Annotated in this window: 45 protein-coding genes; 18 read left to right on the top strand and 27 right to left on the bottom strand. The window is 61.8% G+C overall.

Annotated features, from left to right (window positions below):
• A partial coding sequence (locus SGJ19_14150) for a hypothetical protein (GenBank protein ID MDZ4781391.1) occupies positions 1 to 384 on the bottom strand: 384 nt, incomplete at its 3' end.
• Positions 381 to 806: a hypothetical protein gene (locus SGJ19_14145; GenBank protein MDZ4781390.1), complete on the bottom strand. Its 426-nt coding sequence runs from the start codon at positions 804 to 806 to the stop codon at positions 381 to 383. The genes SGJ19_14145 and SGJ19_14150, both read right to left, overlap by 4 nt.
• Before the next feature lie 185 nt (positions 807 to 991).
• Between SGJ19_14145 and SGJ19_14140 the strand changes: the two genes are divergently transcribed.
• Together SGJ19_14140 and SGJ19_14135 are read left to right on the top strand one after the other, a co-directional pair.
• Positions 992 to 1,723, top strand: coding sequence for a sigma-70 family RNA polymerase sigma factor (locus tag SGJ19_14140; GenBank protein ID MDZ4781389.1), 732 nt, complete (start codon positions 992 to 994; stop codon positions 1,721 to 1,723).
• The gene (locus tag SGJ19_14135; GenBank protein MDZ4781388.1) at positions 1,713 to 2,795 is read left to right on the top strand and encodes a hypothetical protein; all 1,083 of its coding nucleotides are present in this window, start codon (positions 1,713 to 1,715) and stop codon (positions 2,793 to 2,795) included. Before SGJ19_14140 ends, SGJ19_14135 begins: the two co-directional genes overlap by 11 nt.
• Positions 2,796 to 3,078: 283 nt before the next feature.
• On the opposite strand, the gene SGJ19_14130 is transcribed toward SGJ19_14135, so the two are convergent.
• The 5 genes from SGJ19_14130 to flhA form a co-directional block, all read right to left on the bottom strand.
• The gene (locus SGJ19_14130; GenBank protein ID MDZ4781387.1) at positions 3,079 to 3,861 is read right to left on the bottom strand and encodes a FliA/WhiG family RNA polymerase sigma factor; all 783 of its coding nucleotides are present in this window, start codon (positions 3,859 to 3,861) and stop codon (positions 3,079 to 3,081) included.
• 77 nt (positions 3,862 to 3,938) lie between these two features.
• On the bottom strand, positions 3,939 to 4,199 hold the full coding sequence (locus tag SGJ19_14125) for a hypothetical protein (protein ID MDZ4781386.1): 261 nt from the start codon (positions 4,197 to 4,199) through the stop codon (positions 3,939 to 3,941).
• Between the two features lie 126 nt (positions 4,200 to 4,325).
• Positions 4,326 to 5,057: a hypothetical protein gene (locus SGJ19_14120; GenBank protein MDZ4781385.1), complete on the bottom strand. Its 732-nt coding sequence runs from the start codon at positions 5,055 to 5,057 to the stop codon at positions 4,326 to 4,328.
• 204 nt (positions 5,058 to 5,261) lie between these two features.
• Positions 5,262 to 6,428 carry a flagellar biosynthesis protein FlhF gene (gene flhF, locus SGJ19_14115; protein ID MDZ4781384.1) on the bottom strand — a complete coding sequence of 389 codons (1,167 nt, stop codon included), beginning with the start codon at positions 6,426 to 6,428 and terminating at the stop codon, positions 5,262 to 5,264.
• A gap of 188 nt (positions 6,429 to 6,616) precedes the next feature.
• Complete coding sequence (flhA, locus tag SGJ19_14110) at positions 6,617 to 8,713, bottom strand: flagellar biosynthesis protein FlhA (GenBank protein MDZ4781383.1); 2,097 nt, start codon at positions 8,711 to 8,713, stop codon at positions 6,617 to 6,619.
• A gap of 398 nt (positions 8,714 to 9,111) precedes the next feature.
• Here flhA and SGJ19_14105 point away from each other — a divergent pair, with 398 nt between their 5' ends.
• A complete protein-coding gene (locus tag SGJ19_14105) occupies positions 9,112 to 9,945 on the top strand; it encodes a protein phosphatase 2C domain-containing protein (GenBank protein MDZ4781382.1) in 834 nt (277 codons plus the stop codon).
• 43 nt (positions 9,946 to 9,988) lie between these two features.
• Here SGJ19_14105 and SGJ19_14100 read toward each other — a convergent pair whose 3' ends face one another.
• Positions 9,989 to 10,336: an ASCH domain-containing protein gene (locus SGJ19_14100; protein MDZ4781381.1), complete on the bottom strand. Its 348-nt coding sequence runs from the start codon at positions 10,334 to 10,336 to the stop codon at positions 9,989 to 9,991.
• A gap of 121 nt (positions 10,337 to 10,457) precedes the next feature.
• Complete coding sequence (locus tag SGJ19_14095) at positions 10,458 to 11,591, bottom strand: EAL domain-containing protein (GenBank protein MDZ4781380.1); 1,134 nt, start codon at positions 11,589 to 11,591, stop codon at positions 10,458 to 10,460.
• A gap of 411 nt (positions 11,592 to 12,002) precedes the next feature.
• On the opposite strand from SGJ19_14095, the gene SGJ19_14090 reads away from it, so the two are divergent.
• Together SGJ19_14090 and SGJ19_14085 are read left to right on the top strand one after the other, a co-directional pair.
• Complete coding sequence (locus SGJ19_14090) at positions 12,003 to 12,449, top strand: response regulator (protein ID MDZ4781379.1); 447 nt, start codon at positions 12,003 to 12,005, stop codon at positions 12,447 to 12,449.
• A 110-nt stretch (positions 12,450 to 12,559) separates the two neighbouring features.
• Positions 12,560 to 13,357, top strand: coding sequence for an aldolase/citrate lyase family protein (locus SGJ19_14085; GenBank protein ID MDZ4781378.1), 798 nt, complete (start codon positions 12,560 to 12,562; stop codon positions 13,355 to 13,357).
• Between the two features lie 11 nt (positions 13,358 to 13,368).
• On the opposite strand, the gene SGJ19_14080 is transcribed toward SGJ19_14085, so the two are convergent.
• The 5 genes from SGJ19_14080 to SGJ19_14060 all read right to left on the bottom strand — a co-directional run bounded on the left by SGJ19_14080 (position 13,369) and on the right by SGJ19_14060 (position 17,750).
• Positions 13,369 to 14,202 carry a PEP-CTERM sorting domain-containing protein gene (locus SGJ19_14080; protein MDZ4781377.1) on the bottom strand — a complete coding sequence of 278 codons (834 nt, stop codon included), beginning with the start codon at positions 14,200 to 14,202 and terminating at the stop codon, positions 13,369 to 13,371.
• Positions 14,203 to 14,354: 152 nt separating this feature from the next.
• Positions 14,355 to 14,963, bottom strand: coding sequence for a prolyl oligopeptidase family serine peptidase (locus SGJ19_14075; protein ID MDZ4781376.1), 609 nt, complete (start codon positions 14,961 to 14,963; stop codon positions 14,355 to 14,357).
• A 501-nt stretch (positions 14,964 to 15,464) separates the two neighbouring features.
• On the bottom strand, positions 15,465 to 16,115 hold the full coding sequence (locus tag SGJ19_14070; protein MDZ4781375.1) for a SpoVG family protein: 651 nt from the start codon (positions 16,113 to 16,115) through the stop codon (positions 15,465 to 15,467).
• Positions 16,116 to 16,142: 27 nt separating this feature from the next.
• Positions 16,143 to 17,048: a 4-(cytidine 5'-diphospho)-2-C-methyl-D-erythritol kinase gene (locus SGJ19_14065; protein ID MDZ4781374.1), complete on the bottom strand. Its 906-nt coding sequence runs from the start codon at positions 17,046 to 17,048 to the stop codon at positions 16,143 to 16,145.
• A gap of 150 nt (positions 17,049 to 17,198) precedes the next feature.
• On the bottom strand, positions 17,199 to 17,750 hold the full coding sequence (locus tag SGJ19_14060) for a hypothetical protein (protein MDZ4781373.1): 552 nt from the start codon (positions 17,748 to 17,750) through the stop codon (positions 17,199 to 17,201).
• A 284-nt stretch (positions 17,751 to 18,034) separates the two neighbouring features.
• On the opposite strand from SGJ19_14060, the gene SGJ19_14055 reads away from it, so the two are divergent.
• Positions 18,035 to 20,017 carry a peptidylprolyl isomerase gene (locus SGJ19_14055; protein MDZ4781372.1) on the top strand — a complete coding sequence of 661 codons (1,983 nt, stop codon included), beginning with the start codon at positions 18,035 to 18,037 and terminating at the stop codon, positions 20,015 to 20,017.
• Positions 20,018 to 20,149: 132 nt separating this feature from the next.
• Here the strand turns inward: SGJ19_14055 and ligA are convergent, their stop codons facing one another.
• Complete coding sequence (ligA, locus tag SGJ19_14050) at positions 20,150 to 22,153, bottom strand: NAD-dependent DNA ligase LigA (protein MDZ4781371.1); 2,004 nt, start codon at positions 22,151 to 22,153, stop codon at positions 20,150 to 20,152.
• A gap of 145 nt (positions 22,154 to 22,298) precedes the next feature.
• Between ligA and SGJ19_14045 the strand changes: the two genes are divergently transcribed.
• Positions 22,299 to 23,192, top strand: coding sequence for a YdcF family protein (locus tag SGJ19_14045; protein ID MDZ4781370.1), 894 nt, complete (start codon positions 22,299 to 22,301; stop codon positions 23,190 to 23,192).
• 105 nt (positions 23,193 to 23,297) lie between these two features.
• On the opposite strand, the gene SGJ19_14040 is transcribed toward SGJ19_14045, so the two are convergent.
• Positions 23,298 to 24,635: a cytochrome c peroxidase gene (locus SGJ19_14040; protein ID MDZ4781369.1), complete on the bottom strand. Its 1,338-nt coding sequence runs from the start codon at positions 24,633 to 24,635 to the stop codon at positions 23,298 to 23,300.
• 243 nt (positions 24,636 to 24,878) lie between these two features.
• On the opposite strand from SGJ19_14040, the gene SGJ19_14035 reads away from it, so the two are divergent.
• On the top strand, positions 24,879 to 25,205 hold the full coding sequence (locus SGJ19_14035) for an EthD family reductase (GenBank protein ID MDZ4781368.1): 327 nt from the start codon (positions 24,879 to 24,881) through the stop codon (positions 25,203 to 25,205).
• A gap of 76 nt (positions 25,206 to 25,281) precedes the next feature.
• Here the strand turns inward: SGJ19_14035 and SGJ19_14030 are convergent, their stop codons facing one another.
• Positions 25,282 to 26,634, bottom strand: coding sequence for a PQQ-binding-like beta-propeller repeat protein (locus SGJ19_14030; protein ID MDZ4781367.1), 1,353 nt, complete (start codon positions 26,632 to 26,634; stop codon positions 25,282 to 25,284).
• 178 nt (positions 26,635 to 26,812) lie between these two features.
• Between SGJ19_14030 and SGJ19_14025 the strand changes: the two genes are divergently transcribed.
• Positions 26,813 to 29,635, top strand: coding sequence for a pentapeptide repeat-containing protein (locus tag SGJ19_14025; GenBank protein ID MDZ4781366.1), 2,823 nt, complete (start codon positions 26,813 to 26,815; stop codon positions 29,633 to 29,635).
• A gap of 114 nt (positions 29,636 to 29,749) precedes the next feature.
• Here SGJ19_14025 and SGJ19_14020 read toward each other — a convergent pair whose 3' ends face one another.
• Positions 29,750 to 29,965, bottom strand: a complete 216-nt coding sequence (locus tag SGJ19_14020; protein ID MDZ4781365.1) for a hypothetical protein — start codon at positions 29,963 to 29,965, stop codon at positions 29,750 to 29,752.
• 243 nt (positions 29,966 to 30,208) lie between these two features.
• Between SGJ19_14020 and SGJ19_14015 the strand changes: the two genes are divergently transcribed.
• Together SGJ19_14015 and SGJ19_14010 are read left to right on the top strand one after the other, a co-directional pair.
• Entirely contained in the window at positions 30,209 to 31,165 is a 957-nt protein-coding gene (locus tag SGJ19_14015; GenBank protein MDZ4781364.1) for an ABC transporter ATP-binding protein, read from the top strand.
• A 346-nt stretch (positions 31,166 to 31,511) separates the two neighbouring features.
• On the top strand, positions 31,512 to 31,844 hold the full coding sequence (locus SGJ19_14010) for a hypothetical protein (GenBank protein MDZ4781363.1): 333 nt from the start codon (positions 31,512 to 31,514) through the stop codon (positions 31,842 to 31,844).
• A gap of 52 nt (positions 31,845 to 31,896) precedes the next feature.
• Here the strand turns inward: SGJ19_14010 and SGJ19_14005 are convergent, their stop codons facing one another.
• The 4 genes from SGJ19_14005 to SGJ19_13990 all read right to left on the bottom strand — a co-directional run bounded on the left by SGJ19_14005 (position 31,897) and on the right by SGJ19_13990 (position 35,701).
• The gene (locus SGJ19_14005; GenBank protein MDZ4781362.1) at positions 31,897 to 32,718 is read right to left on the bottom strand and encodes a hypothetical protein; all 822 of its coding nucleotides are present in this window, start codon (positions 32,716 to 32,718) and stop codon (positions 31,897 to 31,899) included.
• Between the two features lie 52 nt (positions 32,719 to 32,770).
• Positions 32,771 to 33,508, bottom strand: coding sequence for a site-2 protease family protein (locus SGJ19_14000; protein ID MDZ4781361.1), 738 nt, complete (start codon positions 33,506 to 33,508; stop codon positions 32,771 to 32,773).
• A gap of 161 nt (positions 33,509 to 33,669) precedes the next feature.
• Positions 33,670 to 34,557, bottom strand: a complete 888-nt coding sequence (locus SGJ19_13995) for a glycosyltransferase family 2 protein (protein MDZ4781360.1) — start codon at positions 34,555 to 34,557, stop codon at positions 33,670 to 33,672.
• On the bottom strand, positions 34,514 to 35,701 hold the full coding sequence (locus tag SGJ19_13990) for a glycosyltransferase (protein ID MDZ4781359.1): 1,188 nt from the start codon (positions 35,699 to 35,701) through the stop codon (positions 34,514 to 34,516). Before SGJ19_13990 ends, SGJ19_13995 begins: the two co-directional genes overlap by 44 nt.
• Positions 35,702 to 36,017: 316 nt before the next feature.
• Between SGJ19_13990 and SGJ19_13985 the strand changes: the two genes are divergently transcribed.
• A complete protein-coding gene (locus SGJ19_13985; protein ID MDZ4781358.1) occupies positions 36,018 to 37,850 on the top strand; it encodes a glycosyltransferase family 39 protein in 1,833 nt (610 codons plus the stop codon).
• Positions 37,850 to 39,322, top strand: coding sequence for an MraY family glycosyltransferase (locus SGJ19_13980; protein MDZ4781357.1), 1,473 nt, complete (start codon positions 37,850 to 37,852; stop codon positions 39,320 to 39,322). The genes SGJ19_13985 and SGJ19_13980 overlap by 1 nt, the downstream gene beginning before the upstream one ends.
• Before the next feature lie 74 nt (positions 39,323 to 39,396).
• On the opposite strand, the gene SGJ19_13975 is transcribed toward SGJ19_13980, so the two are convergent.
• A complete protein-coding gene (locus SGJ19_13975) occupies positions 39,397 to 40,128 on the bottom strand; it encodes an ImmA/IrrE family metallo-endopeptidase (protein ID MDZ4781356.1) in 732 nt (243 codons plus the stop codon).
• A 164-nt stretch (positions 40,129 to 40,292) separates the two neighbouring features.
• Here SGJ19_13975 and SGJ19_13970 point away from each other — a divergent pair, with 164 nt between their 5' ends.
• Both SGJ19_13970 and SGJ19_13965 read left to right on the top strand, forming a co-directional pair.
• Positions 40,293 to 41,888: an isochorismatase family protein gene (locus SGJ19_13970; protein MDZ4781355.1), complete on the top strand. Its 1,596-nt coding sequence runs from the start codon at positions 40,293 to 40,295 to the stop codon at positions 41,886 to 41,888.
• 193 nt (positions 41,889 to 42,081) lie between these two features.
• Positions 42,082 to 42,519 carry a hypothetical protein gene (locus SGJ19_13965; protein MDZ4781354.1) on the top strand — a complete coding sequence of 146 codons (438 nt, stop codon included), beginning with the start codon at positions 42,082 to 42,084 and terminating at the stop codon, positions 42,517 to 42,519.
• Between the two features lie 210 nt (positions 42,520 to 42,729).
• Here the strand turns inward: SGJ19_13965 and SGJ19_13960 are convergent, their stop codons facing one another.
• Positions 42,730 to 43,137, bottom strand: a complete 408-nt coding sequence (locus SGJ19_13960) for a hypothetical protein (GenBank protein MDZ4781353.1) — start codon at positions 43,135 to 43,137, stop codon at positions 42,730 to 42,732.
• Between the two features lie 290 nt (positions 43,138 to 43,427).
• Here SGJ19_13960 and SGJ19_13955 point away from each other — a divergent pair, with 290 nt between their 5' ends.
• The 3 genes from SGJ19_13955 to SGJ19_13945 all read left to right on the top strand — a co-directional run bounded on the left by SGJ19_13955 (position 43,428) and on the right by SGJ19_13945 (position 47,631).
• Positions 43,428 to 44,903, top strand: a complete 1,476-nt coding sequence (locus SGJ19_13955) for an AAA family ATPase (GenBank protein MDZ4781352.1) — start codon at positions 43,428 to 43,430, stop codon at positions 44,901 to 44,903.
• A gap of 59 nt (positions 44,904 to 44,962) precedes the next feature.
• Complete coding sequence (locus SGJ19_13950) at positions 44,963 to 46,570, top strand: hypothetical protein (GenBank protein MDZ4781351.1); 1,608 nt, start codon at positions 44,963 to 44,965, stop codon at positions 46,568 to 46,570.
• A 116-nt stretch (positions 46,571 to 46,686) separates the two neighbouring features.
• Positions 46,687 to 47,631 (top strand): SDR family oxidoreductase, encoded by a 945-nt coding sequence (locus SGJ19_13945; GenBank protein ID MDZ4781350.1) that lies wholly within the window; start codon positions 46,687 to 46,689, stop codon positions 47,629 to 47,631.
• Between the two features lie 31 nt (positions 47,632 to 47,662).
• Here the strand turns inward: SGJ19_13945 and SGJ19_13940 are convergent, their stop codons facing one another.
• The 3 genes from SGJ19_13940 to SGJ19_13930 form a co-directional block, all read right to left on the bottom strand.
• Positions 47,663 to 48,991: a DUF1501 domain-containing protein gene (locus SGJ19_13940; GenBank protein MDZ4781349.1), complete on the bottom strand. Its 1,329-nt coding sequence runs from the start codon at positions 48,989 to 48,991 to the stop codon at positions 47,663 to 47,665.
• Between the two features lie 133 nt (positions 48,992 to 49,124).
• Positions 49,125 to 50,555, bottom strand: coding sequence for a DUF1501 domain-containing protein (locus SGJ19_13935; GenBank protein ID MDZ4781348.1), 1,431 nt, complete (start codon positions 50,553 to 50,555; stop codon positions 49,125 to 49,127).
• A 3-nt stretch (positions 50,556 to 50,558) separates the two neighbouring features.
• The coding region (locus SGJ19_13930) for a DUF1549 and DUF1553 domain-containing protein (GenBank protein ID MDZ4781347.1) at positions 50,559 to 53,216 on the bottom strand (2,658 nt) is incomplete at its 5' end.

Here is a 53,216-nt window from a genome sequence, read left to right as displayed (position 1 = left end):
GCTGGTGGTCGGCGGCGGCATGCACGATTTGCTGGTGCGCTCCGGCTGGATCGAGCCGGGTTGGACGCGGTGCGACCCCAGCGTCGGGATCTGGCCGGCGCTGGGGTCGAACGGCGTCGAACTCGGTTCGATCCAGCCGGAAGCCAACAGCACATAGTGAATGCCGCCGCCGACCAGCAGCGCCGCCAAGGCGCCCGGCAGTTTGAACGGGAACTTCTTCCGCGCGACCAACGTACAAAGAATCACCGCCAGGGACGGCAGCCCGACGAGCGGTTCGTGCCAGATTTCCAGCAGCGGGATGAAGGCGATCAGCACGAGCGCGATCGCCGCCAGGGAGCCGAGCAGGCCGGCACGCGGGATCAACCGGTGAACCCAGCCGCTCAAGGCGCGCAGGCCAGCTTGAAAAGTCCGCTCCAGAGAATCGACCAGATGCCGATGTGCCAGGCGTAACGGGCCGCAGCGTCGACGTCGAGTTGCGACGCCCGAGCGGCTAGGAACGCCGGCCCGATCACGAAGAACACCATCCCGAAGGTACTGGGGGTGTCGATGCCGAGCGGCATGGCCGTGACGTCGGTCTTCCCGGTTCGCCGGGCGACCCAGAACGCCAAGGCGGTAAAGGCGAGGTCTCCTACCAAGACCCCCAACGCCGAGCCCGGCACCATGTAACGGAGTGCAAAAGTTGCCGGGAAACCGAACTTGGCGGCGAGCAGCGTGACCGACAAAACCAGCACGCCAATGTTATCCAACATCAAGCCAAAGAAGGCGTTTACGTCGCCAGGCGCGATCCATGCGTAGCGTTTGTACACGAGATTTTCACCCCTAGGCACGGGACTTGCGATTTGGAGCGGTTATCAGGGTTTTGAGCGAGTTTGAAGTTTTCAGTGTTCAGTTTTCAGCGATCGGGGCCGCGCTGTCCTCACTGAAAACTGAACACTGAAAACTTCAAACTCCTCCAGCAATTGCTCCTCACCCCACTCGGATACGGTGAAACATGGTAGCCTTACGCGGACAGACAACGGATTTTCTTGGCCGCTCGGTGAACTCCTCACCCCGCCATGCGTATCAGAGAGAGTGCAGTTCGATTAGCCCTCCCAGCTCCCCCAACGCCGCCCCTCCCCTGGCCGAACTCTCGGACGAAGAGTTGCTGCTGAAATACCGCGCCCAGGCGGATCGGCGGGCGTTTAACGAACTGGTGAAACGGTACGAGCGCGAGCTGTACAGCTACCTGCAACGCTACCTTGGAGACGCGACCCTGGCCGAAGATGTCTTTCAGGCGACCTTCCTGCAAGTCCATCTGAAATGCCAGCAGTTCGAGTCCGAACGCAAGGTGCGCCCGTGGTTGTACACCATCGCCACGCACCAGGCCATCGACTGCCAACGACGAAACAAGCGACACAAGCTGGTCAGCCTCGACCGGCGTCACGGCGAAGACGGCGAAAGCGAACCGGGGGCTTTGCTGGACCTGCTGGAAGCCCGGGACCCGTCGCCGGACGACAACCTGGAAGCGGTGGAGCGGCGCGATTGGGCCCGCGATGCCGTGGCCAAGCTGCCGGAGACGCTGCAAGTGGCCGTGAATTTGATCTACCACCAAGGACTGAAATACCGCGAAGCCGCGGAAATCTTGAAAGTGCCGGTTGGAACCGTGAAGAGCCGCCTGCATACGGCGATGTTGCGTCTCAATGAAGCGTGGAACAACTCCGAACACAGCCGCCATGAACGCTAAACAACCTGACACCGAAATCGAGTTGCTGGGCTACCTGTTGGACGCCCTGGAGAGCGACGAGCGCGAGGCGCTGGAGTCGCGACTGGCGTCCGACCCGCAGTTGCAGCGTTCGGTGCAAGTCTTACGGCGCGCGTTGACGCCGCTCCGCTCGGATGCAGAACATTCCGCTCCGCCGCTGGGTTTGGCGGAACGTTGCTGCCAGTTCATCGAGCGGCAAGCGAATGCGCCGGCCGTACAGGTCGAATACGGGGAGCAGCGGACAACCTGGCGATGGCTCGACCTTGCCGTGGCAGCCTCGGTGTTGTTTGTGGCTTCAATGTTGTTTTTCCCCTCGGTAATGAAAAGTCGCTTCGATCAGCAGGTGGCTTACTGTAGCGAAAACCTCCGTCAGGTCAGCAACGGCCTCTGGCAATACAGCCAACAGCATGGCGGGTACTTCCCGTACGTGCCGACCGAAGGGAACTACGCCGCGGCCGGCATCTTCGGTCCGACGCTGACCGACGGTCGCTACCTCGAGAATTCGCGATCCTTGCTTTGCCCCTCGTCGCCGCAAGCGGCGGCCGATCAGGCGCCTGTCACTATGGCGAGCATCGGTAAGGCCGAAGGCGCGCCGCTCTTGGAACTGCAACGCAGCATGGGAGGCAGCTACGGCTATGCCCTGGGCTATGAGAAGGACGGCCGTTACTTGGGCAACAAGAATCAGGGGCGCGCCCGCTTTGCCTTGGTGGCCGATTCGTCCAGCCCTCAGGATAGCGGCGATGTGAGCGCGAATCACGAAGGCCGCGGGCAGAACGTCCTGTACGAGGACGGCCATGTGCAGTTTCAGCGCACCTGCACCGCCGCTGGCTGCAAAGACGACATCTATCACAACGACTTGGGCATCATTGGCGCCGGACAGCATGTGAACGATGCCGTCGTGGCCCCCAGTTGGGCCCGTCCCGTGCAGAAGATTCATCTCTTCCGCATCTACTTACGGGTCCCGGTGAACACCAAGGTTCGCGTCCCGCATCGCAACGCCGATTCATCCAACTCGTTGCCACAACTGATGGAGATGAATGAGTTGGCGAAGTAAGGAGTTTGAAGTTTTCAGTGTTCAGTTTTCAGTAGGCCGGGCCGGCGCACTACTCGATGACTTCGCGGATGAGTTGACGACGCACTCCGGTAACGCAACCACACCAAACAGCGAGGCCCGCCGTGATGCACGGCGGGCCTCGCTTTGTTTCTGGTAGCGGTGATCAGCGTTGTGATGGGTGTCGCAAGAATCGACGGCCCAAATCTCGCACGGCCCGCCCTACAGTTCGATTGCGCTCAATGAACTGAAAACTGAACACTGAAAACTTCAAACTCTCAAGGTCCTACGTCCCAAACTCCGGACGTCGGCGGCCCAGCTGGCTTTGCAGGCGTTGGACGATGGAGCTGTGCATCTGGCTGACGCGGCTTTCGGAGAGATCCAGCGTGGCGCCGATCTCCTTCATCGTCAGCTCTTCGTAGTAGTAAAGGATGATGATCAGCCGCTCATTGCGATTGAGTCCCTTGGTGACAAGCCGCATCAGGTCGTTCTTCTGGATCCGCTTCGTGGGATCCTCGCCCTTTTTGTCTTCGAGAATATCAATCTCGCGGACGTCTTTGTAGCTGTCGGTCTCGTACCACTTCTTGTTCAGGCTGATCAGGTTCACCGCGTTGGCGTCGAGCACCATCTTTTCCAACTCGGGCACCGTGATGGTCATCTGTTCGGCCACCTCCGCGTGCGACGGCTGCCGGCCGAGCCGAGTCTCGAGGGTTTTCACCGCCTCGTTGAGCTTGCTGGCCTTGGAGCGCACGAGGCGTGGCACCCAGTCCATGGTGCGAAGTTCGTCGAGCATGGCCCCGCGAATGCGCGGTACGCAGTAGGTCTCGAACTTGACGCCGCGCGTCAGGTCGAACGCGTCGATCGCGTCCATCAGACCGAAGATGCCGGCCGAGATCAGGTCGTCCAACTCGACGCCCTCGGGCAACCGCGCCCAGATGCGCTCGCCGTTGTATTTCACCAGGGGAAGGTATTGCTCGACGAGCCGATTGCGCAGCTCCTGATTGTTCATATCGAGCTTATAGGCATCCCAGAGTTGCGAGACGTCTTCAGGCGCTAGTGTGGTTGCCATGCATTCCTCCGTGACTGCTGGATACGATCGCGCTCAAGCCATCCTTGGTACGCCCGCGGCCAGGGGCCGTCGGCGCGTCAGCGCGTCGTGGGATTGTCGGACCTGGTGTTCTTCTGCGCCTCGTGCGCCGTGACTTCCTGCTGAACTTGTGCGTAAACCGCGTCTTCCACGATCCAACCTGCGATGCCGCCGATCGCGAGACCGAGCAGGCCGAAACCAATCATCGCCGCCAAGGCATGCACGACGGTTTCTTCCGCTCCACCGCCCGACATGATGCCGCGGACCAACGCGACCGCCATGGCCAGCGAACCGAGGATTCCGGCGTACGTTCTTGCCACCGCACGCGCCTCACGGCTTCGCTAACCGGAAAATCTTGACAGTACATGGCGTAGTCAACGGCCCTCATACAATCGGTCTTTCAGGTTGGGATCTTGAATCGTTCGCGAAACCGTGTGAGTTTTTTGTTAGGCGGCCCGCTCGGAGCGCGCCGACGACCAAACATCGACGAGCCGTTGCACGCCGCGCGAAAACGGGCAAGCCGGGCGAGCTAACGCCACGGGCCGACCCAATCGCGCCGCATCCAATACAGCGATGTCTTCTGGAAGCTCATAGACGTTCGGACAACAGCCCAGCAGTCGCCGCGAAGCCTCGGTAAGCCGCACTCGGATCCGCTCCGTCTCCGCCAGCGTGCCGGCGCGATTGACTAGTAGCTCCGCTGCGATCCCGCTGGCGTGAGCCGAACGCAAGGCTTCGAACGCCGCCAGGATCGACGCAGGTTCCGGCGTGCTCACCAGCAGCATCGACTCGGCGTCGTTCGCGGAGGGCGCCGTGCCTCGATCGACGATCAACCAGTCCGCCAGTTCGCTCGCCGCCGGTATGAATTGTTTTGAATGGCTCAAACTCGGCTGCCACAGCAATGACCTTCGCCAACCTTCTTCGCCCAGCAAGACAACGCCCGCGGGACCGCGCGTCAACGCCGTCGCCTCGCCCACTAGGTCACTCGCGGTCGCCAACTCGACACGGCAACCAGAGATGCTCAGCGCGACGGCCAAGTTCAACGCCACGGTGCTCGTGCCCACGCCCCCCTTAGCGCCCACGACCGACAAAGTACGTGATGCGCGCGGCTGAGCGACGACCTCATCCGAGGCCTCGTCACTCACCAACAATCGCAGTCGTGTCGCTTGATCGGGTTGCATTGGAGTTCAGACGTTTGGTTCCGAGGATTCACCACGGAGACACGGAGAGGAGGAGTGGGAGATTGAAGTTTTCAGTGTTCAGTTTTCAGCATTGGGCAGCCATCGTCACTCTAAAACTCATCACACTCTCCCCCTCCGCGTTTCAAAATGCTTCACCCCTCTTCCCCCTCTCCGTGCCTCCGTGTCTCCGTGGTGAATCCTCCGCTACACCATCGCCTCATCCATCTGCCCGAGCACTAACCGCGCTAGGCGGCGGCGGTCGGCGGGTTGGATGTCGTCTGGGACGTTTTGGCCGTCGGTCAGGTAGCTGAGCGGAAGCGGGCAGGAGCGCAGCAACGGCCACAGGCTGCCGAAGCTGCTGGCTTCGTCCAATTTTGTGATCAGCAGCGACGTCGCGCCGACTTCGCCGAAACGCTCGGCCGTTTTCAACAGCGTGGAAGAACTGCACACGCTGCTCATCACGAGGTGCACTTCGTCCGCCTGCGCTTCGGTGAGGAACGCCCGCAACTCCTGAATTTGCACTTCGTCTTTGGGACTTCTGCCCGCGGTGTCGAGCAGGATCAAATCGAGTTGACTCATCTTGGCGACGGCCTCGCGCATCTCGCGCGGCGTGCTGACCACTTCCATCGGCAGGTCGATGATGTCGGCGTAGGTGCGCAACTGTTCGACGGCCGCGATGCGGTACGTGTCGACGGTAATCAACCCCACACGGCGTTTCTCCCGGAGACGGAAGTTCGCGGCCAGTTTGGCGATCGTCGTTGTTTTCCCGACACCGGTCGGACCTACGAGCGCCACCAGTCGGCGGCGGCCCGAGTGCGTCATGATCGGCCCGGCGATGCGAATCTGGCTCTCGACCGATTGTTGCGCCCGGAGGCGTACGCTCTCGTAGGCCGCCTCATTTGCGCCGGGCAACTCTTGTTGAATGCGTTCGACGAGGTCCCGGGCTTCGTCATCGCTCAGATCGGCGTCGAGCAATTCGGCGTAGAGTCGAAAGAACGCCTCGGGCAACTCACGCCGTTCGCCCACGCGCGACCGTTTGCACAGCGTTTCCACCATCTGCTGCAACCCGTCGAGCTGCCCCTTCATCTCCTGGCGGAACTGCACCGCGTGCTCCGGCCCGTAATCGAACGGCGACGTTACGCTCGGCGCGGCGAGCTTCGGCGCTGCGGTTTCTTTGGGCGCCAACCGGCTCGGCACATTCACTTCGCGCGACGCCGTGACCTCAATCCGCCGCGACCCGCGCACGAAGCGCCGCCAGCCCTCGGCGCCCAGCTCGCGCGTGTGTACCACCGCGGCCTCCGGCCCCAAGTCCTGCCGCACCAGCGCCAGCGCCTCTTGCATGGACGAGGCGCGATAGGTTCGTAGTTCCATGGCGATAGCTTCCGTTGTGCGAGCGACTGCGTGCGTTTGTGAATGTCGAATTTCTAAATCCGAATAACGAATCAAATTTGAATGACTGAATGTCGAAGGGACGTATTGTTGAGAACGCTTCTCTTTCTATAGGACCTTCAAGCATTTAATCATTCGGATTTGATTCGTCATTCAGATTTAGAAATTCGTCATTTCCCCACTCCCTCCGTCACCATCCCCAACGACTCAATCACCGTGTCGCGCGTCACTTCCGCGTAGCTCAACACAGCGAGTTGCGGGATGTTTGGCGACGTCAATTGCTTCAGGCCGGCCCGAATCTGCGGGCTCACCAGCACCACCGGCGGTTTGCCAATCCGCGTAAGCTTGTCTACTTCCGCCGAGATCCGCTGGCAGGTGTGTTCGACGGCTTGAGGCGACATGCGGATGAACATGCCGCGCTCGCTGTGTTCGATACCCGCGCGAATCCGGTCCTCGAGCGTTGGGTCGAGCGACACGACGAACAGGCGATTCTCTTTGTCGCGGAGCCGCGTGCAGATCGCTCGGGCGAGCCGGTTGCGGACGTACTCTGTAAGCAGCACTGGGTCTTTCGACCGCGAGCAATGATCGCCGAGCGTTTCCAGGATCGAGCTCAACTGCCGGATCGAAACCTGCTCGCGCAACAGCATTTGCAGGATCGTTTGCACCTCGGCCAGCTTCATTTGGCTGGGGATCAATTCTTCGACCACGGCCGGCGAGGTTTCTTTGAGCTGCGCGATGAGATGCTTCGCCGCATCGCGCGTGAGCAATTCGTCGGCATTGCGGCGCACGACTTCGGTGAGATGCGTCGCCAGCACGGTGACCGGTTCCACGACGGTGTATCCCAGCAACTCCGCTTGCTCACGCGCTCCGGCGTCGATCCAGACCGCGGGAGTGCCGAATGCCGGGTCGGTCGTCGGGATGCCGTTCAACTTGCCGGCCGTCATGCCGGAATCGATCGCCATCAACATGCCGGGATAAACCACGCCCTGCGCGACCGGCAAATCGGCGATCTTCACGCGATACTGATTCTGTTCCAGCCGGAAGTTATCGCGAATCCTTACCTTCGGAATGATGATGCCAATCTCGCCCGCCATCTGCTGGCGGACGCCCTGAATGCGTTCCAGTAGATCGCCGCCGCGCTTGGGGTCGGCCAGGCGGATCAAGCCGACGCCGATTTCCATTTCCATCGGGTCAATGAGCAGGTAGTCTTCGATCCGCTCCTGCGGCGGCTTCACGTCCGCGGCCTTGGCTTGCTTGGCCTGCGTTTCGACCTCGCGCTTCTTGCGGGTCATCGTGTAGGCCATCGCGAGGCAGCCGCCAGCCATCGTGAACAGTGGAATCGCCGGCAAGTTGGTGAAGATCAACATGATCAGAAAGCCGCCGGTCACCGCCAACGCTTGCGGTCGCGAGAACAACTGCTGCATGAACTCGGCGGGCAAGTTCACTTCGGTATTACTGCGGGTGACGAGCAAGCCGGCCGCTAGCGAGATCAGAAACGCCGGCACCTGGGAGACCAGACCATCGCCGATCGTCAGTTTGGTGTACACCGAGCCGGCCTCGGCCAGTTCCATGCCGCCTTGCAGGACGCCGATAATCAAACCGCCGACAATGTTCACCAGCGTAATGATGATGCCGGCGATGGCGTCGCCGCGGACGAACTTGCTGGCACCGTCCATGGCCCCGAAGAAATCCGCCTGGGCGGTGATTTCGGCCCGGCGACGTTGGGCTTCTTTTTCGTCGATGATGCCGGCGTTCAGATCGGCGTCGATCGCCATCTGCCGGCCAGGCATGCCGTCCAAGGAGAACCGGGCCGCCACTTCGCTGATCCGCGTGGCGCCTTTGGTGATCACCACGAACTGGATCACCACGATAATGATGAACAGAATAATGCCGACCACGATCCGGTCGCCGGCCACGAACTCGCCGAAGGCATGGACCACTTCGCCCGCGGCATTCAGGCCAAGGGAGTCGGCGTGGGTCAGAATCAAGCGCGTCGTGGCCACGTTCAGCACCAGCCGGGCAAGCGTGGTGGCCAGCAATAACGACGGGAAGATATTGAATTCCAGCGGCGTGCGGACGTAGATCGTCGTCAGCAGCATCATCACGGCGACGCTGATATTGGCCGCCAGCAGGATGTCCAGCAGCGCAGGTGGCAGCGGCAGCATGATCACCAGCACGCTGGCAATCATCCCGACCGGCAACACCAGTTCCCGCCAACGAGCGTAAGGGCTTATCGCCCCGACGTTTGGCGCTGCGACCGTCGCCATCCTTGGCTCCGCATGCACTTGAGCTGCGCACCTTCACCGCCACCCCCTCGGGCGGTGAAGTGAAGAGGGCGGGAAGGTATCCAAATCCGCCACCAAGGTCCAGTGCGTTAAACAGCGCCGAAGCAGCTAACTTCTAAACGTTGCTACATCAAATAGCGCCAAAAACGCCAGCGTCTGGAGCGAGTCCAAACATGCCGTCGTTACCAATTCACTCCGGGCGGTGACGCTTCCGGCTCCACTCCAAGCTGGGCCACTTCGCTCAAGTGATGGCTGCGTAAGGACATATGCCAATTCCCGGAACGCCCCCGCCATGCTACAATAGAGAGTGGCCCCGTTGAGGCCGTGCGCGGCGGACGCCTGGGGCGGCGTTCGGTCGTTTCACCTACACGCATTTTGCTATGGCTGTAGCGACTCCCCACACCCCGAGCCTGTTTCTCGACTGCAATATGGAGTCGGGGGAACTGTGCGCATTGTGGGAAGGTTCGGCGGCCGTATTTTCGCGCCGCTCGCCGGACAAGCAGACGGCCAATGAAGACGCCGCGGCGCTGATTCCCTTCGACGGCCAATCGGGCATCCTGGTGGTAGCGGACGGTTTGGGCGGCTCCCGGGCGGGCGAACAGGCCTCGAGCCTGGCCCTCTCCTCACTTCAGGACGCCATGGCCGAAGCCGCCGCCAACGGCGCCGATCTGCGAAGCGCCATTTTGAATGGCATCGAGACGGCCAACCGAAAAATCGTGGAGTTGGGCATCGGCGCCGGCACGACGTTGGCCCTGGTCGAAATTCAGGGTCGCACGGCCCGGCCGTACCACGTGGGCGACTCCATGATCCTGGTCGTTGGCCAGCGCGGCCGGATCAAATGGCAGACGGTGTCGCACTCCCCGGTCGGCTATGCGGTGGAGTCGGGTTTCCTCGACGCCGCCGAAGCCATGCATCACGACGAGCGGCACATCGTCTCGAACATGCTCGGCATGGCCGACATGCGGATCGAGATCGGCTCCACGATTGAACTGGCCGACCGCGACACGCTGCTGCTTTCCAGCGACGGCTTGTTCGACAACTTGCACGTTGATGAAATCGTCGAACGGGTCAGGAAAGGCCCGCTGGATCACGTCGCCCGCGACCTGGCCACGACCTGCCGCGAACGCATGCAAACGCCCCGCGACGGCCAGCCGTCGAAGCCCGACGACTTGACGTTCATCGCGTATCGCCTCGGCGGTGCCGGTCGCAGCTAGTAAAACCTTCGCCACGAACGCTATCGAAGGCGAGGAAACGTGGTTACCTGCGGCGTGTTTTCCGCTCACTCCGCGCCACAAGTTGCTCGGGTTCAGTGAGCAATCGGAACCGTACACGGTAGGCTTGTTGATCTTCTCCGGATGCGTTGCTGTAAAGGTGCGCCAACTCCGCGCGGAGCGACTCGGCGCTATCGAACCCGTCAGGGGCGGCATCGTCGTCCGTGAGCTCGGCGATGTCGACAGGCTCGACGCTGAGCACCTCGATGTAACCTGCGCCCGGGATATAGCTCCGCTGCCCGGCGCGCATGCGGCGATACGGCCAAAGGCGAATGGTCTGTGTCTTTCCGCCCGCGCGAATCGCGTCGAGGAATCGCTTTTTGAAGAGCAGCACAGTGCGCGCCTCGTCGCCGCGGGCGAATGGCGGCGGTGTACTAACTCAACGACGGGTGCAGCGCTACTGGATACACGGACGAGGTCAGCGTTGCCCGGCGACCCCGGGACGTTGCACTTGTTCACGTCCCCAGGGGAACCAACGGCGGTGCGTATCGAGCAGCGTAATCCCGCGCCGCGGCGGGCCGTCCGAAATGATAGCCTTGCCCCAGCTTGAAGCCAAGCTGCTGGCAGGTTACCGCTTCGCCTTCGGTTTCGACGCCCTCGGCCAAGGGGATCGAATTCAGATCCGTGGCCGCCCGGACCAGCGTCGCCAATAACTTCTGGCGCTCTGCCGGAGCGAGTTTGATGCCGCGGATGAACTTCATGTCGAATTTGAGGTAGTCGGGCGCCGCCTCGGCCAGTTCCAACAACCGCGATTGTCCGGCGCCGAAGTCGTCGTAGGCCAGACCGATATCAAGGTCGCGCAGCGTGTTGCGGAGCGCGCGAATCACGCCGATCTCGGTCACCGCCGCTTCGTGAATCTCCAACGTCATCCGCAACTCAGGAAGCTCCTCGCGCAACTCGCGCAGCGCTTCGACCAAGCCAGGCGATTGCAGTTCGCTGGGATGCGTGTTCAAGAACAAGTTGGGCGCTCCAGGAAGCGTCGCGCCGGACTGCGCACCGACGACGCGCAGCAAACGGCTGAGCTGCGCCTCTTGATGCAACCGCGCCGCGGCCTGGAACATGGCGTTGGGCGTTTTGACGCCGAACAGCCGGCTGCGGCCGAGCACTTCGCAGGCCATCGGCTCCATCGTGTCGAAGGCGATGATCGGCTGGAAAAACGGCACCACGGCTCGGGAACTCATCAGCTTGTCGAACTGCACCATCGCCAGCGCGGACTCGGACGAGTCGGTCTGGATCGTGTGCGTGTCCGGCGCGATGTTGCTCTCGGCGCCAATCACCTGAAAGATCACGTTGCCGAATTGCAGCAAGTCGCCGGCCTGTACGTTCGAATCGTCCGTGATGCGAATCCCGTTGACGAAGGTGCCATTGGTGCTGGCCAAATCGCGCACGCGCAGGCTGTCGCCGATCAATCGCAGATCGGCGTGAACTTTCGACACGCTTTGGCACGGCAACGAAAGCGCCAGGCCTGTGCGACGTCCTACCAGGAACGGCGAACAGGAAATCGGGATCTGGCGCACCGTCCCGGACTCTTCGATTTGACCGGAGAGATACCAGCACACGGCGTTGGAATTTGCCCCAAGGTCACTCATGATTAATCGGGCTGATGCGAGTGGCAGGCACGTTACGGAACGACTCACCTCGCACGCAGCGCACACCGCGAACCGCCCGCGGCAGATCCTGGGCGAAGGCGGCCAGGACCGTTGCCGTCTGACCAAGCCGAATCATGAGCCGGTCAAGTGCAAACCAACGGCGGATGTGTCACCAAAGAAAGCCTAGTTCGCGTTACCGCCAGAGGTGGGGCCGTGGTTGCGCGGGAGCGAATTTTTGTTGTAACTGCATCCCCGGCGTCGCGCGCACAGTGCGTCGTAACGATTGGAGTGATTGCGTGAACTGGTCAAATGCGACTGATGGCGCAAAGCCTGATGGCCGAAAAACGGAGAGCGGGGCCGCAGCGCGCCCCAATGAACATGCCCGCCACCCGCCGACATCAGGTGAATTCGATGCACCACTTCGGAATGAGCAACGCCAGCATCCTGCTGATTGACGACGAGCCGGAGACGTTGACCGACTTGGCCGAAATCCTGAGCCGCAACGGATTCGCCTGCCGCTGCGCGAAAGACGCGGGAACGGCCCGCGAGATGGCGCTGCAATCGGCCCCGGACCTGATCATCTCGGACATCAACCTCGGCGGCCAGAACGGACTGGAACTCTGCGCGAGCCTCAAAGACGCGCACATGTCGCTGATCGACGTGCCGGTGATCTTCCTCTCCGCGGCGCAGATTCCGCACATCATTCGCCGCGCCCGCGAAGCTGGCGGCACGTTCTACCTCCGCAAGCCGGTCGATCCGGACGTGCTTATCGAGCTGGTCGACAAAGCCCTCTGGATGCCCCACCTCCTCGGCCACCAGGTCGTACGCCCGAGGGCATTGGGGGCCTTGAACGACTAAGAGTTCGTGCTGCGGCGGTCCATGGCCGCCACTTGCGAACGGCGTATCGATCTGAAACACTGCCGGCCGGTATCCTCGCTTCGATTTCCCGGCGTCAGGCGTCTCAGATCATGCGCAGTAATCCGGTCAAGCGCATCTTGCGCGACGGCAAGCCCTCGTTCGGCACCTGGCTCTCCCTGGGCGATCTCTATGCCACGCGCGTGCTCGCGCGACAGGGCTGGGATTGGCTCACGCTGGATATCGAGCACTCCGCCATCGATTGGTCGCAGGCGGCGATGATCTTCGCCGCCGTGGCGGACGCCGGTTGCGTGCCGCTCGCCCGCGTGCCGCGCGGCTCGCACGATTACATCAAGCGCGTGCTCGACGCCGGCGCCTGGGGCATCGTGGTGCCAATGGTCAATACCGTCGAGGAAGCGCAAGTCGCCATCGCGGCGGCCAAGTATCCGCCCACCGGCAATCGCAGCCTGGGGGGCGGCATGCACGCGATGAACTTCGGCACGAACTCCGCCGAGTATTTTCGTAAGGCCAATGACGAAATCCTGGTCGTGCTGCAAACGGAAAGCCCGACCGGCGTGCGTAATGCTGAGGCCATTTATTCGCTGCCGGGCGTCGACGCAATTTTCGTCGGCCCCGTCGATCTCCGCGCCAACATGCGCGCCGCCGACGGCACCGAAGCCACGGACGCTGAGTTCGAAGCCCTGCTGCAACAGATCGTCGATACCGGCCACAAAACCGGCACGCCAACCGGCATGCACACGATGGAAGCCGACGTGGCCCTCCGCCGCGCGCAACAAGGCATGCAATTCATCGCTATCGGCAGCGACCTGCGCCTGATGACGCAGAAGTCGCTGGAAACGCTTCGCGCAGTGCGCCCGGAAAGCACTGCGAGCGGCGCGGCGGCGTATTAAATTCTCGCCGCTTACTTCCGACGGCGCCAGATGGCCGCCGCGAAGGCCGCGAAACCGACCGTCAACAATCCAAAGCTGCCAGGCTCCGGAACCGGCGTGACGTCCGCGAAGGTCTGTCCGATGCGCAATTCGTCGAATTGCATCGCGCCAGACGAATACAAAGTCATGCCTTGCACGACGCCGAAAGCAGCGTCTTGCTTGACGATGCCGGAAGCTGGCTCCGCTTCCCCCGGTGTGGGATTCACATACAGCGTGAACTTATCATTGATGTTCGGGCTGGCGAACAGCTCCGCCTTGACGACCAAGAGTGCCGTGGACCCCGATTGCGTCAAGACGCTCGATGCATGTTGCCGGCTGCCGCCGCGATCTTCCAACGCCCAGCGATCGATCGCACCGCCGCCTGGCTTGCCGACGTACAACTCCGGCTCGCCCGCGCTTTCCAAGGTCAGCCCCATGAAGCCGTTGAATGCGCCGCCGTGCAAGGCGCCCTGCGGCTGGATCAGAAAGCTCAGGTAAACCGTAGAGTCCGCTTGGCCCAGCGGGCTGGCGAGGTCGCGCGTGATCCCGGAAATCGCGCCCACGGCAGGCGTGCTGACGGAATTGCCCTCGCGCAAAAGATTGCCGAACGTCGGCGACCCGTTGGCGATATCGAAATTATTGCTGATCGACGCGTTAAAGCCACCGGCGCGCCATCCGCCGCTAAAGCCCAGGCCGCCGGCCTTGCCCTGCACGTCACTCCCCACCGGCGCATCGTCAAATGGCTCGTAGGCGATCAAGGCCGCCGATGCCGGCGGCGTGATCAGGAGTGCGAACACGAACGAAGCGATCAATGTGGTGCGAATCATAGTGTTCATGGCGCGAATGCGCATCCGGAAAAGTGAGACGGCGCGACGTCCCCATGGAACGCCGCGCCGCCATTATCCTGCGCACCAAGTCGCGGTGCAACAATTTGCCGGGAAAAAGGCCGGCGATTTCCGGCCTTCTCCCTCCGCGCGGGCTACTTCTTGCGATTCGCCAGCGACTGCTCCAGCAGCCACTTATACAAATCTTCGTTGTTGTACGTCTCCGTCCACGAGTCGTGCCCGGCGTCCGGGTAGATCGTGAACTTCGGCTCGCTGCCCGCGGCTTTGAGTGCGGCGACCATTTCCTCGGAGCGGGACAACGGCACGGCGTCGTCCTTCGCGCCATGGAAGACCCAGATCGGAATGTCCTTCAACTTGGACGCCGTGGCGGGATTGCCGCCGCCGCAAATCGGCACGATCGCCGCGAACCGCTCAGGGTGCTCCGCCGCCAGGGCCCAGGTGCCGTAGCCACCCATGCTGAGCCCGGTGAGATACACGCGATCGGTGTCGACGCGATACTTGGCGATGATGTCGTCGAGTAGCGCATTCAACTGGTCAACCCGCCAGGGTCGCACCGCGCACTGGGGCGAAACGACGATGAACGGAAAGTCAGGCTTGCCGTCGACGAGCTTCGGCGGTCCATGCTTCTTCACGATTTCCAAATCATTGCCCGATTCGCCTGCACCATGCAGGAACAACATCAGCGGGAATTTCTTGTCCGAGTCCGCGTAGTCCTTCGGCAGGAATAACTGGTATTTCACCATAATCTCCTGAGTGAACTCCGCGGGCGTCTGCTTTCCCGCCGCGGGCTCGTCGGCGCGAACCGCCGGCGCCAGCAGCACCACAGAGCCCATCCAGACCGCCATCCACAGAATCCGCCGCATGTTGCATCTCCAAGGTAAGGCCGCGAGCAGAGCGCGCAAAAGGTTTTCGACAAGCCAGGCCGCCGATTATAGCCCTGCTTCCCCTGCCAAGGAAAGCGTCGGCAAGAAATGTAGGAAGCGGTTCAGGCGCCGATGGCCATTCGAGGCCGTAGGGCGGGCCGCGCAGAACGTCCAGCGAGTGATTCCAATGACCGCGGGAAACGATTGCGGCCGGTTCATGCGACGAGTAAGGCCCGCCGTTGCATGTGCGGCGGGCCTTACGATTTGAACTTTAAGACAATTGTCATTGCGCTGCGCGTATCACGTCGCATCACTTAACGCACGCGCGGCCCGCCCTACGCTTCACGGTGAAGCTAAGCCGTTCGCGGCAGGGCGAACTTACTAAAACACCCCCGCCCCGAAGCCGTTGTTGCTCTCGCCACGCGGCGGTGGTGAAGCCGGCGCTGGCGGTGGCGCCACAGGTTGCGGCTGGGGATGATGCTGCGCCGCCGCTGGCCGATGCGGGCCGCGCCCGCCGCCGTGCCCCGAGGTGTGCGTGGGCTTGCGATCGAAATGCGGGGCGCTGGTCGGCGGTCGATGCGCCGGCTCGCGGGTTTGCGTCCGCGGCGCATAGTCGTAGTCGTCGAAGTCGTCGTAGCTCGAGACGTACCCCGGCTGCTTGGAGCGTTCGACCTCTTCCTGGAAGGCCTTGATCACGTAGTCCTGAATCATCTCGCGGCACTGCGAGTTGATCGGATGGGCGATGTCGGCATAGAGCTTCGCCCGGCCTTCCTCGTCCTTGATGGCGCGATCTTCTTTGAGCTTCACGCCGCACTGGTTGCAATAGCCGGCGCGCAAGTGATTCTTGCAGCCGCACGTCGGGCAGTGCGATGTCAGCTTGCGGCTGGGCATCGCCACGAAAGGACCGTTGGTCCCTTCGATGATCTTGAGATCCCGGATCACGAAGCAATTGTCGAAAGTGATCGAACAAAACGCTTGGAGCCGCTCCCCGGGTTCTTCCATGAGCTTGATGCGCACTTCTGTCACATCCACGGCTGTTCTCCCTTCAATCGTGGCGACTCAGCAGGCGGTACGCACAGCGTACACCTGACCGACTCCTCGACCTCGTAACCTGCTCGCGGCCCTTTGAGCATGTCCGAGGTTGCGGCAGAGCCCGAAGTAACTCGAGCCGCTGCCGCTCATCCGATGTCCGACGAATTCGCCGTCGGCGAACTCCCGACGCAATCGTTCAATCCAAGGTGTTAATTCAGCGGCGGCCGGTTCCAGCCGATTAAACAGGCGTTCTCCGGCAGTCGCAGCATCCCCCGTGCGCAGAGCTTCCAAGAGGGGAGCCAGAGGTTGGGGATGTTCCGCCGGGCGGCAAGCACGAAAAACCGCGGCGGTACTGAGTCCCACCGGCGGAGCAACGACCACGAAGTGCAGGATGCCCAGGCCGCTCGCAGGTTCAATCCGCTCGCCGCGTCCGCGGCAAACGGCTGGACCCCGACCTAGAAAAAACGGGACGTCGCTGCCCAACTCGGCCGCCAGCGGCAGCAATTGCTCCCGCGGCCAATCGAGTCGCCAGCCCGCGTTGGCGGCCACCAAAGCCGCCGCCGCGTCGCTCGAACCACCCGCCAGACCGGCCGCCACCGGGATGCGCTTCCAAAGCTTCATCCGGGCGCTGGCCCGTATGCCGGCCCGTTCGGCTAGCAAACGCACCGCCCGCACTACGAGATTGTCGGATCCCTCCGGCAACCTGCTGGCCTCCTCGCCGGATCGCTCCACGCTCGGAAACCGTTCACACGTCAGTTCAATGTCGCCTGAATCCGCCGGGGCGAACCACAGGAGGTCGTATAGATTTACCGGCGTCATGAGCGTTTCCAGCTCATGAAAACCGTCTGTTCGCTGGCCCAACACCTCGAGAAACAAGTTCAACTTCGCCGGTGTGCGCACCACAACGGCCGACGGCGTGCGTTGAACGTCCATGCCCTGCCCGCCCCCTAATCAACTCCCGGCGGACCGGGCTTGACAAGTTAAAACTCGCCACGCAACCGACGAATTCTATGAATCCAAAACGGATCGGTCAACCTGGATCGGTTAGGGGCGCTAGCGAATCAGCGAAATTGACGCCATCGACTACTCGCCCGCTGGCAGTTCGTCGAATTGGAGGACGACAAATTGATCTTCGTAATGCCCTTCAAATACGTGCCTCGCAACCTCCGGTGGCTCTGGTACATCATGCCGATTGCGCGGATCGCCGGCCCATTGCTTCTCTATTGGCGAATCTCCGACGTAAGCCAGCTTCGCATAGCCAATCAATTCAAGGCGCGTACCAGGTTTCGGCTTTTTTCCCTGGTGCCAATTGTGCCTCAGCTCAATTACAACCGGCTCCTCAAGCTGACGCGCATTGACATGTCGGACGCGCACGTAAAGCCCTGGATCGGGAACGACTTTGCTCTTTCGAAGATGTGCAAAGTTGTCTGCGGCAACCATTTCGCCGCGCAATGTTAGCAACTTCTCCAACGGCTCGCCCAAATCACCGACGACTTCGATTTGCCGCCCCAACGATTGGACATTCACACTCGCTACTGGCACAGGCGCTTTCGTTTTCTCACCGCCATAGAATCCGGCGCCAACTGCGAGGAAGGCGAAACCCAATAGCGGCAAGGCCATTCGTGATCGTTTCATCTGCATGCGCTCCATGTTCGTGATCCTGCCATTCAGAACACCGTAACGCCCCGGAAGTCGCCGGGCAAACGATTTTCAAACTCCCAGCCTCCTCCTTTTCGTGTGTTTCGCGTGTTTCGCGGGCAATTCTCAAATCGCAACGCCGTCGGCAGCCGCGCGGCCGATCTTGACCCTAAATCGTGGCCTTCTTATATTGCCGCCCGAATTTCTCCCGCGGCGACCGATGTCGCGGCTACGCGGACCCACCAGATTGCCTGGATTCCGGATTTAAGGAGCTACCCGCCATGACGCGAACGGATTCGCCGTCGAACGCCTCGCGCACTGCCTTTTGGGCACGGTGCTTCAGCATCTTCTGCGGCGTGGCCGCGATCGCCGCCTTGGCGCTCTATACCCGCTTCGGCTGGGGACCGGATTCCGCGCAAGCGCAGCAAACCGCGCCGCCAGTGCCGCGTGCGAAAGTCACCGCCGCGCCGCGCACGCCGGCGGCGACCACGCCCGCTCCGGCGAAGACTCCGGTGGCCGTCCCGGCAAAGGACGTCATGGCGACCGTGAATGGCGAACAAATCAAGCAAGCGGACCTCGCGGCCGAATGCCTCCGCCATTACGGCAGCGACGTGCTGGAAACCATGGTCAACAAATTCCTGATCACGTCGGAGTGCAAAAAGCGCAACGTCGTGGTCACGGAGCAGGAAGTGAAGACTGAGATCGATCGTATGGCCGAGCGATTCGGCGTGCCGACTGATAAGTGGTTGGAACTGCTCGAAACCGAACGGCATATCAGCCCGGACCAGTACGCCAAAGACATCATCTGGCCGACGATCGCGCTGCGTAAGCTGGCGACGTCACAACTCAACGTCACGCCGCAGGAAGTTCGCGATGCCTACGAAACGCAGTACGGTCCGGCGGTGCAATGCCGGCTGATTGCTTGCGACTCGCTGGAGAACGCCCAGAAGATTCGCGAGCAAGCCTTGGCCAAGCCGGACGATTTTCCGAATCTCGCCAAGCAACACTCCGTCGATCCGAACAGCGCGAGCGCCAAGGGATTGATTCAGCCGATTCGCAAGCACTTGGGCGACAAGAAGATCGAAGCCGCCGCGTTCAGCCTCCAGCCGGGCGCGATTTCCGACATTCTCCAGGTCGCCGATCAGTACGTGTTTCTGAAGTGCGAAAAACACCTGCCAGCCCGCGATGTAAAGCTGGAAGGCAAGATTCAACAGGTGTTGGTGGAAGCCATTCGCGACAAGAAGCTGCGTCTGGTGGCCGACGATGTGTTCGCCAAGCTGCAGGAACAATCGCAGGTCGAGTTGATCTTCAACGATCCCGACAAGCGCGCCGCGCAGCCGGAGGTGGCCGCCATCGTCAATGGGCAGCAGCTCCTGACGCGAGACATGGCCGCCGAATGCGTTAAGCGGCATGGTCCGGAAATGCTCGACGCCATGATCAGCCGCCGGTTGCTCGATCAGGCCTGCCGTCAGAAGAAGATTGCGATTACGCCGGCGGACGTCGATCAGGAAATCGCGCACGCCGCCACGCTGATGGGCAAGCTCGACGCGCAAGGCCGGCCGGACATCAGCGCCTGGTTGGTCGAAGTGACCGAGAACAACAGTGTGCCCGTCGAGGTTTACAAGAACGATTCGGTCGTGCCGAGCGTGATGCTCAAAAAGCTCGTCGGCCAAGGGGTCGAAGTCACGGAAGCGGACCTGCAAAAAGGCTTCGACGCGAACTACGGCCCGCGCGTCCGCTGCCTGGCGATCGTGATGGACAACCAACGCCGCGCCCAGGAAGTGTGGGACAAGGCGCGCAAGAACCTCAACGAGAAATTCTTCGGCGACCTGGCCGAGCAGTATTCGACGGACGCCTCGACGCGGGTGCTGCGCGGCGAAATCCCGCCGATCCAGAAGCATGGCGGCGAACCGTTGTTGGAGAAGGAAGCCTTCGCGCTCAACGACGCCGATCCCATGTCCGGGATCATCCAGGTCGGCGACCAGTTCGTGATTCTCTACTACCAAGGCCTCACGCAACCGAGCGTGCCGGACTTTGCCACGGTGCGGAACGACATCTACGCCGATCTCTACGAGAAGAAACTCCGCCTCGCCATGGCCACGGAGTTCGATCGGCTCCAAGAAAACGCCCGCATTGTCAACGAACTAACGGGCGAAACGCACCTGCCGAAGCAAACGGCCAAGAGCTCAGCGAAAAACCCAGCGGCGATCCAACAGACCGAATACGCCCCGGCGGCGAAGAAACCGGCGCCGCCGAGAAGGTAATTCAATTGATCCGCGGAGACGCGGGCGAGTTTGAAGTTTTCAGTGTTCAGTTTTCAGTGAAGGCGCTCCTCGACCCACTGAAAACTGAACACTGAAAACTTCAAACTCCCAGCCGCCTCCGCGGTTCAAAACTCATTCGCCTTGGATCAGTTCCCGGAACTCGTCTTCCGTGATGACCTTCACGCCGAGTTGTTCGGCTTTGGCGAGTTTGCTGCCGGCTTCGGCGCCGGCGACGAGATAGCCGGTTTTCTTGGAGACGCTCGACGCTGCCCGGCCGCCGTGCTGGGCGATCAGGCGCTCGATCTCGTCGCGCGTGTAGTGGACCAACGTGCCGGTGACGACGAGCGTTTTGCCAGCTAGCTTCTCTGACGTGCCGGCGGTTTGTTCCGTGGCTTCTAAGCTGACGCCGAGCGCCGCTAGGTCGTCGATCGTGTGCTCCCCGTAAGGGCTATGCAGGTATTCGTAGACGCTGGCCGCGATGACCGGGCCAATTTCGTCCACGTTGCTGAGCGTTTCTACCGTCGCCGCGCGCAAGCGGTCGATTGTGCCGAAGCGCATCGCCAACACCGTCGCGCCGCGCGTGCCGACGTGCCGGATTGAAAGCGCGTTCAACAGCCGTGCGAGGCCTCGCGCTTTGCTGGCGGCGATCTGCTCGATCAGATTTTGCGACGACTTCTCGCCCATCCGCTCCAAGTTCAAGAGCGTTTCCAAGTCCAGCCGGAACAAGTCGCCATACGATTTGACGCGACGTTCGCGCACTAGTTGGTCGATCAGTTTTTCGCCCAGACCTTCGATATCCATCGCGTTGCGGCCTGCGAAGTAGCGCAAGCGTTCGCGCAATTGCGCGGGGCATTCCGGATTCGGGCAGCGGATGTAAACGCCTCCGTCATCTTTGATGACGGGCGTCGCGCACTCGGGGCAAGCCGTAGGGAACTGAAATTCGCGCACGCGGTCGTCGCGGCGATGCAGTTCGACGCGGACGATATGCGGGATGATCTTGCCGGCCTTTTCCACGACCACGTAGTCGCCGATCCTTACGTCTTTGCGCGCGATTTCGTCCGCGTTGTGCAAACTCGCGCGGCTGACCGTCGTCCCGGCCAACTCTACGGGTTCCAGGTAAGCCACCGGCGTGATCGTCCCGGTCTTGCCGACCTGCACCTGGATGTTCTCCAACCGCGTCACCGCCTCGTACTTCTCGAACTTATAGGCGACGACCCAGCGTGGCGCCTTGCTCGTCGCGCCGAGTTTGGCGCGCTGGTCGAAACGATTAACCTTCAGCACCAGCCCGTCGACTTCGAAATCCAATTCGTGCAGCCGCTCGATCAGTTGCTCGCAATGCGCGACCGCCGTCTCGAAATCAGGAAAGCACTCCGCATGTGGCGTGGCTGGCACGCCGTATTGCTCGATTTCGCGCAGGAAGTCGATATGCGTCTGCGACGTCATGCCTTCCGAGTATCCCACGCCATGCGCGGCGAAACGTAGGTGTCGTGTGGCGGCGATCCGCGGGTCCAACAGGCGAATCGCGCCAGCGGAGACGTTGCGCGTGTTCGCGTACAGTTCTTCGCCAGCTTCCTGACGCAATTGGTTGATCCGCGCCAATTCCTGGTTCGTCATATAAACTTCGCCGCGGATCTCCAAGAGCGGCGGCACGTCCTCGCCATGCAGCCGGAGCGGCAGATCGCGCATCGTTCGCACGTTGTGCGTGACGTCGTCGCCGACTTGCCCGTTGCCGCGCGTCGCGCCGCGCGTAAGGAGGCCGTGTTCGTAGACGAGCGAGAGCGCCGCCCCGTCAACCTTGAACTCGACCACCCATTCGATCGTCTCGTCCGGCAGCAGTTTGGCGATCCGTTTGCCGTAGGCCCGTAACTCGTCGAGGTCGTAGGTATTGTCGATCGACAGCATCGGCACGCGATGCGTTGCCGAGTTCAGCCCGCTCACAGGCTGTTCGCTCACGCGCTGCGTGGGGCTGTCCGGCGTAACGAGATCCGGATGTTCCTGTTCGAGCCGCACCAGCTGCTGATAGAGCCGGTCGTATTCCAGGTCGGAAAGTTCCGGACGGTTGGCGACGTAATACAACTGATCGTGCCGGCGAATCTCCGCCCGCAGCCGTTCCGCCTCGTTTTTTGCCTTCGTCATAGAACCCTGCTCCAGCCATGAACGTAGACCGTTACATTACCCCGAAGTTTCGGCCGGTGGGAGAGGTTGCCCGCGGCGCGATCGACGGTTGGGCGCAGACAGGTTATTCTTTGGCGACCATTCAGGATCTTGCGGACGACTTTTTATGTGGTTTCCCTCTTCGCTGCTGTTTGTTTGCCTGCTGACGTTGTGCTGGTGGGGGCGGCATGAGCGCGCCTCGGCTTGGTGGCGAGTTGCGTTCGTCGTCTGCCTGGCGGCCCTGGTTGGCGTGGTCTGGTGGTTTCCTGCGCCGATCATTCTGCAAAAGCTCGCCAACCGGATCGTCATGCCGTGCGGCGTGATCTGGTTCGGCATTCTGTTTGTGATCGCCTACGCCGTGCGGCAGAATCAATTCCGCACGGCCACGGCCCTCGGCGCGGTGCAACTATTGTTCACCCTGCTGGGAAACGATTACCTGGCTCATCGTCTGGCGGGACGCATTGAAGCGCCGTTCGCCGCCATTCTCCCGCTAGAAACCGGGCACTACGACGCCGTCTTCGTCCTCGGCGGCAGCACCGGCACCACGCCGGCGGGCGCCGCGCAACTCGACTGGTCAGGAGATCGCGTGATGTTGGCCGCACGAATGTTCCATCAGGGCCAGGTCGACTACCTGATCACCACTGGCGAACGCATCGATGGCCTGCACACCATCGGGCGCGATCCGTCGCAAGAAACGTCCGAGATCTGGAAGACGCTCGGCATTCCTGAAGAAAAAATCCTGCTGCTCGACGGTCGCAATACGCGCGAGGAGATGCAGGGAATTCAGAAGATGATGCAAGAGCATCAATGGAAACGACTCGGCGTGATCACTTCCGCACAGCATATGCCGCGCGCCGTGCGCTTGGCGGAAACGAACGGCGTGAAACTGGAACCGCTCCCGGCGAACTTCGAAGGGGGCGAAACGCCGTGGACGGAGTTGAGCCTGATCCCGGATTCGGCCTCGATGTATACGAATCACAAGTCGCTGAAAGAGCTGCTGGCGAATCTCATCGGGGCCTGATGGACAATCGCGACACCAGCCCGTAGCGCCAGCGAGGGGGAGTGGACGCTGCCAACGGCGCCGAGATCACACTCTCAACGACGTCGCTTCGCTAACAAACTCACCCTATTCCGGCAAATGGTCCATCGCCACCACCGGCACGTCGCCCGAGAGCGCTTCCAAGAACGCGACGAGGTCTTGGATCTCCGTTGGACCGAGGTCCAGCTTTTGAATCAAGGGACTTAAGTTCTTGTTGGGTCGCCCGCCCGCGACGAGGAACTCGACGACGTCTGGGAGCGTCCCAAGCGACCCGTCATGCATGAAAGGCGTTGTCTCTTTCACATTGCGCAGCGACGGAGTCTTGAAGGCTGCGTAGTCCGCCTCGACGTTCGTGACGCGGTACCGACCGTCGTCGGGAATGTAAAAGCCGCCGAATTCGTGCAGATATTGCCGGCCTGCGCCAAGGCCCAGGTTGTGAAACTGTTCGTCCGTGAAGTTGGGCCCGGAATGGCAATTCGAGCAGCCGGTACGGTCGCTGAAAAAGAGTTCCCTGCCGCGCTCCGCGGCCGGTGAAAACGGCGTCCGCTTCGCGCCGGCCGCGGCCTCATCGTACTGAGCTTGCTCCTCGGGCGTGAACGTTGAGCGATCACGATTCGCGAATTGCTCCAAGACGACATGATAGTCATACGCTGCGGGCCCGGTGACCAATGCGCGCTCAAAGGCGGCAATTGCCTTGGTCATGTTCAAATAGCTCACCTCGCCGTAAATCCCTTCGAACTGCATCCGATAGCCTTCGGTCGCAGAAAGCCTTTGCTCACAGTCCTCCGGGGTCGTGTTCATTTCCTGCGGATGACGAACCGGAAACTCGATTTGGTGTTCGAGCGACGCCGCGCGGCCGTCCCAGAATTGATGCGTCGACAAGATGCGATTGAGCATGGTCGGCGCGTTCTTGTGTTCCGTGAAGACCGCGGCGCGTGTGAAATGCTGCGTGGGGGCATGGCACGTCACGCAATCCAAACCTCCATCCGTGAAGCGGCTTTCGACGAACAATTGTCGCCCCAATTCGATTTTCGCCCGAGTGAGCGGATCGTTCGCCGGAATCTTCAATTCGTCACGCGATGCGCGCAACCACAGTGGCAATTCGAAATCCAGCGGTTCGTGATTCTTCGGATCGTCGAGCCAGTCGCGAATCTCTTGGATCGACAACTTCGCGCCGCCAGGAATTCCCGCGAACAACGAATTCGAACCCAACACCACGCGCCCGCCGATGCGAGTGTCCGGTGGACGCTCCGAAGCCGTCGCAACCGGCGCCGTTGGCTCTGCGGATGGCCGACTATTCGCGTACCAAGCCGCGCTCACGACCCCCAGCAACCCCAGCAGGACGCCCAATCGAGGCAACCACAGCCCCGATCGCTCGGCTGCAGCTCCAACAACGGAATCCGCCACCGCGGCGCGGGAACTCATACGCAATAGCCAGCTCGAACGTCTGGAACAGATCAGATCCTCGCCCGACCGCCTCGGGCAGTGCTCTTACCATCATACCGCGCGCGGCGGTTTCGTCACGGTTTCTCAAGCGACCGAACGGAACCTCCAAATGCCTTGGGGAGGCGTCTCCGGCGCCGATCGCGCCGCTTAACACGTTCCACTGCCCTCACTCCTTCCCTATATTGGTCCAGCGACGCCCCTCAGCCCACCAGGAACCCGGCCATGTGCCGCCTCACCGTCTTATATGGCCACCCGGCCGACCCGGCGGAGTTCGATCGCTACTACCGGGACGTCCACATCCCCATCGCCCGATCCATGCGAGGGCTCAAGGGCTGGACGATCGGCAAATGCCAATCCGCCGTACCGGGCGAGCCGCCCCCCTACTACATGATTGTCGGCCTTTACGCCGAAACGCGCGCCGCCATGGACGCCATTCTGGCCTCGCCTGAGGGGCTGGCCACGATCGCTGACGTCCCCAGGTTCGCTACCGGCGGCGTCAAGTTCCTATTTGAAGACGAGGAAGTGCTGATTCCCTTCGAGGTGAGGTAGTAGGTGAAGTAGTTAGTAGGTGGAGTAGCGGGCAGATGCTATTTCACCTACTTACTACTCCACCTACTTCCCCCCCCTACTCTCCTACACAATACAAGTGCTCCGCGGCGCGGATCAGGATCTGATCGCCTACGAGCGCCGGCGACGCGTCGACCGGTTCGCCGAGTTTATTGACGGCCAGCTCTTCCAGCGTGGCGCCGTGGCGAATGACTGTCGTCACACCATCGCGGCTGGTGAAATAGATTTTGTCGGCGGCCGCCACGGGCGAGGCGTAGATGTCGCGAATCTCCGTCAAACGCGTCGGCGGGATCAGCACCTGCCCCGTGCGCGCGTCGATCGACGACACGGCGCCGGAGCGCTCCTTGGTGAAGTAAAGTTGCCCCTTGTAGACCGTGGGCGAAGCGACGTACGGCGCGGCGTCGCGGTTGGACCAGCGAATCTGCGGCGAATCGCTGATGTCGCCTTTTGCGTCGAGCGGCATCGCGTAAATCGCGTTGCCCCGATAGCCTGTCATGCAGATGACAAAGTCGTCGATCCGCACGGGACTGGGAATCGGATTCGTGACTTGCCCGCCGCAAGACCAAAGCAATTCGCCGGACTCCAGATCGTAGCTACGCACTTGCGTGCCATTGGTGACGATCTGCGTCCGCCCCTCGAACTCCACCGGTAGCGGCGTGGCCCAGGTGGTAACTTCCTCGCGTGGTTGCTGCCAACGGATTTCACCGTCCGACGTATTGAGCGCGAAAAGCACCGAATTCTCTTCCTGATCCCAGGGCACGATCAGCGTCTCGCCCACCAAGGCTGGCGACGCCCCTTCGCCAAAGCTATTCCGCGTGCGCATGTCGCCAAGGTCTTTCCCCCAGATGACCTTCCCTTGCATATCAAGGCAGTAGGTGCCATGCGAGCCGAAGTTGGCGTAGATCCGCTTGCCATCCGTCACGGCCGACGCGGAAGCAAAGGTATTCGTCTGATGCCCGCCCTCGTTCGGCACGGCGCGATTCACCGTGGTGCGCCACAACTCGCTGCCATCCGCCAGGCTGTACGAAAGGACGATGAACTCGAACTCGTTGGTCGGCGCTGGCGAATTGCCGCGACCGCCACCTCCGCCAGGCGCGCCGGCTGGTTCCGTTGAAGGAACTTCCACCGGTGCATCCGCCGGCGTCGTACCGGTATCCACGGCGGTCAGTAAGATGATCTGCCCATCCCAAACGATCGGGCTGCCGCTCCCGCGCCCGGGTACGGGAACTTTCCAGCGAATGTTCTGCGTGTCGGTCCACTCCAACGGCGGATTCGCGCCTTCGAGCGACCCGTCGTAATTCGGCCCGCGCCAATTCGCCCAATTGTTCTCCGCCGCTTGAGCGGCTGCGAGCGGAGCAAATCCAGCGAACACGAACAACGCTAAGCGAATCGCCACAGAATCGAAACGCATGCTGGGTTCCTTGGGAGGAGAGCTACGGAATATCGAGCGGCGCCGGCTATTCTATCCCACCGATCGGGTGATCACACAACCCACCCAAAAGTTGCGGGTTCCCGGCGGGGCGGACATAATGGCTGGGATTCGCCGCCGTTTCATTTGCTCACCCATTTTGCCCGAGAAACCTATTGCCATGACACGACTGTGGACGCTACTCGTCGTATTTCTTGCCTGTTCGACAGCGGCTGTCCGAGCGGACATTTACCGCTGGGACAATGGCGAGGCGATTCCGGGAACGGAGGGGATTGTTCTTGCCAACGGAATCGACTTGTCCGATCGTCTATTGCAATACGCCGACCTCGCCGGCATTGGGGTCGGCAGTGGAAAGTTCGATCGAAGCGATTTGTCGTCAGCGAGACTCACTGGCTCGAATTTTGGCAAGTCCAGTTTTCAAGACGCCATACTGCATCAGGCTGACGTTCGACGTGCCAATTTCTACAACGCAAGTTTGTCGAATGCTGACTTGAGCGACGCTTTAATCGAGTTCGCTTCGTTTCGCGCTGTGACGCCAATGGGGTTTACGGCCCACCAACTGTATTCGACGGCCAGTTACAAGGCCAACAATTTGATTGGAGTTGAATTGGGAGAGAACGATCTGAGTGGATGGATTCTTTCTAACCAGAACCTTACCGGCGCGGACTTCAACGTTGCGACGCTCGTCAATACTAATTTTTCTAACTCTATCGTAAAGAGCGCCAACTTCAGCCGAACTACTGATCGCGGATTCACACCAGAACAGTTGTACGCGACTGCGAGCTATCAAGCACACGACCTCGGCAAGATTCGATTCGACCAAACCGATCTGTCTGGATGGAATTTCGATGATCAGGATATGTCAGGGGCGTTGCTGTATGAAGCGAACTTTACTGGCGCGAATTTGAATCGGACCAATTTTACTAAAGCCGAATTGAATTCCACGCGGTTTTGGCAAGCCTCGTTGCAGGATGCTGATTTCTCGAATGCATATGCTCCGTCGGCCCAATTTCAAGACGCCGATATGCGGCGTGCGAACCTAAGCAACGTTGATCTTGCGTCAGGCGGATTCTTTCAGGGCGCGAACCTTCATCAGGCGACTCTGCAGCGCGCACACGGACGGTTTGTTCAATTCAACAACGCCAACTTTTCCGACGCAAATCTGAAAGACGTTAAGTTTGAACTGTCGACATTCACCGGCGCAAACTTTTCTGGAGCGTCCATTCAAGGAGCTCAACTCTCCGGGGAAGGCTTAACCGCCGAAATGCTGTACTCCACCGCCAGTTATCACTCCGGTGATTTGAAGGGCCTTCGCCTTCAAGGGAATCAACAAGGCTGGAACTTCGACAACCAGGACCTCTCCGGAGGTACTATTTGGGGTAACATCCAAGGAGCTAGCTTTCGGAATGCGAAACTTCTGGGAACTGATCTCAACACCTATGAAGTCGAAGGCGCTGACTTTACGGGTGCTCGCATTGAGGGAGCAGTCATCGGCCAAGGTTGGACGGCGGCTATGGTGACCTCTACGGCAAGCTATGAACTAAGAGACCTGTCGGGCGTGCGATTCAACTACATTGATGCGCAAGGAGTAGATTTCTCAAACTTCAATCTGACTGGCACGTTGCTCGGGACTGGTAGTCTTCGCAATGCCGATTTCCGAGGCGCCAATCTTCAGTCGGCTGAGTTTGGCCAGGTCGCCTTCCTTGACGGAGCACAGTTCACCGGTGCTAAGATTCGTGGTGTAACATTCAATCGATCCACAAACGTTGGGCTGACGTTTGCCCAGGTCCAGAGTACATCCAGCTACACTCACGGTGATCTAAGCGGAGTCAAGTTCGTTGACTGTGACCTTTCGAACTGGCAGTTCGAGGGCTTCGAACTGGAGGGCGCTGAGTTTCGGCAATCGCAACTCGCAGGAGCCAACCTCAGGAATGCCAATCTGGCCGGTGCATCGTTCTACGACGCGAGGCTTTCCGGGACCATTCTCGACGGAGCGAATATTCTCGGCGCGTCCTTTGCACACACGACGGACAGACCTTTCGTTCCGGATTATGAGGACTTGACGCCCCTTGCACTCTATTCGACGGCAAGTTATCAGAAACACCAATTGATGGGCGTAAACTTTGATGACAATGACTTGCGAGGATGGAACTTCGAACAACAGAACCTCACTGGGGCGTTTTTCCGAAGTGGAGACGCACGAGGAACGGTGTTCCGCGGGGCTGTGTTGCAGAATGCTCAATTCCGGGCCACGAAGCTTAATGACGCTGATTTTCGAGGCGCCGACCTTCGTGGTGCCTTTGCCTATAGTGCGGATGGATTCAATTCTGCGACACTGACGAACGCGATTCAACCCGATGGCAAATTGTCGGACTTGATGTTGGGACCTGGCGACGAACTAGTTGTGCGCGCCTTCGCTCCAAATCCCTCGCAAGCGGATCAACCAACGCGAATCAATGCTCAGCACTCATGGACCATTGGCGACGGCGGCGAACTTCGCATCGTTCTCGATTCCGGTATCTGGAATTCCGTCATCGCTTTCGAAGCTAACATCCCCGTCCAACTCGGCGGCACGCTCGAACTCACCTTTACGCCGGACGTCGACCTCCTCTCCCAAGTCGGCCGCACGATTCGAGTCTTCGATTGGACCGGCGTCGAGCCGACTGGCGCGTTCACGGTCGCCAGCGCGTATCCCTGGGACTTGAGCGAGCTCTACACGACCGGCGAGATCACCTTCCTTTTGCCCGGCGACACCAACGGCGACCAGGCCGTGACCATCGCGGACTTGAATAACGTCCGCAACAACTTCGGCGCCGCCGGCGGGCTCGGCGACACGAACGGCGATCAGCAGATTGACATTCAAGACCTCAACAACGTCCGCAATTTCTTCGGAGCCTCGACGCCGCAAACGGTGCCGGAGCCGAGCTCGCTGTTGCTCGCCGCGCTCGTCGCCGGCGGCCTGGTCGTCCTGCGCCGCACGTAGAGGCGATCGACAATCACGCGCCGCGAGCGCCAAACCCAGGGAAGGCCTCCGGCGACTTTTCTATCGGCATTGGTCGCTGCGGGCCTTCCCTGGGCTTAACGTGCAGCGTAGCGGCTAGCTTGGCGGCCGCCGCCGTGATGGGTTTTGCCCGTAGCGCAGCAGCGGATTGAGCAGCTCGCCCCGCAGCCGCTGGCGACGTTCAATTGCGTTCAACTGCATTTGCACGCCGAACGGCAAGTGCTGCGCCGCGCGGGTTTGCACAAGCGCGCGGCGATCGAAAATCGCCGGGCGCGCTAGCAAGACGTATCCATGGTCCGTGTCGTGAGTCATGGCAAGGTCCCTCCGCGATCTTCGTCCGGTTGCATCGCACGCCGAGGTCTCCGGTATACCCGAGGATCGCGACGCCTCAACCAAAAACGACCGACTTCCTGGCAGAAGTGCGTCGCGTTCGCCGCGAAATCCGCTACGACAGTCAGACTTTCCCGGCGCGAGGCGGCGGCCCGCCCTATTCAGGCGCGCGGGGGGCCAGTAGATTACCGGCCAAGTCCTAACCCCCCCGATCGATGACGTGCCGTGCCGATTCTCTTCACCAACGAGCTGACCAAGCGCTTCGGTAATTTCACCGCCGTCGATCGCGTGTCGTTCGCCGTCGAGCGCGGCCGCATCTTCGGGCTGTTGGGTCCGAACGGTTCCGGCAAGAGCACGGTGATTCGGATGCTGTGCGGTCTCTTGCAACCAACGTCGGGCCAGGCGGAGGTCGACGGCGTCGACGTGGTCGCGCGGCCCGACGACGTCAAGCCGCGCATCGGGTACATGTCCCAGAAGTTCAGCCTGTACCGCGATCTGACCGTCGATGAGAACATGCGCTTCTACGGACAGATCTACGGCCTCAGCACGACGCGGTTGCGGCAACGTCGGTTAGATGTCACCGAGTTGACGGGCATCGGCGACTACACGGATCGACTCGCCGGCAATCTGAGCGGCGGATGGCAACAGCGATTGGCGCTAGCATGCTGCTTGTTGCACGAACCGGCCGTCGTGTTCCTCGATGAACCCACGGCGGGCATTGATCCCGTGGCGCGGCGCGAGTTGTGGGATTTGTTGTTTGAGCTCTCGGGACAAGGCACGTCGTTCCTCGTCACCACGCACTACATGGACGAAGCCGAGCGCTGCAGCGACGTCGGCTATCTGTATCTCTCCAAATTGATCGTCTGCGGCGATCCCGGCGAATTGCGCAATCTTCCCGCCGCGCGTCCGCCGGGCACGCGTTGGTTGCAAGTGGAGACCGAACACAGCACGCGGGCCTACGTGCTGTTGCGCCACGAGCCACAAGTCGTCCGCGCGACGATCTTCGGAGCGGCGCTGCATCTGCTGGTGCAAGAATCGGCCGACAACGAGGAGATCATCCGGCCGCTCCGCGCGGAAGGCATTGCGGTCAGCCGCGTTTTGAGCGTCGAACCGTCCCTGGAAGACGTGTTCGTGGCTCTCACGGAAGAAGAAGCCGAAAAGCGGCGTGCGGCCAAGGGTTAGGGGGCCAGGCCCCGGCAGAATTGCCGGCGGCGGACATTGTGCGGCATCGGTTCCGACGTGCCAAGCACCCGCCAACAAATAGAACCGCCCGGTCCACAAGGGCCGGGCGGTTCTTTCTCGTCGTTACGAAAGGAAGATGTTTGTTACATCTTCTTGGCGGACTTCTTCTTCTTCTTGGCGCCCTTCTTCTTGGTGCCCTTCTTGGCCGCCTTCTTGGCGCCCTTCTTTGCAGACTTCTTCTTGGCCACGCTTCGTCCTCCGAACAAAGTTGGCGGCGGACCTAAAAATCGCTGGCTCCTGCGGAGCCGTTCAAACTGACGATTAGGTCCAACCCGCAACAAAAAAAGTGACTTCCATTTCGTTCGTCATTCGCTTGTTGAAATCGTTCATCCGGTTGATTTCTTCAAGCAAAACGCGCTCCACTTCTGGAACGCATGTTGAGTATTTGTACGCATTCTTCGAAATTTTGCAACACGTTTTTGATCCATTTCCAAAAAATCGGAACAAAAAACGCCGATCGAAAATATCACGCACACGCCGTGAAAACGCGCGCTGCAACGCGCTGTACGTTGCGCGCGAAATGATTTCGCAGTACCGTGCTGCGCTGATGCGCGCGCTCGATGCGTTGTTCGCATGGCACGTCGATGCGCCGTCCGTTCGCGCTGTGAAGCCACTGTGACGACACTGCGCATGAGTACTTCGACGTGCGGAAAAGGCCTGTTTTTCAGGCTTCAAATCGCATTTGCTGTGATGCGATGCGGAACTAGTACATCGAGATGCGACTGCCGTCCGGAAGTACGCCGGCAGGTTGCGATGTAGTTCGCGCGAGGCCGCACATGCGCCATTGCGCGGGGCGCATGCGCTTCAATCGCCACCATGGCGCGATGCCCTTCGGCAAGACTCGCTGATGGGGCGCAGCAGCATCGAACCAATTCCCAAAAAATGTTCCCCCAAGCTGCTTCCCAGACTTCCATTCGGATGTGAATCGGATCGAAGCCATACCATGCGCCGCACGGTTCGATCCACTCAGCGTCATGGCGCGCGGCGAGTTGTTGCAGTCGATCATTCAATTCCAACGCGTCGCGGCGCATGCCCTCGAAGCTAATTGCATGCAGGGGAAAGAACACACGACTCAACAGCGCGAAGCGCCACGGCTGCAATGTCGCCAGCGCGGCCAACGGCAGACCAGTCATCGCGACGCGCGTGTCGTCGCGCGGCAATTGCGCCAGGCATGCGCCGACCCAATCGGCGATCTGCTCGGGCGGCGCGCCGTACAACAAATCATTGCCGACATCGGTGACCAGCAAACGCGTCGGGCCGGGGGGCAACGCCCGCAGCGCATCCCAAAGCCCGCACGGAGCAATGCCCGGCAACGTGCGGCCGAGCACCGTGCTGTCCTGGCCATAGGAGCGCCCATGTCCGCAGGCGATCAGGAATTCGGCGGGCTGGGAAACCGCGGCCTGGGCGAGGCGAACGACCGTCGAAATCCCGCGCGTGAGATTGCTGGCCCCGAGCAGAATCACCCTCGGACGGCCAGCGGGCGGCGTTGTCATAAGGCCTGCAAGTGCTTAATTCGCAACGACTAATGTCGATCGTGCGGGACAACTACCAGGGATTTCGCGAGCCCCACGGCGAGCGCAGCTCTTGATAGTTTTGAAAGGCCAAAAAGCCCAGCATGAGCACGGTCAACATCATGCTGCCTTGTGTGGCGTACCAGACATAAACCGCTAATCCCACGGCGGCGAGAACGGACAGCCACTGCGATTTTCGCAGCCCGTCACGATGGTCGTACCGCACTAGGAGATTGCGCGCTACCTGCCCGCCGTCGAGCGGATAAATCGGCATCAGGTTGAAGAGCCCCCAAAAGATGTTGACGTCCATCAAGAATCGCACGGCCAATTCGGCATTGAATTCTTGAATGGGCTTCCACTCGAATGGAATCCAATCCAGCACGAATTCAATCCGATGTCCGGTTGCGCCCACGACGATCATGGTTACGATCGCGAGCAAGAAACCGGCCGCTGGGCCCGCCAAGGAGATCGCGACGCGCTGCCAGGTATAGTGCGGCGCCGGGTAGTGCATCGCCAGACCGCCGAATTGGTAGAGCACGATCGACGCCTGGCCGCCGAAGTAACGCGCGGCCAACGCATGTCCCATCTCGTGAACCAAGATCGACACGAACACCACGCCCACCCAGATCACCAGAATCTGCGGCGGTAACTCACCCCCCGACCATGCCATCAGCGCGGTCATCAGCCAAAACATGGGATGCACGCGCACGGGGAAACCCAACAGGCTGAAATTCAAATCGCCCCGCGTCGGTTCCGGCTCTTGGAGAAACACGATGGATGATGCTCAAATATGAAATGGGAAACTGTCGTGGAAACACTAGGCCGTGGCGCCAGCGAGGGAGAGTTGACGCGGCTTGCAGCATCCGGTTCGCGCTCTCATCGACGTCTGTCCGCTCACGCTGGCGAGTCGGGCCAGTATAAAGCGTACTTCGCTCATTGCTTCCGGGAATTGCCGCGCATTGGCGAACCACGCCATTTCCACAGCCACTGGAAATAGGCCCAAGCGTGTCGCGCCGCATCGCGCGAGACGAGCCGCCGGCTCGCGCGTTGTTCGAAATGCACGCAGCGCGTGGCGCCATGGCACATCACGGCCCAACCGCTCTGTTGCATCCGCTGGCAGATATCTACGTCCTCGAAATACTTGCCGAATCGCGTGTCGAACGGGCCGACTTGCTCGATCGCGGCACGCCGCACAAGCATAAAGCAGCCGGAGACCCAATCGCACGCGAAGGAGGCGTCGTGCGGCCGATCGCGATACAAATATCGGTCGACCACCGCGCGCCCCAGCCCCAGGCGCCGGCCAAGCACCACGCGAGGGGTTTGCCAGCGCCGCGCGGGATGAGCGAAGCCCCCGTCGGTATGGTAGACGCCGCAGGAACTCAGCCCACATTCCGGATGGGCATCCATGAAGCGCACCATCTTCGCCAGGCACTGCTCAGCGGGATCGAACTCCATGTCAGAGTTCAGCAGCAGTACATAGGGAGACGTCGCGGCGGAGAGGATGCGGTTCAAATTCGCGGCGTAACCCAATCGCTGTGCGTTGCGCAATACGACACCTTGTTCGAACAAGGGTCGCCAGGCGTCGACGCCATCCGCCGAAGCGTTTTCCACAAGTATTAACCGCATTCGCAGGCCCGAACCGGAATCCCGCAGTTGCGGTAGCAGTTTATCCAGATACGCGCGCTCGTACGTGTAAATCAGACCGATATCGAGATCGGCGCACGCCTCGCCGGTCCGTGGAGTGGACCAACTCGCCGATGGCTCGTGCGGGAGGGCGTTAGGCCGCCGGGCGTTGGGTGGATTGGTTGGGGCGTGGAGCATGCCTGCCTAGTGTAGCGTCCGAGGCGCTGAGCGCCGTGAGGATCGTTTCGACGGTAAGGTTCCAGGATCGCGCCGCCGCCAGACGCCGGCGCGCGGCAATCAGCTTCGGGTGGAGCGTATGTGGTTGCGTCGCGGCGTCCAAGTGCCGCAGCCATTCTTGCTTCGTCTCCGCGAGCGCCACGTGGCCCAGGATCGGGCTCAACGACGCCAAGCGCGAAGCCACGACCGGTAGGCCGGCCGCGAGGTACTCGCCCAACTTCACCGGCAATGCTGCGTCGGTGAGCCGATTCTGCGCGAACGGAATCACGCCGACGTCGAAGCCCGAGAGGCGATGCGGTAGCTCCTCATACGGGACGCTGGGGCGATGTTGCACGTTGCTCAGCGAGAACAGTCGCTGCGCACCGGGAGCATGCACCGGTCCAATGAATTCCCAACGCCACTGCGGACGTTCCTGAGCTAAGGCTTCCAGCAATTCGTAATCCAGCCAATTGCCGAGCGTGCCGTGAAAGCCAATCACCTTGGCCGCGTGCTTGCGTCGCCGCTGCCAAACGCCGCGCGGCATCGCGACGGCGAAATGAGCGAAATCGACGCCGTTCGGCGCGAAGACCACGTTCTCATGCTCGGCCGCCAACTCCTGGGCCAGCGGCACGGAAGCGGCAAAAACCAGGTCGGCGCTGCGCAGCACCAGCTTCGTGGCTGCGAGAATGCGGCTCTTGTCGGGATCGGCATGAAACTCCGCGTAACGGTCCATGCAGTCGAAGATCACTCGCCGCGGCCGCGTCGCCGTCAGCAGCGTGACCGCAGCGAGGTTGGGCGCGCCGATCCAAAGTTGAAAGTCGTCGCCGCGGAGCGCCGGAATCGCGCGCAGCAATTGCGATTGCAACCAGCGCCGGTTCAGACGATCACAAAGCGGCGATCGCCACGGCAAGAAGTGGTTGTGAACGACCGTCAGGCGCGGCGGCAGGATGGTCTTACCCCGCGATCCGGGCCACAGTCGGCGCAAGTCGCCGCAGCGAAAGGAACGCATGCCGACCGGATCGACGTACGTGACGTGGTAGTGCCCGGCCAACGCCTGGGCCAATCGCTGGGGACGCTGCCAAAGAGATCGCCAGGCCACCGGCGCAAGGTAAATCAAGGATGTCATCGGTGCCGCTCCTCGGGGTGCTTTCAGGCGCTGCGCAAGTAAGGAATGGCCGTGCTCCCTTCTCAAGCGACGGCAATTCAAGTTTGACGGTCAGTTGCTCTGCCCAAAGCGGGCGGAGTGTACTGGCATTGGCTCCCGGCTTCCAAGGTCACTTGCCATTGCCGGGCGGGTGCCAAGAGCACGTTAGGCTTTACCCTGCTTGCCTTTATGACGCCGCTTGACCTTGCCGGCGCGATCCCGTCAACCTAAGCTACCGCTCCATTTGCCAGATGCCGATGACTGGATAGACCGTGAAACTGCCAGCCGGATTGCAGGGATGCCACAAACGGAACCCGCCATCGCCCCGCCGCGGGAAGCAATGGTCAACGCGATGCTCGAACCGCGCCCCGATCGGCGCGCATGGCCGCGCATGGCCTGGCGGTCCGTGGCACTCGTGTTGGTGTGCCTGCTGCCCCGAGCCGGCGTCGCGTTAAAACAGAACGTCATCTGCCGCGACGGAGTCTACTACCTGCAATTGGCCGAGGCCTTGGAACAAAGCGACTGGACGCGCGGGTTTCAGACGCTCGGTTTGAACGTCTATCCCACGCTGCTGGCGACATTCGACGCCTGGGGCCTCGACGCGCCGACTGCCGGCAAATGGTGGGGCGTGGCGATCGCCAGCTTCACGGTACTACCGCTATTTGGTTGGGTGCGTCGATTATTCAACGACCGCGTCGCCTGGACGGTCGCCATACTGTATGCCGCGCATCCCAAGCTGATCGAGTGGAGCCCCGAGCTGGTGCGCGATCCGACGTTCTGGTTCCTATGGACCGCGTCGATCTATGGCCTCGTCCGCGCCGTGATCGAAGTTCGACTCGGCTGGTTCCTACTGGCCGGCGCCGCGACCGCGTTAACGGTTCACACCCGCTTCGAAGGTTGGCTGCTCTATTTGCCGTGGGTCGGCTGGACCTGGTATCGCGCGCGGCATTTGCTGGCGGAGCGTTGGGCGCTCTCGCGTGGTGCGATGGCTGGCGTCTTGGTCTATCCCGCGCTCTTGTTGCTCGTGAACGTCACCTGGCTGCACGATTGCCCCAATTGGCAACTCGGCAGTTTTCAGCGATTGCAATACGTCCGTTGGTGGTGGCAAGGGAGCGCGCCGGGAACCGCACAGCTCGCGCCGCGCGACCGAATTGACACTGGGTGGCTGGGGACAAATGTACTCATTCGCCCCCAGATCTCTCGCGCTGGAGGCGAGCGAGTACGCTCGACCTCAGCCACCCACGTTTTTCAAGTCGCGTCGACCGCTCGCCCTGCGTTGCGGCGCGTCGCGCATCAAAGTTTGGTTCCCGCCACGGCCGAACGCGCGACGTCCCGGCAGTTCACGTTCGAGTATCTCGACGCGCTGCGGCGGGGTTTCCATCTCAGCCACGGTTTACTGGCAGCCTGGGGGATCTGGCGTTATCGACGTCTCTGGGCGCGGCCGGATTACCATGCACTGCTCGTTCCGGCCATCGCCATCTTTGCCGCGATTTGGATTCATTTCTGGTATGCCGGCGCCACGAGCAGCCGCTACGTGCTGACCGTGCTGCTGGTGGCGCTGCCATGGACGGCGCTCGGACTACTAGCCCTTTTGACGATTGCCACCGCGCAACTCAAAGCGCTCCGCCCCAACTGGAATGTTGCGCCCCGCGGCGCCTTGGCCGCTGCAATGTCCATTTGCTTCGTAACCGGCGCGGCGCGGGCGATCTCCAGCCGCGATTTGGGGACGGTGCGGGAAGCGGCGCTCGGCCAGTGGCTTGGCGATACGCTGGGTGCGGAGACGCCGGTCGCATTGGCCAAGACCATGCCCCTCTGCGCGTACTACGCCGGTCCGGCGCAACACGTCACCTGGCTAGATACGCACGACACGGCCTGGCCCGCGATGCTCCAGAATCAGGCGCTCGCCGTGGCGATTGTCGAAGCGCACGTCTGGCACGACGAATGTGCCCGTGCGTTAAACGCCGATTGGGCGCGCTTGGAAGCGAGTGATCTGCCGGCAGAGTGCCGGCCAGGAAAGTTTATTGTGTTGGTGCGTCGCACTGCCCTGAGCGCCAACTCGGCGACGGGCGCGGCGCGGACCTCGCGAGACGACGCAGCGATGCGCTTCAGAAAGGCCCCGGTAGGAAGATGATGCTGCTCGCGGGGGTCTTTGGCGTCGCCCTCCTAACCGCCGTGCTACTGACGCCCGTCGTCCGTTGGGGAGCGATTCGCACCGGCGTCGTCGACCATTCCGACGGCAAACGCAAGCTCCACGTCGCCCCGGCCCCGCTGTTGGGCGGCGTGGCCGTATATCTCGCCATTCTCGCCGGAGTGTTCGCCGCGGATCAACTGCATGGCGCTATCGCCGGCCTTGGCTGGTGGTTGGTCAGCGCGGGTTTGATCTGCGTGGTCGGCTGGTGCGACGATTTGTGGAAGTTATCGCCGCGCTGGAAGATCGTGGGACAAACCCTCGCGGCGCTGCCGGTCGTCGCCACGCAATGGCAGGCCGCCGCGGTGCAACTTGCCGGGGAACGTATCGAGCTCGGTTGGTGGGGCGCGCCGCTGCTGCTGGTTTGGTTGTTGGCCTGCATCAACGCCTTGAATTTTGTCGACGGCATCGACGGGCTGGCCACGTCCTGCGGCCTGGTCGCAGCCGCGTTCTTGGCGACGATCGCCGAAAGCCACGGTGATCAACCAACAATGCTGGCGGCGATCGCGCTATGCGGCGCGCTCGCCGGCTTCCTGGCATTTAACCTGGCCCCCGCGAGAATCTTCTTGGGCGATGCCGGCAGCATGTTGATCGGGCTCTCGCTCGCGGTGCTGTCGCTGGAAGCCTTCCGCAACGAAACGGGCGCGGCCGAGCCGGCGTCGATGTGCTTGCTGCTGGCCATTCCGCTCTTGGACCTGACGCTCGCCGTGGTTCGCCGCGTGTTGTCCGGACGACCGTTCTGGCAGGCCGATCGCTTTCACATGCATCACCGACTCCTGGAGCGCGGCTGCAGCGTGCATGAAACCACGTCGCTGCTGGCGGGCCTGGGCGTGTTGACGGGCGTGGGTGCGGCGACCATTGCCGCCACCGGTTCCGCCTGGCCGACGTGGTTGCTCGCCGGCGTCGCGTTGACACTGCTGGTCCGCGGGCGCTATCTCGCGCATCACGAGTGGCGCCTCGTCCAGCGCTTAATCGCGCGTGGGCTCGTCACCGCCGCCGCGCGCATTGGCGAGCAGAGCCTGGGCCGCGAACTGCCGAGCTACGAGGAACTCGCGGCCGCGCACGACGACGAGGTCTGGGAGCGCCTCTGCGGCGTGGTAGACGCGTGCGCCCTCGCGAACCTGGAAGTCACCGCTGGCAGGAACCAAACGCGCTGCTGGAGCGACCGCTGCGGCATTGCTTCCCAAGTCGTGCCGCTGGACTCGCACTGGGGCCTGCAACTGGACTTTCAAGGCGCCGACGCCGGCTGGTGTCACATGGAACTGCAGTTCGGGGCCCAAGCGGCTGCGCGCCCCTGGCAGTGGTTGGAAACCATGGCCGCGCTCCATCACTTCGGCCGCTACTGGGCGCACTATCCCGACCGAACTGGCGCCGGCGTAGTATCATTCAGCCCCGCGCCGCGCAAGGCCGCGTAGGGTGGTGGAATGTCGCATGTCGAAGCTCGAATGTCGCATCAAATCCGAATGACGAAGGTCGAATGAGACGTTCGTCATTCCCAGCCTTTTAGTTCCACGCGCACGATCTCTCGTTTCCATTCGGGTTCGTGGATGGCCCAGGCTTGGACGTCTTCTTGAGCGTCTGAATCGCAGGCGGACTCGCCAGTCACGTGCGCCGCTTGGCGGCCATCTCGCTGCAGCGGACTCGGCGGCGGGAGCCTGCCCGGCAGATTGCTCTTGCGCCACGTAAGTCGATCGTGGTCGTAGACGGCGATGATAATCGGTATTGCGCCTTCCAACATCCGCCGCGCGATCAACTCATGGCTCGCCGTGGCATACAAGCACTTGAGCGATATCAAATCCCAACCGGCGCGCCGTGCGTCGGCGAAGAACCAGGTAGCCGGCAAGAGCATTCGGCCGGCGAGCAAATTGGCGAGCTGTTCACGACCATGCGGCGGCAATTCATCGGCGCGGATGCCGAGCCGACGGCAAGCTTCTGACGCCAGATGTTCGCCGATCTCATGCGCCACCGACCACTGCTGCCGCTCGGCGCGCGGCTCGGGCGCCAAGAGAATCGACGTCTTGGAATGACCGCGTTGGTAGTTCAATCGCACCAGCCGTGCGCGATGAGCCACCGACGCGTCCCGCGCCACGATCAGCCCCAGCGATGACGCGAGTGCGAAAGCGTCGACGGGAGGCGCATGAATCACCGCCAGAGCAAGGTGCTCTACAACGAGCTCTTCGAGAAGCGTATTCAGTTGCTCCGGCGGAATCTCAGGCAACATCTTGTGCCTCATTGATTTGCATTGTGTACGCCTGTATACTAATCGCCGCGCGGCCAATTGCAAGATGTCGCTTCGCGATTTCTTCCGAGACGTGCAAAACCGCGCCTCGCGGTTTATAAATAGCCCGTCTCGGTTTTCGGCGGCTCGTTTCAGGAAATGGCGTCATGCGTTCGTTGGTCCACTCTCGTTTCAGGTCGCTCACGTTGTACTCCGCCATCCTCTTCGCGTGCTGCAGCCCGCCGGGTCTTGTCCATGCCGCCGACGAGACGTTCATGTTGCATGCCCGGTCGCAGGTCGAAACGTCCGCTGGCTCAGGACGCTATCACGCGCTCACTAAGGAAGTCCGCTGGGAGCCAACCAAAACGGCCGTCATCGTCTGCGATATGTGGAACCAGCACTGGTGCCGCGGCGCGACGGAACGCGTCGGCCAAATGGCGCCGCGGATGAATCAGGTGCTCCGCGCGGCGCGTGATCTCGGCGCGCTCATCATTCATTGTCCCAGCGACACGATGAAGTTCTACGAAAATCATCCGCAGCGCCGCGTGGCAACCCAGGCGAAACCGGTCGAAGGGCGCGTCAAGCTCGAACCGTGGCGATCGCTCAATTTGGATCACGAGCCGGCGCTGCCGATCGACGACGCCGACGGCGGCTGCGATTGCGATCCGCATTGTCCGCAGGGCAGCCCTTGGCGGCATCAAATCGACACGCTGGAAATCATGCCCAAGGACGCGATCACCGATAGCGCCGAAGCCTACTACCTGCTCGAAGAACGTGGCATCGACAACGTGATTCTCGTTGGCGTGCATACCAACATGTGCGTGTTGGGCCGCCCCTTCTCGATCCGGCAGATGGTCAGCCTCGGCAAGAACGTCGTCCTGATGCGCGACATGACCGACACGATGTATTGCTCCGGCAGCGCACCGTTCGTGAATCACTTCACCGGCACCGACCTGGTCGTCGGTCACATCGAACGCTACTGGTGCCCGACGGTGACGAGCGCCGACTTGCTCGGGGGCAAGGAATTCCGTTTCCCGGCGGATCATCGCCCAACCGTGGCAATGTTGATCGGCGAAGACGAATACCAAACCGAGCGCACCTTGCCCGAGTTCGCGCTCGCCAAGCTAGGGCGCGATTACCGCACGCGATTTATCTTCGCCTCCGACACGGACAAGAACGACTTTCCCGGCATCGAAGCGATTGACGATGCGGACGTGTTGCTCGTCAGCGTGCGGCGTCGTCTACTTACTGAATCACAACTCGCCCATGTGCGCAACTTCGTCGCCGCCGGCAAGCCAATCGTCGGCATTCGCACGGCGAGCCACGCCTTCTCTATGCGCGAAGGCGATGTGCCCGCCGGCCACGAAGCCTGGCCGGAGTTTGACGCCGAAGTCCTCGGCGGCCACTACACGAATCATCACGGCAACCATCCGCCCGACGGCCCCAAATCGTTTGTGCAAATCGTCCCCGAAGCGGCCAACAGCCCGATCCTGCAAGGTTTCACGCCCGGTGAGCAGATCGTGCCGTCCTGGCTCTACATGACCTCGCCGCTCGCCACCGGCGCACAAGTCCTGTTGACCGGCCGCGTGGAAGGCGTCGAACAACCAGAACCCGTCGCCTGGACCTATGTTCCCGCCACCGGCAACCGCGTCTTCTACACCTCGCTGGGCCATCCGGAGGAGTTCAAGTCGCCGGAATTCCGCAGGCTGCTGGCGAATGGGATTTACTGGGCGGCGGGGAAGGAGAATGAGGGGGAGGAGTAAAGGAGTATAGGAGGCCGCTTCGCTCAGTTTCGCGAATATTCGCGATCTTCGCGGTTAGCCCCTTCGTTATTCAGTCATTCGGATTTTATTTGTCATTCGAGCTTCGAAATTCGTCATTCCCCGCCCTCCCACAGCGTTTCGGCTCGCCCTAAAATACGGTGACACGTTTTCCCTCACCCGTTACCGGCTTCCGATGCCTAAGCGATTTGACGATCTTGGGATTCACTTCCAATTCCCGGACAACTGGGAGCTCGACGTCGAAGAGACGCCCGAGGGACATGCGTCGGTGAGCGTGATGAGCCCGGCCGGCGCGTTTTGGACCATCATGATCCATCCGCGCTTTCTGGCGCCGGCTGGCCTGGCGGATTCCGCGCTCAAGGCCCTGCGGGTCGAGTACCCCGACTCCGACGTGATTCCGGCTGAGGAAACTATCTGTGGGTACGAAATGGAAGGCTTCGACCTGAACTTCTTCTATCTCGACCTGACGAGCACGGCCGTGATCCGCGCGTTCCGCGCGCCCGACGCCACGTATCTCATCCACTGCCAGGCGGAAGACCGGGAGTACGAACAACTCCAACGCGTCTTCCAGGCAATCACCGCGAGCCTGTTCCTGGTGAATCACCCCGCGTGATGTCGACGCGGCTTTCTTACATTAGCCCGTAGCGCCAGCGAGGGAGACAGGACGCCGCGGAATGATACTGGACGGAACTCTCAACGGCTTCGCCTCATTCCCGCTTGAAACGCGATACGGTTGAGAGTTCGTACCCGTGCTATTTAGCAACGTCAACTCTCCCTCGCTGGCGCTACGGGCTAGTGTTGGGGCCAGTCGTACGCCCGTGCGCTACTTCGTTTCCGTCGCGGCGCGTTGCGTCAGTTCTTCGACTTTGCCGAGCGTGGCGGCGGGGTCTTTCTCCGCGGTGGCGACGCAGCCTTCGCAGCAGAGATAAACGTCCTTGCCGTCGAGCGTCACCTTGTGTGGCATGCCCATCGAGCCGAGCAGGTTGTCGTGACCATCCATGGCGGCCACCGGGCACCACTTTTGCGCTAGCGCAGCGGCCTGTTCCGCCTCCGGCAACTCTTTGATCGCTTTCGTGACTTCATCGACGGGTTCCGCAGACGCCGATTCGGCCGTGGTCGCGGTTCCGCTCGTCGCGGTGTCAGCGGCCGTCGGCGCCGCCGGCTTGGCGCATCCGGCGAACAGCAAACCGGAAACCAATGCCGACGACCAGAGGCAGGAACGTGAGGTCATTATGTAGGCTCCCAAAATTGGTTGTTGAAATAGTGCGCCGGGGAAATCTGCGCAAAGTCCAAATGGCTTCCGACGCACCGACCGCCTGAGTTTCGCGGCGATCCCCCTGCCGGACTATCACAGCCGATCCGCCCCGCAGCGTCAAGTATGTCGCGATCGTTCCGGTCCGCGGCGCTGCCGGCCTTGCGTCCGTTATTTTTAGCAAAGTCCGCCACGTCAGCACCCGAATTGCTAGGAAACGTGTCGCGTGCGCGCGTGGCTGCGCGCTGTTAGTCCAGGGGAGTTGCACAATGTACGAATCGTTTTTTGGCCTTCGCGAGCGTCCTTTCGCCGCCGCGCCCAAGACCGAACGCTATTTCCCGGCCGGATCGATCGAGAACGCCCGTCGCACCATCGAACGCTGCGTCGATCGCGCCGAGGGGATCGCCATGTTGATCGGCCCCCCCGGCTCGGGGAAGTCGCTCGTGGCGCACCTGCTGGCCAAGCGTTTCCAGGCGTCGCTGTCGATCGTCCACCTGCAAAACGGCCGCTTTCGCAACTGCAAGGCGCTGCTGCAAACCATCCTGTTCGAACTGCGGCTGCCGTACCGCGACATGGAATCCGGCGAGTTGCGGCTCGCGCTGTTGGACTACTTGCGCACGCCCGATCGTTGCCCGCAGGGTCTGCTGCTCGTGGTCGACGAGGCGCATTCGTTGTCGCTCGCGCAGCTCGAAGAGCTGCACACCCTGTCGTTGCCAGTCGGCAACGGGCAACCGCGATTGCGTTTGGTGCTGATCGGTTCCGGCGGCCTCGAAGAAAAGCTCACGCACCCGCGGCTTGATTCGTTCAGCCAGCGGATCGTCGCGCGTTGTTACCTGGACGCGTTGACGCTCGAGGAAACGCAAGCCTTCGTCCGCGCCCAAGTCGCTTCCGTCGGCGGGTCGCTGAACTTGTTCCCCGTCGAGGCGATCAACAGCCTGCATCACGCGACGGACGGCATCCCGCGGTTGATCAATCAGGTTTGCGATCACGCACTGGTGCTGGCCTTTGCGGGCGGCAAGCGGAAGCTCGACGCCCGCACCATCGAGGAAGCCTGGGCCGATTTGCAGCAATTGCCCAGCCCGTGGACTGACGGCCGTCGCGCAGCGGAGGGCGATCCGTCGCTGCCCGCGCCGACGATCATCGAGGTCGGCCGCTTGGACGAAGGGGAAGTCGCCGCCTACGACGAGCCGGAAGACGAAGTCGAACGGCCGGCGATTCATGCCTGGTACGGCGACCTGGAACAAGACGAGCCGGCCGAAACGCTCTCCACGTTGGAGCATCATCTGCAAACGCTGGAGCAGGACTACCAGCCAGCCGCCGCTACGGCCCAGTTCGTGGGCGGCGGGACGACGTTGGAAAATCCGTTCGCCGAGATGTTCGCTGAAGAGGAGGTGGTGATCGATCGCTTCGCGTCGCTCGACGAGCTCGGCTTCCGTCCCGAGCAGATGGTCACAACGGCCATGAGCGGCGAGTTGTCGCGGTTGTTGCAACCGTATGATCGTGGCACGCCGGCGCGCGAGTTCCACGTCATCCGCCCGGCGAGCGAATCGGCTGTCGCGACAACGGCGCCCGCTACGACAGCGACAGCCGTTGCCGAAGCTCCGTCGTCAAGCGATCCCGTACAGCCGGAGGAGCCGGACATGATTGTGCTGGAAGACAACCCCGAGGAACTCGTCCAGACGATTCACCCCATCGTGAAACGACAGGAGTATCGCCAACTCTTCGCCAAACTCCGCCGCGGTTAAAGAATCGTCCTTCCCACGTGCGTATCGCATCCAACATCTGACTTCTGGCTCCACGGCACATGAGCCGCATCCTCAAGGCACTCGCGACCATCGAATCCAAGGGGGCGACGCTCACGCTCCCACGGGAAGCGTTGCCGCAGCGCCCAAAGCGCCGAGAGGACGGGCCGCGCGCGGAACTGACGCTCGCGTCGTTGGAAGCGTATCTGCAAGCGGCGCTGGCGGCCGACGCGCCGGCGACCTTCGGCGGCGAAGTGACCGACACCGTGGCGCTCTGCTGCGCGCCTGGACTGGCCGGTCCCTGGATTGAGCCGGTTGCGTCGATTGATCTGTACTTCGAGCCCATCGATGCTTCGAGCATCAGTTGGGCGGCGCGCGATTCCGGTCCGCGCCCGTCGGCAGCGCTCGTCGATCGTGAGCTCGAATGCGAGCCGCTCGCAGAATCGGTGGTCGAGGAATCACTCGACTCCGACTTGCTCCGCTCGCAAGACTTTCTGCTGATGCCTGCGGAGGACGTCGTCTCGCATTCGGCGATCGAGTTGCTGGATTGGGACGTGGCCTACGAGAACCTCGCACCGCCAGTTCCAGAACCGATCGAAGTGGAAGCGGTTGCGGACTTCGTCGTTGAGTTGGTCGACGATGTTGCCCCGATCGACCTCGACGCGTTCCGTCTCGATGCGACGGAAGACTTGAGCGCGTGGACCGACAGCACCGAAGCATTTCCCGCGGCGGCCGAGAGTATCGCCACAGCCGCGCCGAGCGACTTGCCTGGCTGGCCAGATGATTTGCCGGAAGTGGCCGTCGTCGTCGAAGTCGAGACGGAAGTCGACCTCGATACGATCTATCTTGACGTTCGGCCGGACGACCACGGTTGGCTCGCGGAGTTCGAGTCGCTGCCCGCGGAGCCGCAAAGTCAGCTCGCGGTGGAGTGCCCGGACTGGGCCACGGTCGATGCGGCGTCGCTAGCGCTCGCCTTGCGACCCGAGGAAGTCGTTGTCATTGAAGTCGACGAAACGCCGCCGGCGCGCGTGATCGAACCGCCGCCGGTGCTGCGCCGTTGCGCGACATCGCGCGACCTACTGCCGCTCGACGAAGCCTGGCACGAATGCCGGGAGATCGCCAACAGTTTGCTCGATCCCTGGAACGGCGCTGCCGCAGCGTGGCTGTTCGTGGAGTTGGGCGCCGATGCGCGCCACACGCCGATCGTCGCCCCACTGGCGGCCATGGTCGCCGAATCGATCTCGGGGCGCGTGCTGCTCGTCGATGCCGATTGCCGATACGCGCACGATCTGCAAGCGCTGCGCGACGTGCCGCCGCTTGGCTTCGCCGATATCGTGCGCCGTCCGGCGTCGTGGCCGAACTACGTGCATCACTCCGCCGTGAGTCGGCTCGATCTGATTCCATCCGGCCAGCGCGACGCCGCCATCGATGTGTCGAACGACGAATTCGCCGCCGAAGCGTGGCTCACAAATCTTCGCCGCGCGTACGACCTGACGCTGCTTCACGCCACCTGGCCGTCCGCCGGGGCGCTGGCCCAACTCGCCGCCGCGGCGACGGCCACGTTTCTGGTCGCCCGGCTGGGGAATCTCGATGAGACCACGGCTCAGGTGGCCATGGCGCAGCTCAAGGCCTGGGGCGCGCGGGTCGAAGGCTGCATCGTCACGGAGTGATTTCCACGGCCGTTCGTCGGGCAAGCCGGCCCATTCGCGGGCGGGCAGGCTGACCTATAATTGTTGTCGCCAGCTTGGTTTCGCCCCACGTCAACACCGTCACGACTTGCTCGCTTATGCCTCGCACCACACTTGTTACCGGCGGCGCCGGATTCATTGGTTCGCACCTGGTCGAAGCGTGCGTCGAACGGGGCGATCGCGTGCGGGTGCTTGATAACCTGTGCACGGGAAAGCGGGAGAATCTCGGCCCGTGGGCCGACCGCATCGAGTTCATCGAGGCGGACGTCACCGACGCCGCGGCGCTCGCGCGGGCCGTGGCGGGCGTCGATACGATCTTCCATGAAGCCGCGCTGGCTAGCGTGCCGTTGAGCGTGGAGCGGCCGCTCGATACCAACGCCGCGTGCGTGACCGGAACTTTGGCGCTGTTGCATGCCGCCCGGACCGCCGGCGTGCGGCGCGTGGTGTATGCCGGGTCCAGCAGCGCGTATGGCGACCAGCCAACCTCCTCGAAGCGCGAGACCGATAAGCTGGCGCCGATCTCGCCGTACGGCGCGGCGAAGTTGGCCGGCGAGATGTATTGCCAAGCCTATGCGGCGCTGGGCGGTTTGGAAACCGTCACAGTGCGCTACTTCAACGTGTTCGGTCCGCGCCAGGATCCGCACAGTCAATACTCGGCGGTGATCCCACTATTCATCACGGCTATGATCGCCGGCCAGGCGCCGGTGATTTACGGCGACGGCCGGCAATCACGCGACTTCACATTTGTGAAGGACGTCGTGCATGGCAACCTGTTGGCCGCCGACGCGCCGGGCGTGTCTGGACGCGCGTTCAACATTGCCAGCGGCGGCAGCGTCGATCTCTTGCAGTTGATCCGCGGGCTAAACGAGTTTCTTAAGCTCGACATTCAACCGGTTCATCAACCGCCGCGCGCCGGCGACGTGCGCACCAGCCAGGCGGACATCACGCAAGCCCTGCTGCACCTGGGTTACGATCCGCAATTCACCTTTGAAGAAGGTTTGCGCCGTTCGATAGAGTTCTATCTTGCCCAGACGAAGCGTTAGTTCGCCGGTATTCCAGAAGGTTGCAAGGCGATCAAATCAACTCTTCGATCACCTGCGCCGCGTCCGGCAAGAGTCCGACAGGGCGGTTCGTCTTGTCGGTGACGATCGTGTGCGGGTCAATGCCCATGGCGTGGTAGAGCGTGGCCAGCACGTCGAGATAGTGCACAGGGCGCGCAGCCGCTTCCGCGCCGAGCTTGTCCGTCGAACCGATCACCTGGCCGGTGCGCAATCCGCCGCCAGCCAGGAGCGCGCCGTTGACGCGGGCCCAATGGTCGCGTCCGGCGTCCTTATTGATTTTCGGCGTGCGGCCGAACTCGCCCCACACGATCACCGTGACGTCTCGGTCGAGCCCGCGCTGGTGTAAGTCGTCGACGAGGGCGGAAATCCCCTGGTCGAACTGCGGCAGGTTGCCCTTCAAATGGCCGAAGTTGTTGCCGTGCGTGTCCCAGAAGCCATAGGCCACGGTCACGCAGCGCACGCCGGTCTCCACCAAGCGCCGCGCCATGAGCAGGTGATCGTTGAACAGTGGAGCGCCGTCGCCTTGATGCTTCGATGAACCGCGCCCGTAGCGATCACGCACGGCGGGATCTTCCTTTTCGAGATCGAGCGAGTTGACAAGCTTGTTCGAGGTGAGCACATCGAACGCGCGTTGATACTGCGCGCCAAGTCGATCGACTTCCAGGCCTTCCACTTGCCGGCGGAAGTGATCGACAGAATCGCGCAGTGCGCGGCGTCCTTCTAACTGGCTTTCGCTGATTCGCATCAGCTTCATGTTTTCCAGGCCTTCGCCGTCGGCCTTCACACCGCCGGCGGACTGGCCAAGTATGCCGAAGCCGGGGCTGTTGTAGGGACGGTGCTGCATCGTCGGGAAGAGGTCGACAAACGGCGGCACCACCGGGTCAATGGCGCCCTGGAGCTTCGCGACGACGCTGCCGAAGTTTGGCTTGCCTTCGCGTTGAGCCTGGTCCATTGGGAATCCGGTCAAGTTTTGAAAGCTGCTATGCTCATCGCGCAGGCCGACGATGGAGCGCACGAGTGCCAGCTTGTCAGTCATGGCGGCCAGTCGCGGTAACAGTTCGCAAATCTGGATGCCCGGCACGTTCGTGTCGATCGGCCGGAACTCGCCGCGAATGCCTTCCGGAGCGTCCGGCTTGAGATCGAACGAATCTTGATGCGCGAGCCCGCCCGACAGATAGACCATGATCACCGACTTGTGCGATCGCGCGACGCGTCCAGCGTCCTCAGCGGCGAAGAGTCGCGGCAACGAGAGTCCGCCGATCGCCAACGAGCCGATCTGCAAGAATGAGCGGCGCGAGACGCCATCGCAGTAACGTGCCTGCGAACGAAGCGGCGAAGGCATGAGTTGTCTCCAGGTCGAGGCTACCGACCATACTATAGCGAAACGGTAGCTGATTCGGCAACTCGACGGAATTCGCAGGACCGCGGCATCAGCGTGCGCGCTCGCGAGCGAGTGCCCGGCCCATGCGCCGCCGCTAACTGATGATTTCGCGGATGACCTGTCGCGGTTCGACTCCGGTGAGACGGAAGTCGAGTCCTTGGCGACTGAATGTCAGGCGCTCGTGGTCGAAGCCGAGGCAGTGCAACAGCGTGGCGTGGACATCCTGCACGTGGACCGGATGCTCCACCGGATGGAAGCCGAAATCGTCCGTCACGCCATGCGATACGCCCGGTTTGACGCCGCCGCCGGCGAGCCACATCGAAAAAGCTTGCGGATGGTGGTCGCGGCCCAGTTTGCGGCCGAGCGCGGGGTTGGATTCGACCATCGGCGTGCGGCCGAATTCTCCGCCCCAAATCACCAGCGTGTCCTCCAGCATTCCGCGGCGTTTCAAATCAAGCAGCAAGGCCGCGCTGGCCTGATCGGTGGCGAGGCAATTACTGCGGACATTGCCTTCGACGTCGCTATGGGCGTCCCACCCTTCGTGATAGATTGTGACGCAACGCACGCCGCGTTCGATCATTCGCCGCGCCAGCACGCAAGCGCGGGCGAAGGACGGCTTTTCCGGATCACAACCGTAGAGGTTCAGCGTCTCCTGAGTTTCACTGCGCAGATCACTCAACTCCGGTGCGGAGATTTGCAATCGCATCGCCATCTCGAATGCCGCGATGCGGGTGGAAATCTCCGTGTCGCCGGTCGCGGCGAATTGCCGCTGGTTAAAGCGGTTCACCAGGTCGACCGTGTCGCGTTGCAGTCGCGCATCGACGCCGGCGGGACTGGCGACGTCCAGGATTGCGTCCCCCTGCGTCCGAAAACGGACGCCGGCGTAGGTGGTCGGCAGGAATCCGCTGGACCAGAGCGCCGCGCCACCGCTGAGCCCGCTGCCGGTGCTCATCACGACGTAGGCGGGAAGTTCCTCGGTTTCGGCGCCGAGGCCGTATAAAACCCAGGAGCCGATCGAAGGACGCCCCGGTTGTTGAAAACCGGTGCTCAGAAATGTCTGCGCCGGAGCGTGATTGAATTGATCGGTATGCACGGTGCGCAAAATCGCCAGTTCGTCGACGACTTTCGACAGATGCGGCAAGGCGGACGAGATTTCCGCACCGCAACTACCGTGTTGCGCGAAGGGGAATCGCGGCCCGAGCACTGCCGCATCGGAGCGAATGAACGCGTAGCGTTGGCCGCCGATGATCGACTCCGGCAACGACTGGCCTTCGTACTTCGTCAACAATGGCTTGTGATCGAACAATTCTAGTTGGCTCGGTGCGCCCCCCATGAAGAGATGTATGACGCGTTTGGCTTTGCCGGGAAAATGCGAGGCACGTGGCGCGAGCGGCCCCGCCCCACTGGCGGGCCTCGTGGACTGCGCGAGCAGTCCCGCCAAGGCGATCTTGCCGAGGCCGACGCCGCAATCGCGCAAGAAATAGCGACGATTGATCGTGATATCGTGGGCGTTTGGCGCAGGCATCGATCAGTTCCTCGTAATCGCTTCATCGAGACAGAGCAGAACGCGCGCCAGCGTCGTCCAGACCGCTTGTTCGACGATTTGTTCGTGAGCCACGCCTTCAAGTTGTCCGCCGGCGATTTGCGCAGCATCTAGTTCGCCCTCCGCGAACCGTTGGCGCTGCGCGGCAAGGAATGCGGCGAGGTCGTTTCGTTCGGCGTCTGTCGGCGGCCGGGAGACTACGCGGCGCATCGCTTCACCAATGCGAACGTCGTCGGATTGGTGACGCTCGGCTAACACGCGTCCGAGATTTTGGGCCGCCTCTTGAAAGATCACGTCGTTGAGCAGCGCCAACGCCTGGAGCGGCGTGTTCGAAACATCGCGGCGCGCCGTACAGGCGGTTCCGTTCGTGGCGTCAAAGGTTTGAAACACCGCGAAGGGGGCGGTGCGCTTGATCAACGTGTAGATGCCGCGACGGTAGCGATCCTCGCCGGTGCTGGCGGTCCAAGACGGATTTCCATAAGCCACTTCCGTCACGCCTACAGGTTGCGGCGGTCGTACGCCGGGCCCGCCCAGCTTGGCGCTCAGCAGTCCGCTCGCGCGCAAAGCGGCGTCATGGATCAACTCCGCGTCGAGGCGCTTGCGCGCCGCGCGCGTCAGGTACGTATTCAACGGATCCGCCGCTAAGGATTCAGCAGAGACCTGCGAAGTTTGTCGGTACGTACTGCTCGTCACCAACAACCGATGGAGTCCTTTGAGCGACCAGCCTTTTTCGACAAACTCCACTGCGAGCCAATCCAGCAACGCCGGATCGGTCGGCGGCGCACCTTGAACGCCAAAGTCCTCGGTCGTGGGAACGATACCCACGCCGAACAACGCCGCCCAATGGCGATTGACGGTGACGCGTGCGGTGAGCGGATGATTCGGCGACGTCAACCAACGGGCCAATCCGAGGCGATTGCGCGGTTGATCATCAGGAAACGGCGGCAAACTGAGCGGCGTGCCGGGTGCGACTTCGGCGCTGGCGCGTAGATACTCGCCGCGCGCATAAAGGTGCGTCGTACGCCCTTTTCCTTCGGGGCGCTCACGAAGCACTAAGGTATGCGACGCAGGAGGTCGTTTGAGTAGCTCGCGAATTTCTTGGGCTTGCTTGGCTAACTCCGGCGCAGCGAGCAGGAATTCACGTTGCAGCCGTTCACGGTTGCTGGATGTCAGCGTGTCGTCCGGTTGAAGTAGTAAGGCTTCCACGTCGGCCGGCAGATCCATCGCGACGGCGTGGGGCGACGAAGTTACGGAGATGCGGAACCGTCCCAGCGAGCTGGCGAAATGGCGGCCGAAGTGGAGCGCGACCTGCAATTCCGCCGCATCCTGCAAGGGTTCCGCCAACGTAAAGACCGCGGTGTGACGTTCGCCGATGCGCCCATAGATCGCCCAACCGGTTTGGAAATCGCCGTCCACGGCCAAGTCGGCAGTCACCGGATTCTCACCGAATTGATTGCCGGAGAAACTCTGCGACGCGCCGGAGAACTTGACCGGCTGCCCGTTGGCCACGACCTGCAACTCGCTGAGAAAAAAATCGCCGCGGGTTCCTTCATAGTACGTCAACCCAGGACCGTTCCCGGGCAGGCGCTCGTCCGGCAAGGCTTCAATGCGAATCGCCGTCGCGCCGCGCAGGTCGCCGCGCAATCGCAGTTGATAGGTGTCGTGTTTGGTGATGTCGCCGGAGACGAAGATCGAATCGTCGTCCTCCAACTGCAGGAGCGGCTCGTTGGACGAATATTCGACGGGCTCCAACGATCGCCAGGCGACCACGCGTTCGCGCTGCTCCTGCAACCAAACCGCAAAACGATCGGCTACCAAGGTTTCTCGCCGCTGTCGTTGCGCGTCCAGGTCGTTGGTTGCATCGTCCGACAGCGGCCAAGCGGCTGGTAGCACGCTCAAAAGCTGCTCGGCGTTGGCGAGATTCGCGGCGTAACTCGCTTCGGCCGCTTCATCTCCCAGCGGCAGTTCCACGTCGTCCGCGTTGTTGAGCAACGCCATTACGCCGTAGTATTCCGATTGCGCAATCGGATCGTATTTATGGTGATGGCACTGGCAACATTGCAATGTTAGGCCCAGCCACGTTGTGCCGGTCGTCGCGACGCGGTCGCAAAGGGCATAGAAGCGAAACTCCAGTGGGTCGATGCCCCCTTCTTCGTTCAACAACGTGTTGCGATGAAACCCGGTGGCTACTTGTTGAGCGCGGGTCGCCTCCGGAAGCAGGTCGCCGGCCAACTGCTCGACCGTAAATTGATCGAAAGGCAGATCGCGATTGATCGCCGCGATCACCCAATCGCGATACGCCCAGATCTGTCGCTCGCGATCCTTCTCATAACCGTTCGTATCGGCATAGCGCGCGAGATCCAGCCACGCGCGCGCCCAGCGTTCACCATAGTGTGGGGAAGCAAGCAGGCGATCGACTAGCCGCGAATAGGCGTCGTCGAGCGATGAAAACGCCGCGTCCGCAAGGAACGCGTCGACTTCTTCCGGCAATGGCGGTAGGCCAATCAGATCCAGATAGACGCGGCGCACCAGCGTCGTGGGATCGGCTGCCGTCGCTGGCGTCAGCCCGGCGGCTTCCATGCGGGCCAAAGTAAAGTGGTCGACGGGATTGCGAGGCCAGTCAGCGCGCTGCACGCTTGGCGG

It is taken from the genome of Planctomycetia bacterium (genome assembly GCA_034440135.1).
In the GTDB taxonomy this organism is placed as follows: Bacteria; Planctomycetota; Planctomycetia; order Pirellulales; family JALHLM01; genus JALHLM01.
The sequence above is the reverse complement of the archived record's forward strand: the minus strand, read 5'-3'. Positions and strand labels throughout refer to the sequence as shown.

Coding starts and splice junctions, on each gene's coding strand:
- SGJ19_14140 (MDZ4781389.1), top strand. CDS start 992: ATGGTAGCCTTACGCGGACAGACAACGGATTTTCTTGGCCGCTCGGTG.
- SGJ19_14135 (MDZ4781388.1), top strand. CDS start 1,713: ATGAACGCTAAACAACCTGACACCGAAATCGAGTTGCTGGGCTACCTG.
- SGJ19_14130 (MDZ4781387.1), bottom strand. CDS start 3,861: ATGGCAACCACACTAGCGCCTGAAGACGTCTCGCAACTCTGGGATGCC.
- SGJ19_14120 (MDZ4781385.1), bottom strand. CDS start 5,057: ATGCAACCCGATCAAGCGACACGACTGCGATTGTTGGTGAGTGACGAG.
- flhF (MDZ4781384.1), bottom strand. CDS start 6,428: ATGGAACTACGAACCTATCGCGCCTCGTCCATGCAAGAGGCGCTGGCG.
- flhA (MDZ4781383.1), bottom strand. CDS start 8,713: ATGGCGACGGTCGCAGCGCCAAACGTCGGGGCGATAAGCCCTTACGCT.
- SGJ19_14105 (MDZ4781382.1), top strand. CDS start 9,112: ATGGCTGTAGCGACTCCCCACACCCCGAGCCTGTTTCTCGACTGCAAT.
- SGJ19_14095 (MDZ4781380.1), bottom strand. CDS start 11,591: ATGAGTGACCTTGGGGCAAATTCCAACGCCGTGTGCTGGTATCTCTCC.
- SGJ19_14090 (MDZ4781379.1), top strand. CDS start 12,003: ATGCACCACTTCGGAATGAGCAACGCCAGCATCCTGCTGATTGACGAC.
- SGJ19_14085 (MDZ4781378.1), top strand. CDS start 12,560: ATGCGCAGTAATCCGGTCAAGCGCATCTTGCGCGACGGCAAGCCCTCG.
- SGJ19_14080 (MDZ4781377.1), bottom strand. CDS start 14,202: ATGATTCGCACCACATTGATCGCTTCGTTCGTGTTCGCACTCCTGATC.
- SGJ19_14075 (MDZ4781376.1), bottom strand. CDS start 14,963: ATGGTGAAATACCAGTTATTCCTGCCGAAGGACTACGCGGACTCGGAC.
- SGJ19_14065 (MDZ4781374.1), bottom strand. CDS start 17,048: ATGGACGTTCAACGCACGCCGTCGGCCGTTGTGGTGCGCACACCGGCG.
- SGJ19_14060 (MDZ4781373.1), bottom strand. CDS start 17,750: ATGAAACGATCACGAATGGCCTTGCCGCTATTGGGTTTCGCCTTCCTC.
- SGJ19_14055 (MDZ4781372.1), top strand. CDS start 18,035: ATGACGCGAACGGATTCGCCGTCGAACGCCTCGCGCACTGCCTTTTGG.
- ligA (MDZ4781371.1), bottom strand. CDS start 22,153: ATGACGAAGGCAAAAAACGAGGCGGAACGGCTGCGGGCGGAGATTCGC.
- SGJ19_14045 (MDZ4781370.1), top strand. CDS start 22,299: ATGTGGTTTCCCTCTTCGCTGCTGTTTGTTTGCCTGCTGACGTTGTGC.
- SGJ19_14040 (MDZ4781369.1), bottom strand. CDS start 24,635: ATGAGTTCCCGCGCCGCGGTGGCGGATTCCGTTGTTGGAGCTGCAGCC.
- SGJ19_14035 (MDZ4781368.1), top strand. CDS start 24,879: ATGTGCCGCCTCACCGTCTTATATGGCCACCCGGCCGACCCGGCGGAG.
- SGJ19_14030 (MDZ4781367.1), bottom strand. CDS start 26,634: ATGCGTTTCGATTCTGTGGCGATTCGCTTAGCGTTGTTCGTGTTCGCT.
- SGJ19_14025 (MDZ4781366.1), top strand. CDS start 26,813: ATGACACGACTGTGGACGCTACTCGTCGTATTTCTTGCCTGTTCGACA.
- SGJ19_14020 (MDZ4781365.1), bottom strand. CDS start 29,965: ATGACTCACGACACGGACCATGGATACGTCTTGCTAGCGCGCCCGGCG.
- SGJ19_14005 (MDZ4781362.1), bottom strand. CDS start 32,718: ATGACAACGCCGCCCGCTGGCCGTCCGAGGGTGATTCTGCTCGGGGCC.
- SGJ19_13995 (MDZ4781360.1), bottom strand. CDS start 34,557: ATGCTCCACGCCCCAACCAATCCACCCAACGCCCGGCGGCCTAACGCC.
- SGJ19_13990 (MDZ4781359.1), bottom strand. CDS start 35,701: ATGACATCCTTGATTTACCTTGCGCCGGTGGCCTGGCGATCTCTTTGG.
- SGJ19_13985 (MDZ4781358.1), top strand. CDS start 36,018: ATGCCACAAACGGAACCCGCCATCGCCCCGCCGCGGGAAGCAATGGTC.
- SGJ19_13980 (MDZ4781357.1), top strand. CDS start 37,850: ATGCTGCTCGCGGGGGTCTTTGGCGTCGCCCTCCTAACCGCCGTGCTA.
- SGJ19_13975 (MDZ4781356.1), bottom strand. CDS start 40,128: ATGTTGCCTGAGATTCCGCCGGAGCAACTGAATACGCTTCTCGAAGAG.
- SGJ19_13970 (MDZ4781355.1), top strand. CDS start 40,293: ATGCGTTCGTTGGTCCACTCTCGTTTCAGGTCGCTCACGTTGTACTCC.
- SGJ19_13965 (MDZ4781354.1), top strand. CDS start 42,082: ATGCCTAAGCGATTTGACGATCTTGGGATTCACTTCCAATTCCCGGAC.
- SGJ19_13960 (MDZ4781353.1), bottom strand. CDS start 43,137: ATGACCTCACGTTCCTGCCTCTGGTCGTCGGCATTGGTTTCCGGTTTG.
- SGJ19_13955 (MDZ4781352.1), top strand. CDS start 43,428: ATGTACGAATCGTTTTTTGGCCTTCGCGAGCGTCCTTTCGCCGCCGCG.
- SGJ19_13950 (MDZ4781351.1), top strand. CDS start 44,963: ATGAGCCGCATCCTCAAGGCACTCGCGACCATCGAATCCAAGGGGGCG.
- SGJ19_13945 (MDZ4781350.1), top strand. CDS start 46,687: ATGCCTCGCACCACACTTGTTACCGGCGGCGCCGGATTCATTGGTTCG.
- SGJ19_13940 (MDZ4781349.1), bottom strand. CDS start 48,991: ATGCCTTCGCCGCTTCGTTCGCAGGCACGTTACTGCGATGGCGTCTCG.
- SGJ19_13935 (MDZ4781348.1), bottom strand. CDS start 50,555: ATGCCTGCGCCAAACGCCCACGATATCACGATCAATCGTCGCTATTTC.